The sequence below is a fragment of the Acidithiobacillus sp. TH-A117 genome, assembly GCF_057473465.1.
This window is the reverse complement of record NZ_JBYCKQ010000025.1, coordinates 1-42,468: the sequence shown is the minus strand read 5'-3', so window position 1 is coordinate 42,468 and position 42,468 is coordinate 1. Positions and strand designations below refer to the sequence as shown.

Genomic DNA, 42,468 nt, shown 5'->3' with positions numbered 1-42,468 from the left:
AGCATCCAAAGAAAGGGTGACTTCCTGCTGTTGCAGGAAACGCTCCTGATAACGGTCGAATAAAGCCATTTGCCACTCCTTGCGGCGCTGCCGCGATGGTTTACAGCCAGAACTTTTGACAAGCAGGCAAGATCGGGGTTCACCTGTTGCAGACACTCAAGTTAAGTAAGCATTTCCTGTGCCAGTCAGGGGACAGGACTATTTTCCTGTGCGGATACGGCCTGCCTTGTCGTGATGCACTCGCAAGGATCTGCCGCCCGTCCATAGTGCGTATTATGCACAATTATGGTGCATGGCGCGTGCTTGCGCCAGTCTGTTCTGCGCCGGACGAAGCGTCTGCAAAAGGCCGTGATCGAAAAATTTAGTTCTTTTTAATCATTATGTTAAAATAAAACGGCTTTTTCTGAAAAACCAGGACGTAAAAAAAGGGCGGGAGGACCGCCCTGGAAGCCACTTGAGGAGGAGTGATCAGATGACCATGATCAGTATCTATTAAGCAGGAAGCGTGCCAATCCTGTGCTGGCCGTTTTTCCTACGCTGAATGTTTGGTCAGCCGGGTCATGGCATAGCCCTTGCTGAATGATGAGGGTGTCATGGAGCAAGGGCTGTGATTGCCCATGACTCGATGAGATGATGCGCGACCCGTTGGAGGTGAAGCATGAATCGCTTTGAGCATTTTCGGGAGTTGCGCCAGGATCTTTCGGCCTTGCTGGGTGGTGTCGTCGATGCCTTGGCCAGTCCGGCCCTGTTGCAGCAGTGTGCCGAGGAACAACGCCAAAAACTGCAGTGTCTGATCAATCGTCACCCTTTTCTCGATTTATGTTATCTCCTCGATGCCCAGGGGCGGCAACTGGGAGACAATGTCGGCGCCTCCCGGCGGCGAGGACTGGCCCGGAGTGGCGGTGATGGTGTCGATCGCAGCCACCGGCCCTATTACCGCCTTGCCGTGAACGCCTGGTCTCCGGTGCTGACCGAACCTTATTTATCTTCAGCCAATGGTCATATCTGCGTCACGGCAACAGCGCCCATTCGTGATGAAAACGGGGTGTTATTGGGTATGCTGGTGGCGGATAGCGAACTGGACCGCGCCCTGGCCCTGCTCGAAGAAGATGACATACGAAGAGGTTTTGAACCCTATTTCAAAGCCATTTATACCTTGTTTTCCATGGGCTTGCTGGCGGTCAGTGTGGCTTTGGGCGTGCATGCCATTGCCGCGCTGGCGCAGGTCTGGTCAACGGTTGCGGCTCCCGACAGCTTTGCTGCGCCCTTTCAGGCGACTATTTTGTTTACCCTGGCACTGGCTGTATTTGATCTGGCCAAAACCATTTTTGAAGAAGAAGTGTTGTTGCGCAAGGATATCCGCCGTCATAGTACCACGCGGCGGACTTTAACCCGCTTCATTGCCGCCATTCTTATTGCCGTATCCATCGAAGGGCTGATGCTGGTATTCAAATTTGCCCTGGATGCTCCTCAGAACCTCTGGCTGGCCGTGTTGCTGCTGCTGGCTGCTGCCTTACTGCTGGTATCTTTGGGCGCCTACGTGTATCTGGGTGGCCATGCTGAAGTCCTGTTATCCCGGCACCGGGAGCAACGTCATGAAACAGATTGATCCCTAATGCGAATCTCTGGCGCGCATCAAGTCCCCGGTTTCCTGGGGCGGGCCATGCGCAGATCCAGGGTATGGGGATAGTCGGGCTGCTCCTCATCATAAGGGGACTGCCAGGGGTATTCGCCGCTGCCTCTGGCCACAAAGCGTCCCTCGCTGGGTGAGGCGATGCTGCCCATGATATTGCGGACCATTGGTTCAGGCTCTGGCTGACTATGCCCTGTACTGGTAAAGCGGGACTGACGCCGGGCTTCGGCTTCCCAGGCATTGACCGGGAAAATCTCGGAATTGCGGCCACCGGGATGCATGACATGGTAAGTACAGCCGCCAATACTGCGATTGTTCCAGGTGTCGATCAGGTCGAAAGTCAAAGGCGTATGCACCGGAATGGTCGGGTGCAGGGCGGAAGGCGGCTGCCAGGCCCGATACCGTACACCGGCCACCTGGGTATCCACGGCCCGGGTGCCCTGCAGGGGGACGCGCCGGCCATTACAGGCAAGTATATGGCGTCCCGGAGTCATCCCCGTCACTTTGACCTGTAGACGTTCGATGGAGGAATCCACATAGCGGGCGGTGCCGCTGCCGGTGACTTCTTCGCCCAGTACGTGCCAGGGTTCGATGGCGGCACGCAATTCTATCTGGACATCGCCAATGCGCACATGACCATGTTCCGGAAAGCGAAATTCTGCAAAGGGAGCGAGCCAGTCCAGTTGAAAAAGAATGCCGTGATTCTGCAGATCCGCACAGACTTCGCGGAGGTCTTCCCAGACATAATGGGGCAGCATGAAGCGATCATGGAGGTTGGTTCCCCAGCGAATCAGGGCATGGCGATAGGGGTCTTCCCAGAAGCGCAAGATCAGGCTGCGGACCAGCAACTGTTGGACCAGACTCATGCGGGCATGGGGCGGCATTTCAAAGGCGCGCAGTTCTACCAGCCCCTGCCGTCCAGCGGATCCCGTCGGGGAGTAGAGCTTGTCGATGCAGATTTCAGCGCGATGGGTGTTGCCGGTGATATCCACTAGCAGGTTACGAAACAGACGATCCACCAGCCAGGGTTGTACGACCGTGCCTGGTGGCACCTGACTGAAGGCAATTTCCAGCTCATACAGGGATTCGTGACGGGCCTCATCCACGCGCGGTGACTGGCTGGTGGGGCCGATGAACATGCCACTGAAAAAATAGGATAGCGCCGGGTGATGCTGCCAGTAGGTAATGAGACTTTGCAGCAGATCGGGGCGCCGCAGAAAAGGGCTGTCGGCGGGTGTGGCGCCACCCAGGGTCATGTGATTGCCGCCGCCGGTACCGGTATGGCGACCATCGAGCATGAATTTTTCGGCGGTCAGGCGGCAGGCGTGCGCTTCCTTGTACAGCAGGGTGGTTTTCTCCACCATCTCGGACCAGCTGGAAGAGGGGTGGATATTCACCTCGATCACACCGGGATCGGGGGTGACCAGGAGTTTTTCCAGGCGGGGATCGCTGGGCGGCGCATAACCTTCAATGACCACCGGCATGTTCAGGATAAGGGCCGTGTTTTCTACGGCGTTGAGCAGATCCAGATATTGTTCGGTGACCTGGAGGGGCGGAAAAAAACAATACAGGCAACCCTTGCGGACTTCCATGGTCAGCGCCGTGTGGGGGATTTCCTCCCAACTGGGGGTTTTGGGGGGTGCGCTGGCGCTAGCCTTATTACCAGCGCGGCGCTCGACCGGAAAATCGGGCAAAGGCGGCAAGGGAGCAAAAGGATCGGTTTCCGGCTGCCATTTCTTGTGGGGGTCCACCATCCACGGCAGGCTATCCAGAGGCAGACGCATACCCAAGGCCGAATCACCGGGAATCAGCACCAGGCGACCACTGCGAAACACCCAGGTCGCCGAATACCAGCACCGGGCATTCCACTCCCAGGCCAGGGGCAGCACCCAGCCTACCGGGTGATCGAGGCCCGCCTGGAGTTTTTCGATGAGTGCCTGCCGCTCCACGGGATCGTTAAGGCGATGGGTGCTGAGATCAATGTTGACCGGCACCCGTCCCTCCTGATGCAATACATGCCAGGCGTCTTCGTAAGCGGGAATGAGTCGGGCGCTGTCGACCTGCAACTGCCGGGTCAACTCGCAGGCAAACTGGTGCAGGTCTTCGTCGGTCCAGCCATAATCATGAAGGGGGTCTGCCAGTAAATCGGGCTGATGCCAGATCGGCAATCCGTCCTTGCGCCAGTACACCCCCAGCGCCCACCTCGGCAGGGGCTCACCCGGATACCATTTCCCCTCGCCGGTATGGCGCAGTGCGCCCCTGGCGAAATACTGGCTGAGCTTTTCAGTGAGGATTTCAGCGCGTTCCCTTTTGTGGCGGCCCAGGGCCTCCAGATTCCACTGCGGATCGTCCACACCTTCGGTGGCGACAAAAGTAGGCTCTCCGCCCATGGTCAGGCGCACATCGGCGGCGTTGAGGCGGTCATCGACAATCCGCCCGAGGACCATGACTTCTTCCCACTGGCTTTCAGTATAGGGTTTGGTGACTCGGGGTATTTCCGGCAGGCGGGTGACCTGATTGGAAAAATGAAATTCCACTTCGCATTTTCCGGTGGCGCCACTGATGGGGGCGGCACTTTGATAATGGGGGGTGCAGGCCAGGGGAATATGTCCTTCGCTGGCGAAAAGGCCGGAGGTAGGATCCATGCCAATCCATCCGGCACCGGGGATATACACTTCCACCCAGGCATGAAGATCGGTGAAATCCTGGACGGGACCCGAGGGTCCTTCCAGAGGAGCCTGATCAGCCACCAGCTGGACCAGATAGCCGGAAACAAAGCGGGCCGCCAAACCCAGATGGCGTAATAACTGTACCAGCAGCCAGGCACTGTCCCGGCAGGAACCGCTGGCCTTTTTCAGGGTTTCTTCCGGGGTCTGGACGCCGACTTCCATGCGCAGGGTGTATTGAATGGCCCGCTGCAATTGCTGGTTGATGCTGACCAGAAAATCAATGGTGCGTGACTTGCGCTTCATGACGTCCAGCAACAACTTTTGCAGTAAACGCCCGGCGCGTTCTTTTTCCAGGTAGGGGGTCAGCTCTTTATGCAGGGCGGCATCATAGCGGAAGGGCCAGCGTTCGGCCTGGGGTTCAATAAAAAAGTCGAAGGGATCAATCACGCTGAGATCGGCAATGACTTCGACGTTGAAGTGCAAGGACCGGGCACGTTCCGGAAACACCAGGCGGGCCTGATAATTGCCGAAGGGGTCCTGTTGCCAGTTGAGAAAATGCTTTTCGGGGCTGACTTCCAGGGAATAAGCGAGAATCGGGGTACGACAATGGGGTGCCGGGCGCAGGCGCAGCACGTGGGGATGAATTTCTACCAGCCGATCGAAGTCGTACTCGGTCTGATGACGCAGAACGACATGAATGCCCATAAACAATTCCTCGGCAGTGAAAAAGGGGGTGACGATTAGGCTTGAGCCACCTGCAACTGGATGCCGCTGAGCAGATTTTCCGAAGCGCTGTCTTCTCGGGCGAAATAAATACCCTGGATGGTCCGGTGAACGACGGCCAGATCGCGCTGGGCCTGATCCAGATATTCGTGGAGCAGGTCCGGACGCAGGTCGGTCAACTTGAGATTATCCAGACGCCGCCGCGCCCGGCGCACCGCCTCGGCAGGTGTACCGGCATTGGGCAGATAGGCCAGAGCCACTTCCATCTCGCCCAGGCAATACTTCATGCTGCGTGGAAATTTGCTGTCCTTGAGCAGGTAATCCACCACCTGATTGCTGCGGACCTGGACGGATATGTGGCGGCGATACATTTCAAAAGCACTCAAGGCTTTGAGTACCCCAATCCAGAGACTGCTCCCGGCGGTTTTTTGCAAACCCTGATCCTGGGGTAAAATCACCGCGCTGGTGACATCGACAATGCGCGTGGTCATGTCCGCTCTTTCCATGTTGCGGCCCAGTTTGATGAACTGGTAGACATTATCCTGACTCATGCTGCTGATCAGTAATCCCACCAGCGCATGGCGGCGGGAAATCACCTCATTGAGGAAGGCATAGCGGGCATGGCGGCTGTCAGCGCCGGATACGGCTTGATCCCGGACATAGAGGAAGAGGGTATTGAGGCGCTCCCAGAATTCTCCGGGGAGAAGGTCACGAAAAGTCCGGCAGTTCTCCCGGGCCTGGTGGATGGCCGCCATGACCGAATTCGGATTACGCTCATCGGCAATCAGAAAGCGCATGATGCGGTTTTCTTCCGGAGTGCCATAAAGCTCGGCATAGAGCTGGGCATCGCCAGTGACCTGCAAGAGAATATCCCAACCAAAATAGGCGCCTGGCGGTAGATCCAGCAACATCAGGGTGGTTGCATTGATCAGGCGGGCCATATCTTCGGTGCGCTCCAGATAGCGCGCCATCCAGTACAGGTTCTCGGCTACTCGGGAAAGCATGGGGCCTCCTCATCGACAATCCAGGTGTCTTTGCTGCCCCCACCCTGGGAGCTGTTGACCACCAGTGATCCGGGCTGCATCGCCACCCGGGTCAGTCCACCTGTGGTCACGTACATTTTGTCCGCTTGCAGAATAAACGGGCGCAGGTCCAGATGACGGGCCTCCAGATGATCATCCACCAGCGTCGGTGCGGTGGAAATATTCAGGGTAGGCTGGGCAATATAGTTACGGGGGTTGGCCCGGATCAGTTCGGCAAAACGCTCGCGCTCGGCCTGACTGGCCCGGGGGCCGATCAACATGCCATAGCCCCCGGACTCATTGGCGGGTTTGACCACCAGTTCGGCCAGATGGCTGAGCACATAGTCCCGATCGGTATCACGCATGCACAGGTAGGTCGGCACATTGGGGATGATGGGTTCAGCGTCCAGATAGTAGCGGATAATATCCGGGACAAAGGCATAAACCACCTTGTCGTCCGCGACCCCGGCGCCGGGGGCGTTGGCGATAGCCACATTGCCCCGTCGCCAGGCCCGCAACAGGCCGGGAATCCCCAGCACCGAATCAGGAAAAAATACTTCCGGGTCCAGATAATCATCATCAATCCGGCGGTAAATGACGTCTACCCGTTGCAAACCGGAAATGGTGCGCAGGTATACAATGTCTTCCTTGCTGACATAGAAATCAGCGCCTTCGGCCAGATAGGCCCCCATCTGCTGCGCCAGGTAACTATGTTCGAAATAGGCAGAATTATAGATGCCGGGGGTCAGTACGGCGATTACCGGTTTTTCGTCCGGTCGCGGTGAGAGGGCGGCGAGGGTTTCGTAAAGGCGGTTCGGGTAGTCGTCCACCGGCCGGATGATGGATGACTTGAAGAGCTCCGGAAACAGACGTTTCATGATCTGCCGATTTTCGAGCATGTAGGATACGCCCGAGGGCACGCGCAGATTGTCTTCCAGGACATAGACGGTACCGTCGGCATCGCGCACCAGATCGCTTCCGCAAATATGTGCCCAAACGCCGAAGGGGGGATGAACACCCCGGCAGGCTTCGCGAAAATTGCGTGAGCCTGTCAGTACTTCCGCCGGAAAAATCCCGTCAGCGACAATGCGTTGCTCATTATAAAGATCATCGATGAAGAGGTTGAGTGCCTGCAGGCGCTGTTTGAGGCCTTCCTCGATTTTGCTCCATTCCGTGCTGGACAGAATTCTGGGAATGATGTCAAAAGGCCAGGCGCGATCGATGTTGCCCGCCTCGCTGTACACCGTGAATGTGATACCCATGGCGAGAATAGAGGCATCGGCGGCCTGGCGGCGTGCCTGTAGTTCGCTGCTGTCCAGGGTATTCAGATAAGTGAACAGAGGGGCTGCCGCCCGGCGCGGCCCGGCGTTGGCATCCACCAGTTCGTCATAGGTGATTTGCTGCTGATAATGGGTCTTGAGCCAGTCCATCTGCTTTTCTCCTCGTCACAAGATTCTCGCCCGGAACTCTGGAGCCTGGGTGGGCAGTGGCGTATTCCACAAGGAATCCGCCGGGTCTGCCATGATCTTCACTCGTCATTAAAGCAAAGCCTGTGCCATGCAGGCGGTTACGAAATATTCCAGACAGTAAGGATATTTTCCGGTCCTGGCAGGTGGAAAATGCCTTCAAAAAATGGTCGCGCGGCAATATGGAATAGTGAATTGCATTGTGTTGGTGCATAAGGCACCAGAATAGTGCGTTAACCGCGCCTCACTCAAGCCGGTGGTGCAAGCGGCGGATTTTCCCAGGAAAAAGGAGGTAGATCATCCAATGCCCGCAATAATCCCTGGCTCCAGCGTTCGCCCAGGGTGCGATAAAAACGGTCTTCCTCGGTCAGGGAAAGATAGCGACCCATCTGCAGGCTGTTGGTTTCATAAATCAGCAGTTCAACGGGGGGGCCAACCGTGACATTGCTGCGCATGGTGGAATTCATGGAAACCAGCGCACAGCGCGCCGCCGCTTCCAGGGAAAGCTCCGGACTGATCACCCGATCGAGAATGGGTTTGCCATATTTGATTTCGCCAATCTGCAAGAAAGGATGATCCGCCGATTCGTGAATGTAATTACCCTGGGGATAGATCATATAGGTCGCCGGGATTTCCGCAGCGATCTGGCCACCGAGAATGAAAGTCGCCTCAAAGTTGGTGTTGGCGGTATCGCGGCTGACCTGGTTGCGCTGGATTTCCGCATTGATCAGACCGACATAATCAGCGGCTTCTGCCATGCTGGGAAGATTCAGCAAGTGAATGGCGGCATTCTGGTCCATATCCTGCTGCAGGCGCTTCACCACCCCCTGGGTGGTAGCGAGATTGCCCGCCGAGAGCAGACAGAAAAAGCGATCACCCGGCCAGCAAAAAGTATGCATTTTCGAGTAGATGCTCACATTATCGGTGCCTGCGTTGGTACGGGAGTCAGAACAGAAAATCAATCCTCCGGTTACATGGGCAGTGAGGCAATAGGTCATGGAGTATTCCTGTCAGCAAGCAGCGTCGCCGTTTTATAGTCGCTGAATTTCCGCCGTTTTGGAAGTCTGTACGGAAAAGTCTTTCATGCGCTGCATTGTGAAGCCCGGATGATATGCACTAATATGGTGCGGGCGGCGCATCATAATGTTTCAGGACCCGGAGAGCTATATAAAGCATCACTCTCTGGTAAGAGGCTAACTCAGGAGTGTGCTTCCGAAGGAATCGGGTTGCCGGAAAATCTGCCTGGTGTGTTTTTTGCTAAGATGAATTTCGATGAGAGCCCCGGAAGGCGGACACCCACTTGGAGCTTGCATGGCGCAGCACAAAAACACCAAAACATCGTTGTCAGAAAATGCGGTGCTGGATGCTCTGGAGTCGGCAGTCCTGACTCTGGATGCCCGGCAACAATTGCGTTTCATGAATCCGGCCGCAGAAAACCTCCTGCGTGTCAGCCAGCATCAGGCGCGCGGACAAACCGTGCCAGCCCTCTGCAGCATCATCGGAGAGGACCGCTTTGCGGCACTTTTTGCCGATGCACTGGAGTTGAATGGCACGATCTTGAGGCGGGCATTGCCCTTGCAACTGCATGATGGCAGCCATGCCGTGGTGGATTTGGTCGTGACCCCTTTGGCGGCGGGGCAACTGATTGTGGAAATGCGCCCCATGGAATTACCGGCACGTCATGCCGAAGAAGAAATGCAGGACCGGATTTATGGCGCGGCCCAGGAAATGCTGCGGGGGCTTGCCCATGAAATCAAGAATCCCCTCGGCGGCTTGCGGGGTGCCACCCAGCTTCTCGAACGGGAATTGCAGCGCCCGGAACTGAAGGATTATACGAGAGTAATACTCCATGAGGTGGATCGCCTGCATCATCTGGTGGATCGTCTGCAGGGTCCGCGTACCCGTCCGATTTTTGCCGAAGTCAACATTCACCAGGTGCTGGAGCATGTCCGCCGGCTTCTCCAGGCTGAATTGCCTACGGGAATCTCGCTGCGTTTTGATTATGACCTTTCCATTCCGGAAATTTACGCCGATCAGGAGCAATTAGTGCAGGTTTTCCTCAATTTGATGCGTAACGCCCAGCAAGCCCTGGACCGTCATGGCACGATTCTCATCCGTACCCGGGTGGATCGTTACGTCACCTTGCTCCATCAAAAATTCCGCCTCGCCTTGCGGGTGGACATTATCGATAGTGGCCCGGCATTCCTGCGGACCTGCTGCCCCGCATCTTCCTCCCGCTGGTCACCAGTCGGGCCGAAGGTATGGGTATGGGGCTGGCTATCGCTCAGGGCCTGGTTCGCGGTCATGGGGGGGTGGTGCACTGTCACTCCCGGCCCGGCGAGACGGTATTCTCGGTGTCCTTGCCCCTCACCCAGCAACGGGAGGCCGCGCAATGAAACAGGTCTGGATTATTGACGACGATCCCTCCATTCGCTGGGTTCTCGAAAAAGCCCTGGCCCAGGCGGAAATTCCTTTCCGGAGTTTCGCCGATGCCGATAGCGCCCTGCGCGCGCTGGGCCGGGATCAACCCGATGCCATCGTCACCGATTTGCGTATGCCGGGCCTGGATGGTCTGGCTTTTCTGAAAGAAGTCCAGGCGCGTTGGCCGCGCTTGCCGGTCATTGTCATGACCGCACATTCGGATCTGGACAATGCGGTGTCTGCTTTTCAAAGCGGGGCCTTCGAGTATCTGCCCAAGCCCTTTGATATGGATGAGGCCATCAATCTGGTACGGCGGGCTTTGGGCAGTCAGCAGGAAGCAGCTGCGAAAACGCTGCCGGAAGAAAACGACCCGACGGAAATGATTGGTGAAGCGCCCGCTATGCAGGAAGTGTTTCGGGCCATCGGGCGCTTGTCGCGCTCGCAAATCAACGTGCTGATTACCGGAGAATCGGGAGCCGGCAAAGAACTGGTGGCCAGCGCTCTGCATCGCCATAGTCCCCGCGCCAGAGGACCCTTCATCGCCATCAACACCGCTGCCATTCCCGCAGAACTGCTGGAATCTGAACTTTTTGGCCATGAAAAGGGGGCCTTTACGGGCGCGGTACAAACCCGCCAGGGACGCTTTGAGCAGGCTTCTGGAGGAACCCTGTTTCTGGATGAAATTGGCGATATGCCCGCTGCCCTGCAAACCCGTTTGCTCCGGGTCCTCTCCGATGGGACTTTTTATCGGGTCGGGGGGCATGCCCCGTTGCGCGCCGATGTGCGGGTGCTGGCAGCTACTCACCAGAACCTGGAAGCCAAGGTCCAGGATGGGAGTTTTCGTGAAGATCTCTATCATCGTTTGAATGTCATTCATATTCATCTCCCGCCCCTGCGGGAGCGGCGGGAAGATATCCCGAGACTGGCGCGCCACTTTCTGCGTCACAGCGCCGAACAGCTCGATGTGGAGCGCAAGGTTTTGAGCCCCACTGCCGAAGCCGCCTTTATGGAGTGGCACTGGCCCGGCAATGTCCGGCAGCTCGAAAACGTCTGCCGCTGGATTACCGTCATGGCGCCGACCAGTGAGGTGCAGGTGACTGATCTGCCGCCGGAAATGAGTGTGGCAGCAGCGCCTGTAGAGTCCGCTGAAGCACCGGTTTATCAGGACTGGCGCCTGCAATTGGGAGCTTTGGTGCGCCAGCGCCTGGCCAGCGGGGAAGAAGCGCTGCTGGATAAAATCCAGCCCCAGTTTGAACGCTGTCTGCTGGAAGCCGCCCTGCAGCATACCCGTGGTCACAAACAGGATGCTGCCCAGAAACTCGGCTGGGGTCGTAACACCCTGACCCGCAAACTAAAAGAACTGGGCATCGAAGAGCGATAAAAAGTTTCTTGCAAATCCTGGCCCTTAGACTAATTGCCTCTGAACACGCAGAGAGAATTGCGCTGGGGAGCGGAGTCGTGGGTTTGAGGTGCATATGCAAGGCTTGATGATATTCCTGGAAGTGGTGGTGGTATTACTGCTGCTTGCGGAGGTCTATATTCGTCTGCGTGCCCGCCGGCGGCGTCTGCAGAATCGTGATGCCCAGGTGTCGGCAGAAACGCGTAAAGCCGTCGTTCCCGTACCCCCTGTCGAGTCGGCTCCCACTTCCCGGGCTGAAGTGCTTCCCGCTCATCCCCAAGGTGAACAGAGCAGTACCCTGCAGGAAGCCCTCAGCATTGACGACCTACTTAACGAAGCCAATATTTACCTTGAATATGGTCATTACGCCCAGGCGGCAACCGTGTTGCGCTGGTATGTGGATCTGAACCCCCATGAAACCCGGGTCATTAATCAGCTTCTGGATACCTATCTGGCCATGGCCGATATGGATAGTTATGCGGGTTTACTGGAAAGTCTGGGGGAAAAATCCGGCAGTGTGCCCATGAATGAAAGCTGGTGGCGCGAACGGGTGGAGCACGGCTTACAGCAGGATCCCGGCAATCTGGAGTTGCTGGTGCTGGCCGAGAAGGTGGGTATGGCGGTGCCGCTGCCCCAGGATCAAAGCGCTGAACCCGCGCTGACGGCCGAAATGGCTCTGGCCCTGGTGGCCCGCAACCGTGATCCCCATTACGGTATGGCCATTTTGTGGCGGGCTATTGCCCACGAGCCCCTGCGGTTGCCGCTCTATGCAGAACTCCTGCGGATCACCCATCAACAGCACCTTGTGGAAGATTATATCAACGCCTTGATTTTGTTGTATCTGACCGTGGGCTACAATGGTAAAACCTTGCGGCAACGGATGTTGCGGGCAGGTGAAGACCTCGGGACGCATCCGCTCTGGACGGTGCTGGCAGACTGGGATGGTAATCCCGAAACCCTGCGCCAGTTGGCGCGCTCCCGACAACTGGAAATTCCGGGTTCCTTGCCGCTGGCTTGAAGCCGGTGCAGGAACTTTGCTTGACAAGCCCTTGTCGCCCTCACCACAATCCCCAGCGGCCGCAAGCTTGGCACCATTGGGTGTAAAGTACTGCCGATGCCAATAAACGGGGAGCAGCATAGGATGAATCTGGAGACGGTAAACCAGTTGGTGCGGTCGGATATGTTGGCGGTAAATCAGGTGATTCAGGAGCAACTGCGTTCCGGGGTGCCAACGATTCCTGCCATGGGTACCTACTTGATCAACGCCGGCGGCAAGCGACTGCGTCCCATGGTCCTGCTGCTGGCCGCGCGCATGGGTGGAGAGCATACGGCACGGCCCATTCCCCTAGCCGCTGTTGTTGAGTTTATCCACACCGCCACCCTCCTGCATGATGACGTGGTAGATGGTTCGGAGCTGCGGCGCAACAATGCCACCGCCAATCAGTTGTGGGGAAACGCCGCCGCCGTTCTGGTGGGAGATTTTCTCTATGCGCGCTCTTTTGAAATGATGGTGACTGATGGGGACATGCGGATTCTGGCGACCATGGCCGAAGCCACCAGCGTAATTGCCCAGGGAGAAGTGGCGCAGCTGGAAAATGCCCATGATCCAGACTTGAGCGTTGATGCCTATTTTTCGGTCATCGAAGCCAAAACTGCCAAGCTTTTTGAAGCGGCCATGCGGATTGGGGCGCTGATCAATCATCTGGATCAGCAGGCAGAAACAGCGTTGGCAAAATATGGTTCGCTCCTGGGCATCGCTTTTCAGTTGATGGACGACGCTCTGGATTATTCTACCACTGCCGAAAAAATGGGAAAAAACCGGGGAGATGATCTGGCGGATGGTAAGGCTACCCTGCCTTTTATTCATGCCATGCAGCAGGCGACTCCTGCTGAACAAGCCCTCTTACGCGACGCCCTGGGGGCCGAAAACAAGGCGGATTTTGCCGCAGTCTGGGAAATCATTGCCAGAACAGAAGCTATTGATTACACTTTGCGCGTCGCCGAGGAAAAGTCTCAGCAAGCCATCGCTTGTTTAACCGGCTTTCCCGAGGGTCCGGAAAAATCTGCGCTGGAGTTTCTAGCTGGATTCGCCGTACAGCGCGACTATTGAAGCAATATTATCGGGGCGTGGCTCAGCCTGGTAGAGCGCCGCCTTCGGGAGGCGGATGTCGGAGGTTCGAATCCTCTCGCCCCGACCACATTGATGAAAAGGCCCGCTTTGTCGGGCCTTTTTGGTGTTTTTCACAGTATGTTCGCAAAGCTGTGACTTGAATCAGGCAGGGATGTTGCCGATGTTAAAATGGGTGTTGCTGGCAGGTTTCGTGGGCGTGCTGTTTTATTGGTGGCGACAAAAACAGCGGCATCCCCGGCAGCGTCCGGAAGTGGAATCTCTGGTACGCTGTTCTCGCTGCGGTCGCTACATATCCGTCCATTCGGCCCTGCGTACTACTGAAGGCGATTATCGTTGTAGCGAACATGCAGGTCCAAAACAGGCAGGAGATCCGGATTGACCAGTATCAGACATTCCCCGGGGTCGCCAAGCGCCCACCCCGCAATGGCATTCCGGGCGGGTTTGTATGCCGTTCTCGCCCTCGTGGTTTACGGCCTCTCCTGGTATTACAACGGTCAACTGATTCCCCTCCTTGCTGCCGAAAGTGTCGTGCTCATGGTTTGGGGGTTGATGGTCTGGTGGCCCTGCCTGCGGGCCGGTTTGATCTGGCCGCGCGGGTTTCTGCCGCTATTCATGCTGTCCTGGTTCATCTGGTTCGGACTGACGCTTTTCTGGAGTGGATCGCCTTACAGTAGCTGGTTTTATTTCTGGGTACTGGGCTCGTTGCCGCTGACTTTTTTGATTGCAATCATGATTCCTGAGCTGACCGCCGAAGTATTCTGGACCTGGTTCTGGAGAGGCATATTAATCAGCGCGTGGATTCTCGGCGGCATGGCCCTCTGGCAGTATTATCAAGGGCTGGTCACCAATATTGGCTTAGCCAATTTGCGTCCTTTCGGTCCCTTGCTGGATACCAACAGCTTTGCGGCTTGGTTGAATTTGCTGTTTTTCCCGGTGCTCGTTCTGTATTTTGTGAAAGATAGTCGTCGGCAGGTGCCTTTTCTGCAGGGCGGCATTGATCCCCAGGCTTTTTTCTATCTGCTGACCTTGACGCTTCTGCTTCTGGCATTTTTTTCTACCAGCAGTCGTGGCGGGTTGTTGGCCTGGATATGTACCATGCCATTTGCCGTTTGGGGTTTGTGGCGACTGCCTGCTGCGCGCCCCCGGTTTTTAATGGTTGCGGTTCTGGTCAGCATCGCTTTTTTGCTGATGGATTATGCGCATGGCTATGATCTGATTGGTCATCTTTCCCCCGGTTATATCACCAGTAATATTACTACCGTATCTCGCAAGCTGATGTGGATTGCCACCTGGCACATGTATCTCAGTCATCCCTGGTTGGGCACCGGCATCGGCAGCTACTTTCTGAATTATCCGGCCTATCGCCTGCCCGGTGAACTGGCTTCGGCAGGTACTTACGCGCACAACGATTATCTGGAATATCTGGCCGAGGGAGGGGTGATCAATCTCGGTTTTCTGCTGGGTTTTGCGGGAGTGTTGATGTACGCCCTCTATCGTCTGCTGTATCGGGCGGGACGGGCACTGCAAATAATGGATGAAAAACGGCTGATGGCATTGGGTCTGGTGCTGGGCGTGTTTGCCATTACCGGCCATGCCCTGGGAAATTTCATTTTCTACAATTTGCCCCTGAGTGTTCTGGCGGGACTGTTCATGGCACGGGCCTGGCGTATTTATGGAAGCTCTGGAAACACCCGGCCCTTGTTACCAAAAATTGGCATCAATCACGGGTTCATTGTCCAGGGCCTCTTGTTGCTGGGGGTTTGCGTTGCTTCCTGGAATCTGTTGGCAGATGGCGCTACCTATGCCTTCCTCAGTGATAATGCCTGGCTGAATGGTGTTATCCGCAATCCCCAACAACGTGCTGAGCTTCTGTTGAAAGTTGCCGATACCTTGACGGCGCTGCGTCCTCTGGCGACTCAACCCCATGTGTATCTCGCCAATACCTATTTGACGCTGGCCGAACATGACACCCGGATGGGCACGGCCAATCGCCGATCTCTGGTGCAGGCAGCGCTGCACCAATATCAACAAAGTCTCGTGGGTATTCCTCAACAATCGGGTGTGCTCAACTCCATCGGCACGCTCTACCTCACCCAGGGAAAAATTCTGGGTCTGGACACCGCGCAAAGGCAGCGGCAGACACTGCTGGCCTGGCGCCAGGGGCTGGCCATTGACCCGGAAAGTATCAGCCTGCGTAACCAGATTGCACAACTCGCTTACGCAGACCAGGGCGACGTGCAGGGTGGACTGGCATTTTTGCGTGCGGGCCTGAAGCGCCCACTTTTCCCTTATCCCCGTTCAGAATTGCTGCTGGATATCGCCCTGATGCAATGGCGAGCCGACGAAAAACCCGCTGCAGAAAAAACCCTGCTGCGTATTTTGCACAATAATCCCGGCTATGCGCCTGCGGTTTCCTGGTTGCAGGCCATACATCGCCGGGCTGACCTGCACGCAACAGAACATTGAAAGTCGCAGAAAGCCCAGATATGGCATTGAGATTACGGACATGACCACAGAATCCTCGCCGCAAAAGCGGCATCTGCCCCGCTGGCGGGCTCTGCTGATTTTGTCGGTCATTTTCCTGGGCTTTGTGCTGGTCCTGTTCCGGGACACGGACTTGCAATGGTGGCAGGATCATACCCTGCGCGATCAGGGACGGATGCGCTACCTGCAGGATCGCCCTCTGCCAGCCGATCGGGGCGTGATCTATGCCAGTAATGGTACAGCCCTGGCGGTGAATGTACCCGCCGTGACCATCTGGACGGACCCGCGCATTTTTGATCAGCATAAACAGGACTGGGCCAAGGTGGCTACGGCCCTGCAGATAAGCCCCCAAACTCTGGCGGAACGCGTCCAGTCGGGAGGCTCCGGCTTTGCCTACATTCTCCGTCAGAGTGAGCCGCAAATAGGCAAGGCCTTGCAGGCTCTGCATGTGCCGGGCATTTATGCGCAGGCCAGCAGCCGGACTTATTATCCTCTGGGTGCGGTGACTACGCCTTTGCTGGGTCTGGTACATCTGGATCATCATGGTGCGGCCGGTCTGGAAATGGGCTATGACCAATGGCTTTCAGGCCATGCCGGTACCGAAAAAGTGCTGGTGGACGGGCAGGGCGAAGTGTTGCGGGTGCTGGGTGCCCGCCATGCGCCAGTACCGGGTCATGACCTGCATTTGACCATCAATCCCCAGATACAATACTGGGCTTATATGACCCTGCTGGCTGCCCAGAAGCATTTTGGCGCCAGCGAAGGTTCTGCTGTGGTCATGAATGTGGACAATGGTCAGATTCTGGCCATGGCTAGTGTCCCTTCCTGTAATCCCAATTCCCGCAATGGCTGCGCCAGTCCCGATGATTATGTCAATAACGCCGTGCATCAGGCCTTTGAACCGGGTTCGGTCATGAAACCCTTCATGGTGGCTGCCGCCCTGAAAACCGGCAGTATTCAGCCCGATCAAAGCTTCAATGTGTCGCACTGTCTACCGGTGGGCGGATTTTGTATTCGCGATGATGTAGTGCATCATGAATTGAATGTGGCGCATATTCTCAAATACTCCAGTGACATTGGTGCGGCCAAAATTGCTCTGCGCACCCCTGCCCGGGCGATTTACGCCATGTATCGGGCGGCCGGTTTCGGGAAAGCGCCGGATTTGGGCTTTGCCGGAGCTACCGGCGGTGTGCTGCCCCAACCCCAGACCTGGGACAAGGCTCGTCATGCCACCATTGCCCTGGGTTACGGGGTTTCGGTGACGACTCTGCAGCTCGCTGAGGGATATGCGGCCATTGCCAACGGCGGTTACCATGTGCAACCGACCCTGATTGCCGGTCAGCCGGTACACAAACAGCGGATCATGCCAGCCCATATAGCCGCCCACTTGCGCCACTGGCTGGAAGGGGTTTGCGCCGCCAATGGTACCGGCATTTTAGCCGCCATTCCCGGTTACGCGGTGGCGGGTAAGACCGGAACAGCCAATATGGCCAACGGCAAAGACGGTTTTCAGAAAAACAAGACCAATGCCACTTTTGTCGGCTTCGCTCCGGGTTTTGCCCCGAAGCTGGTGATGGCGGTGACCATGCGCGGTAGTACCCGATACTGGAATTTCGGGGGCGTAGAATCCGCACCGGTATTCCGGGTCACCATGCGCCATGCCCTGCAGGAGCTGAATATTTCGCCACGATGGTGTGGCGGCAAGGCGTGTGCATCCAAGGATAAAGGCATTACTGCGACCCAGGCAGAAATCTGGGCAGAAGGAGGCGGAAATTGAGCCGAACCGATAAATGGGTGGCCAGCATTCTGACGCTGGGGGTGATGGGATTGCTACTGGGCGTGCTGGCTTTTGCTGCGGTCTCGCGCATTCCCGTGGCGCATATATATGTGAATGCGGCGGGTGCCCGATCTATTATTGTCGGTGGACACCGGGCAGTGGCTGCGCCGGATTGGCCGGGGGCCTATCGAGTATCACCCCGTTATACCGACCCCGCCTTCTGGTCCACGGCCACCCTGTATTTTCGGCAAGGCCCGGCGGTGACCATTCCACGTCAGGACATCAAACTCTGGGTGTACCGTGGCTGAGGCCGGCCAGGTTCCGCGGATCCTGAAAGCCCTGCTGCAAGGGGCGGTCGCGGTGCTGCTGGTGCTGCTGGCGGTCTTGTTGCTGCTGGCGCTGGATGCTCTGTTGCTGATTCCGGGGCTGATGCTGGCGTATACGCTGATGGGCATTCCCTGGCACTGGCCGGGAATCCTGCCCGACCCCCTGAATCCTCCGGGACCCTGGATCAGTATGGCCGTTGGTGTCATTGCCACCCTGGTTCCCGCCGTGCTGGACGGCATCGCCCTGCATTTTTTCCTGTACCGTAAAAAATCCGGGGATACAACGGCGGCTTCTTCTTGAAAAGGATGGGGAGGGGCTGGCTTCAAGCAGTGAGGAACCTGCTCACGCACCCATGACCGAGTTGGAAAAAACTGCGATGGCTCCGTCTGGATATGATGACGCACTACAATGACTATAAATCACGCATAAGCATGACGAAAGCGCTTGCAGACCAGTCCTGGCAACGACCTGAAACCCGACTTTACTATATGCATGCATTATGCATAATAAGACCATGACCATCGAGTTTGTTCCTGGCAAGTCACGAGCAAACCAGAAGAAGCATGGCGTGAGCTTTGCTGATGCCGAGCAGGTACTTCGAGACGAAATGGCCGTGACAATGGCAGATCCAGATTCAGAAGGTGAGCAGCGTTTTATCACTCTCGGCCTGGATTCACTAGGGCGTGTCTTGGTGGTAGTCCCCCGCGCGGCGAGAATACCCGACTGATTTCAGCCCGCAAGGCAAGCCCAGCAGAAGCGGAGCAATACTATGCGTAAGGAATATGACTTCAGAAATGCAAAGCGTGGCCCGGTAGTCCCATCCAAAGGGAAAACCCGTATCACCATCATGCTCGACAACGAGATCATAGAGGCGTTTCGAGCTCGAGCCGAAGCACAAGGCACTGGCTACCAAACTGCAATCAATGCGGCGTTAAGGTCTGCTCTGGACAAAGACGATGTGCCGCTTACAGTGCGTACTCTCCGGCAAGTGCTACGGCAAGAGCTTCATGCCGCAGACCACCAGCCACAATGACACATTCTGTCCAACAAGCTGGCGGGCGAAAGCCCACGGTATCATATGCACAGATAGTGCCAGAGAAGTCGTTAGAGTCTTCGATATCCTCCGGCTGATGGAACCTTGACATCTACCTTCCGGCAACCCAGCGGTGCTGATAATCCAGCCCCGCGAGGCAAACCACACCAAGGGCAGAGCATCCGTGTTGTATCAGCCCTGGCTCTCAGCACTGGCTGCCGCCTTGGCTTCCAGCAATTCCCAGCGAGTGTAGGCCTGCTGCAGGGCGCTGGTCATTTGTTCTGCCTGGGTTTGTACCGCCTTCAGTTTTTCCGGATTCTGATAGGTTTCCGGCAAAGTCAGGGTGGCCGCCAGACTCTCCTGTTCCTGCTCCAGCTTTTCAATCTGCGCCGGTAATTGCGCCAATTCCTGGGTTTCCTTGTAACTCAGGGCCGGTTTTTTGCTGTTATCCCGCTTGCTGGCATTTTTGCCCGATGAATTTTCCACTGTTTTGCTGGCGGCGCGCTGGATTTCGGTTTGCCAGCGGATCCAGTCCTCATAGCCACCGGCATTCTGGGTGAGCTGACCCTCTTCGCCGAAAGCAATGACCTGGGTGACCACATTATCCAGAAAATCCCGGTCATGAGAGACCAGAAACAAGGTGCCCGTATAATTTTGAAGGCGCTCTTCCAGAACCTCCAGGGTTTCCAGATCGAGATCATTGGTGGGTTCATCCAGGACCAGAATATTGGCAGGACGGGCAAAAAGGCGAGCCAGTAACAGACGCGCCCGCTCCCCGCCGGACAATGCCTTGATCAAGCCCCGGGCACGACTGGGGGGGAACAGAAAATCCTGCAGATAACCCAGCACATGACGGCGTTCGCCATTGATTTCGATAAAATCATTCCCATCGGCAATGGCATCCACCACCCGACTTTCCGGATCGAGGGTGGCGCGCATCTGATCAAAATAAGCGACCTCCTGCTTGGTGCCCCGGCGAATTTTGCCCTCCTGGGGTTCCAGTTCACCCAGAATCAGGCGCAGCAGCGTGGTTTTTCCGGCACCGTTGGGGCCGATGATCCCGACCCGGTCGCCACGTTCGATGCGAGTGGAAAAATTGCGGATGATGGGGCGCTGCGCATAATGGAATGACACCTGCTCCAGCTCGGCAATCAGCGCGCCCGAACGCTCGGCGGTGCTGATCTGCAAACTCGCCTGACCTTGCTGCTGACGGCGACTGGCGCGCTCTTCGCGCAGACTTTCCAAGCGCCGTAAACGGCCCTGATTGCGCTTGGCGCGAGCCTTCACCCCTTGGCGCAGCCAGGCCTCTTCCTCCGCCAGCTGACCTTCAAGACGATTGTCGGCGGCCGCCTCGGCGGCCAATACTTCCGCCTTGCGGGCCTGATATTCGCCGAAACTTCCCGGAAAACTGCGTAAAATGCCGCGATCCAGCTCAACAATCCGCGTCGCCAGACGGTCCAGAAAACGCCGGTCGTGGGTGATGAATACCAGCGTGCCCCGGTAGCGCAGCAGCGACTGCTCCAGCGCAAGAATGGCCGGTAAATCGAGATGGTTGGTGGGTTCATCAAAAAAGAGAATATCGGGTTCGGAGACCATGGCGGCGGCAATGGCCACCCGCTTGCGTTGCCCACCCGACAGGGCGGAAATCACCCCTTCAGCAGGTAGACCCAGACTATCCCGCAGCGCCTCCGCCTTATAGTCGATCTGCCAGACATCATGATGATCTGCCAGGGCGTGGGCCTGGGTATCGCCCGCTTCGGCCTGTTGCAGTTGTCGCCAGGCCGGGTGCCCGGACTTGATGGCGGTGAGCAGGTCGTGCCCGGCATCCAGTTCGGGTTCCTGCGCCAGATAAGTACGACTCAGCCCCGGAGCTATCCAGAGATTGCCGCCGTCCAGCGGGTAAAGTCCCGCCAGTGCCTGCAGCAGGGTGGACTTGCCCTCGCCATTACGGCCAATCAAACCAATGCGCTCACCCGCTTCCAGATTGAGATCGGCATGGTCCAGCAAGGCACGGCCTCCCCACTCTACCTGTCCCGCTTCCAGCCGCAGAATCGCCATTGCCCCGATCTCCCTATATACATTTTCAGAAAGCAGATAGGGTACGGGGCGGGGTCAGGCGGTGCAAGCGGTAGGGCTGGCGACCGGGGTGGAATGATGGGGCGCGGTGGCGTTACGGGCAGCCAGCCGGGAACCTGCTCAGTCAGATGCGCCTAGCTCAGCAGACGCAGGGTCAGTGGATAGCGGTAAGATTCGCCACTACTGGCCTTTACCGCAGCAATAATGCAAAAAATCAGATTAAAGAGGAATATCAAGGGGAAAATAAAGAGTCCGATGAGCAAGGCGCTGAGAATGCTGGCGGCAATATAGGCCAGCAGGATGGTGATCTGGAAATTCAGGGCCTCTTTGCTCTCGGAGATGAGCCAGGCGTTTCCAGTGTCTTTCTTGATCAGATACACAATCAATGCTGGAATGAAACCGAATAAAATACCTCCGGCATGAGTCAATGCGATGATATTGCGATCTTCCTTGCTGCTGATGGCTACCAGACTTTCTGCTTCCATGGTGACGCTCCCTGTGCGGGTGAATGAATCCAATAAACCCTTGATAGCGGCTCATACCCTGCTGATATTTTTGACCCATCATACTGATTCTCAAATCCAAAAGGAACAGGCAGGCAAGACACGGATGCGGCCCGGCAGAGCAGGCAGATTCCATTTGCCAGCGCAGCTTGTGACCCTTAGCATAAGCGCATGTCCACGATATTTAATGCAGAGCAGCGGCGTTTTCTGAAACTCCTGGGTTTGTCCATTCCCGGTGAAAGCCCCCTCCTGCCTCAAGGTGCCGTCAAAGAAAAAGTAGGTGCCATCGCCCATGCCGCAGCTTCGGCCAATATTGCAGCATCAACGGCCCCCAGCGATGCTGCCCCCGCCGCTTTTGACGCCCTGCGCGCCGCTGTCAGGCAGGCACCTAGTCAGGAAAAAACAAGGGCTCCCCTATCTGCACCGGCAGGGAAGCAAGCCTTGCCGCTCCCACCCGCAGAAGCCGAAGTCCCGCCCATCCCTGAGCCGCCTGTCCCCGCACCCCTGGCCGACCCGCACAGGCTGGCCCAGATAGCGGCCTCAGACTGGCGTGATCTGCAAATCATGGTCCATAACTGCCGGGCGTGTGCACTGGGAGAAACCCGCCAGCACGCTGTATTCGGTGCGGGAAATCCCCAGGGTTCGTGGCTGTTTGTCGGCGAGGCGCCGGGAGCCGAAGAAGATCGCCGTGGTGAAGCTTTTGTGGGCCGGGGCGGACAGTTGCTGGATAACATGCTCAAAGCCATGGGCCTGACCCGCCAGCAGGATGTCTATATTGCCAACGTCCTCAAATGTCGTCCCCCCAACAATCGTGACCCTCTGGGGCCGGAAGTACAGTCCTGTCTGCCCTATTTGCAGCGCCAGATAGCATTGCTCCAACCCCGCATCATTATCGCCCTGGGACGCTTTGCCGCCCAGAGCCTGTTGCAGGTCACCACCCCCATCGGTCAACTGCGCGGCCAAACCCACCACTATCAGCAGATTCCCCTGATCGTCACCTATCACCCGGCTTATCTGCTCCGTAGTCCCCTGGAAAAGCGCAAGGCCTGGGAGGATTTGCAGTTGGCATTGCGGGTGGTTGGCGGACTTGAGGTATCCCATTTGGGGGTCTAAAGAACGGGGATTCCCAATCGTTCATGTTATTATCAACTAACCACATGAACTTAAAAATAAAAAAAATATTTCCCATCTTCTTCATATTGTAATATTTGTTTGTTATCGTCCTTTTCGAGACGGGGAATACCCCGCAGAGAGGGAGCGTGCGGCATGGAGAATGCCTTTTTACGGTTAATTGCGCCGATTTCTTTGTCCCATACCAGGGCAGAAGAACCTGCAATAAGGACGATGACTATTCAGGTACCCAGGGGTAAGTACGCCTACTTACCTTTTAGGGTAAACGGTTTTTCCTGGCTGAAGAATGCACGGATTTATGTGTGTTCGTACCAGGCTTCTACAGCGCTTTTGTTGCCTTGGTGGCGTTATCCGCAAGCCCGTTGGGGAGTGCTCTCGGCTGAATTGCGGGCATGGGCGCGTTTCCAACAGCATTCCGAAGAGCATTTCCATATTCATGCGGATGGAAATCGATTGTTCTATTCCCGGCTTCTCCGGACGAAGCGGCGACTTATCGCCGAAATCGAGTTTCGTGTGCCTGCGGGCGATGACTTGCCCTGGCCTGAAATCCGTTCTCTGGTTTCTCAGGTAATGACCAAAGTGCCTTTTATTCCTCCTCTGGATGCTGATGACAGGCGGCTGGCCCGAATGCTTCTACTGGGCAAGCGGGGTGGCGAACTTGCCATGGCGCTTGGCTGGACTGTCAGTAAAGTACGCTCCCGGATGGCCCGGTTGGGAAGACTCTTTGGTGCAAAAGGTAATGCTGAGTTGATGAACTGCCTATGGTTGGCGCACCAAAGAAAAAGTTTCAACAAAAATATGGAGTGATGCATGAAAAAATACTTGCTGATTATTTCTGTTGCTTTTCTTGCCTCGGGATCGTGGAGCGTAGTGCAGGCCAGCGAGCCTGGGACGGATTTACCGTTTTTGCAGCGTTACCCGGGTTCCAGCATGGAAAAATATGTCACTCGCCAATATGACGAAGTGAATATGCCGCTGGGAATCTTTCGGGAAAATGATCAAACAAACTCATCCAGGGGAGTTTCTCCAATTCGATCGCAATCAGTAGAAGGGCAGGTGATATATATCGATTACGACACCCCCAAAGATCGATCTGCCTTGGAAATTATGAGTAATTACCGGCAGACCCTGGAAAACGAGGGTTTTCATGTATTGTGGCAGTGCGCCGGAGATCGATGCAGTGTCGACGGTCATGGAAACGTTGGAACAGAGCATAACCCCATATGGCCCACATCAGGCCAAGATTTCGGGACATTTTTTAGCAATCATGATGGCCGGATGCTCACCGCCCGGCTCGACTCGACCAATGGTGCACAGACCTGGGTCTATCTCTGGGTGGGTGGTCCTGGCAATGTCTACAATGGCTATGGCGCAACAAAAATCTACGCCGTCCAGACCAAACCCATGCAGACAGGATTGGTGCAAGGCACGGAGCTACTGACTGCGGCGGCTATGGGACAGGCCCTGGATCAGCAGGGCCACTTCGCCATGCACCTGCCTTTTGATTTCAACAAGGCCACCTTGCGCCCCGACGCTACGGCCCAAGTTCGGCAACTGGCTCAAGTTCTACGGAACCATCCCAACTGGCGCATCGGCCTGGATGGCCATACCGATGCCGTGGGTAGTCCAGATTTCAATCAAGAGCTGTCGGCGCAGCGGGCGGCGTCCGTCAAGGCAGCCCTCATTAGCCTGGGCGTGCCGGCGGCCCAGGTGGCTACCCGGGGTCTGGGGGCCACCCAGCCTGTGGCCAGCAACGCGACTGAGACGGGGCGGGCTCAGAATCGACGAGTGGAAGTGGTCAATCTAACACCCGGTTTTGCCCCTGTGGCCTCCGATTCGGCAGCGCTAAGTCCACAGGCAAAAGTCGCTCTTCAGGCGCCAGCTATGACCGCACCTGGACAAGTAGACTCAGCAAAAACCACAAGTAATTCCAATATATTGCCAAGGCCAGCCAATGATGTGGCCAATACCGCAGTCGATGCCGCCCAGTCAGAGCTCCATTATCAGATTCATCGTGCGGTCAGTAATCTGGTGGGTGGACTTTTCTAAAAGTCTTGCAAAAGCAAGGTTGGTTTTTTCACACATGGAGGTGGGCTATGGAAATAATGGAAACCAAGAAGTTACGTCGTCAACAGGGTCAGGGTATGACCGAGTATCTGATTGTGGTGGCCTTGATCGCTATTTCAGCTATCGCTGTGTTTTCGTTCTTTGGACAGACCATGCGGCATCAAGTGGCTGGGATTGCGGCAGAGTTGGCTGGCAAGGATTCCGGTCAAAATGTGAGTAATGCTCAAGGTACAGCCAGCAGTGCTACGAGCCTGGGTACGAAGCCAAAGACAATGGGGGATTACAGTTCTTCTAAAGAGCTGGCCAGCGCCGGCAGCGGTAGTAAATAGTTGCTGAGTTTAGGGCGGTCACTTCGGAGGCCGTCTTTTTCAGAGGAGAAATAAATATGTTTCTTATCTGAATAAGGCGACGTTGATTTGCAAATAGAAATCTCAGAAATTTGCCAAATTATTTAACGATGCAGGTTGGGGGGCGCATGAATTACGCTAAGTTTTTTCGGATGGCTCAAAAGCTGCAGCCCCCGGTACGATCTAAATCAAGACGAGAATCCGGCCAAGCTGCCCTTTTCGCCTTGCTCCTTATCCCCACTGCTATTGTTGCGACGTTGTTGGTTTTTAATACCGGCCAGATCACCGCCAACAAACTACGAGTCCAGAACGCCGCTGACGCCGCAGCCTTCAGTGCCATGGAGCTACAGGCCCGGCAGATGAATCTCGACGCTTACCTCAACAGGGCCATGCTCGCCAATGAAGTGGCCATCGGCCAGGCTGTCTCCATCCTGTCGTGGTCGAGGTATGCCTACAGGACTGGGGATAACATCCAGGAAGTTCTGGGGAAGATAAAAGATGTCTCGAAATTTATCCCTTATGTGGGGTCCGGCATAGCGTCAGCCATCCAAGCGTGGCAGAAGGCCATAAAAACGAGTTCGAAGGCGGTGGGTGATCCCAACTACGGCGCAGGGGTGCTCTATGCCAAAGCGTTTCTCCCTGTCGCCAATACCATGGACGCTGCCTATGCCGGAGCACAGCAAGCTTTCAACTTGACGCTTGGCGTTTCCACTCCCCATGGTGCAGTACAGGAAACCGTGAACCAGATGGTCGATCTCAATGCCCCTGGTGCCGAGGTCATCGCTTACCCCGCAACCGCGTTGGATTACTGGGCAGAGCGGAGGAACTTTGTCACCACTTGGGGCGGTCATGCGGATCCCATCGGTAGCGACCCCGGCGGACGGGCTCGTATGGCCAGTATGATCAATCAGGGGATGCAGCCCTTTACCGCCAATCGTGACCATGGGTTCGGCTCCCCGAGCTTGTTGGATATTAGTTTGTACGTGGCGGGTATCGAAAGTCACAAGCATGGCGGTACACAGCTTGTCCAGGGTGAGGATGGAAACTACATTTGGTCTGCCGCCGATACTGTTCACACCCGGGTATGGTATAGGGAGAAGATTCTTTTTGGCGGGAAAAAGACCACTTACAACAAGAGCTGGGGCTGGGGTGGCGCCTGGTCCCTGCCTAGGCCCGCTGGGACCTCAGAATTCTTTTATTATCAAAGTGATTTGTTGCGCTGGCAGGGTTGGAAAGATGCGTTTGTAGAACCACAGGCAATCGACAAATCGGTTCAGTGGCCAAGTAAGCCAGTATACATAGGGGCGTGGTCTGACCAGGATGGCATAGACAAGGTCGTACGGGATGACCGCGATAGGGTGTCTACCGATACGACTATTGATCCTCTTGGGGTTGGACGAGGGGCAATTAGGCAGGCTCAGAGGGGTATCGCCGAGTATCGCGATCTAGCCTGGAAGAAACGGGTGGATAAACAAGGCGACATGGCCGACACGGCTCCCAAGTACATCGTCTTGGTCAGCCTGCCAACGAAAAAGGTAAAGGATTCCGTCACCGCCCTGGGGATCAGCGCCGATCCCACCGACGGCGGTAAGAAACCCAGTCTGGGCTGGATGGGTATGCGTCTCGATACCAATGGAGCAGGTAGAGGAGGTAACGAAGGCGTCCGTGCCGCAGCTGCCGCCCAGGTTTATTTCCGCCGCCCCGATGCACTTTGGCCCCGGGGGGACGGCCTTGATGAGCGGGCCAACCTTTTTAGTCCCTTCTGGAGCACTCGACTGGTCGATCTATCTGCTGCGGAAAAGACTTCGATCCTGGCAATCAGTAGCCAAAGCTGATGCGCAGCCCAATGAAAACACAGCTCCCTCTCTTGTTCCTTTGCCTGTGCATCTCCGGTGCGGCCTGGGCCAATGATGACCCGACGCCGGCGTCCAAGGCCTCCACCCATGTGGAATCCAAGGGTTTTGGAGACCCCTATCCGGCAGCCGATGCCCTGGCCCGGAAAAATTCGAGTGTATTTTTGGACGCGTGGCAGGGCAGAACCATGGACTTTAGCCGTACCCGTGCCTGGGATGCTTCGGGTGCCAAGTTGGACCTCGCCACAGGCACCGGCCCCTCCTTCGCCTGGATGGAGAAACATTTCAACGAGTCATTACGGAACTGTTCTGCCTTGGATTCAGGTGTTACTCCCCATGGGATCCGTTGGAGCGATGATCTCCACGATTTTGTGCTCTCCCCTCAGGCAATGCAGGCCAAGCTCGCCCTGCAAGGACTGTTGTTCGCGCCCATAGGCACAAGGAGCTGGAAAGTCCTTCAGATCTCCTTTTACGAGTATTTCCATGGGAATAAAAGCCAGATGCAGGGGTTTATGCGCGTCATAAATTTTGTTAGTACCGCGAGCCCCAAACAGATCCGCCAAGCTGTCTTGCAGTTGTCGGGGGAGCGTGGATATCAGGCATCCGATACAGAGTTGCGCAATTCGCACGGATATGTGGGTGGCGACTCGCTTACCCTGCTGGAGCAGAGGATAACACCCAATGTCGCCAATGAAGCCATGGTCACGGCGGATAACCTTGACGAGGACGATGAAAAAGGGGATACCCAAAACCCTTTGACACATTGGTCCCTCCATTGTCTGGTCACCGATGATTTTGGCAAGGACTGGCTGGACAAGGCCAACCTCAAAACTGGAGAAAGATGGCAGCCTGCCGATCTCACCTTTGGATATATTGTACAAACCTCCAATATTCCTCTCGGAAAAAAGACCGAGCCGTTTACCAATGCCCATGTGGATGAGCGCCTGGCCCGCGAACGGCACATGACAACACAACAGATAGCAGCCTTGCGCAAGGCCGAAGAGACTCAGGTGCAAAAGGAGATCTGGCGGGACGCCCCCCAGGCCCAAAAGGCCCTTGCGACGCAAGCTGATGCATTGGACGAGGCGGCGGACGTTGCGGAGCAGTTACGACGCTCGGGCTTCGCGGAGCAGTGGGCCAGCATGATGAAGGACATTACCCACCGTCTTGGTCTGCATATAGATGGCTGGATCGATGCCCAAGCTGCCTTGATTGACGCTGGTTACCAGAAGATGGCGGATTTGGCGCGCCGGGGTGGCAAAGAAGTCCGCGAATTCCTTTCTTCATTGTGGAGCTAGGGGGAAGGCGATGAATCATCAGCAGAACAGGAGAAGTCGCGTGGGTCGTAGAACCGGCCCCTGCGGGGCATGCCCGATGCCTCCTGCCGGTGGAAAGATGCGTCAGGAAGCTGGCCAGTCACTGGTGGAGTTGGTAGTGGTAGCCGGTTTTGTACTGGTTCCTCTCCTGCTTATGGGTGTCTATGTGGGTAAGTGGGGCTATCTTCAGGATCGCAGCATCGAGGCGGCCCGTTACGCTGCCTGGGAAAGGGTCGTTTCCCGGACTGCACCACCCCAGGGCCGGAGCTGGACAGCTCTGAAATCCGACGCAGATCTGCAGAATGAGGTGTCCATCCGCTTTTTTGGCGGCCGCAATGAGCGCCTGACGGCGGTGACGGGCGGCGCCAGCCCCGCGCAAATGGCTAGCGGTTCCAGCCGGGAACCCCTGCTGCGCAAACATGATGGTCAGCCCTTGCTGGTGAAGCGGGAGAAAAACATTCAGGTGGCAACCCAGGAGGAGGGCTTCAAAGGCGGCTGGACAGGCGGGGTCATGAACGCCCTGAACAAGATTACCGGGAATCCCATGAAAATGACTGGCCCTACCGTAGCTACTGTAAGCGTGACGGCCGCCGGCGTCCCGCAGCGGCTTTTTGCCGAAGTGGGCCTGCAGGACCCCTTGAAATTTACCGCCCAAGCGGCAGTCCTTACGGACCCCTGGTCCGCCAATGGCCCGCGCGAGGAGGAATCTCTCCAGCGCAATGGTTTCATGAAGCAGCAAGAAGCCCTCGCCAAAACCAAGGCGGGTTTTTGGGGAGCCGGATGGGCTCTCTACATCGCGGGTTTGCCCTTGGACGTATTCAACGGCGGACTCTTCAGTGAGTTCATGAAGTTCCACAATGACCCGGATAAATTCGGGATCAAAATCGATCCGGAACAGCAGTTTGGCGATCGGCTCCAGCCCAAGTCCCGGATTCCGTCCTACCAGGGTCCATGAGGCATGGGACAAATTCGTTGGCCCTGGCTGCTTCTTACGCTGCTCTGTACTCCGGTCTGGGCTGCGGATCTTCCCCTTTGGCCCTTACCCGATGGCTTTTTCAGCCATCAGGTGGCCCAGGAAATGCGACTCAATGGGATGCCCATACGGATAGCGTTCCTCGGCGGGGTAAGTCGGGAAGAAGATTTCCAGCGAGAGATGGATCGTAGTTGCCGGCAAGAAGGAGGGAGTTTTCGGCAGACTTCACTTGGCAGCAAGCATCTTTGGTCTTGCCTGGACGCGCCCTATTCCCAAACGGTCAAGTGGCGTATAGAGGGGGGGCGTATCGTGGGTGAAAGTTCGGTCCTGAACCTGGACGTTAAGCCCGAAACACTCGCTCCCATCTTGGCCCTGCCCGGCCAGACTCAGCTCGTTTCCGATCTGGAAACGCAGGATGGCTCCCTGCACGGACGGGTAGAGCTGTTGCGTAGCAGTTTGAGCGTGGCGCAGCTCCGTAGTTTTTTTCTGAGAGAGGCGACGATGGACAAATGGCAGGTAAGCGGGGCGCTGAGTAAAAGAATCAATCGACTTTCCGTGCAGAAGGCTCAGGAGTCTCTGGATCTGGCTTTTTCGTCTCTCAACATGGGTGGCAGTCAAGCGGTATTGGTTTGGCAAAAGCACGAATAAGAAGGAGGCAGCCAGTATGTTTTGCAGGCCATTTTTGCACAGTGATTCCCCGAATCGGGAAGAAGGGCAGGCCATGATGGAATATTTGATCGTGGCGTTGGCTGTTGTCTTTATATTATTAGCACCGATCCCCTCTATCGTACCTGGAAAAACATCCGATCATGCCTCGGTTTTGACCCAGTTGTCCGAGGCATTGCGCGGTTTTTACAAAGACTTTTCTGCTGCCGAATCCCAGCCCGTTCTGCCCTGACACCTGCCCTAGGAGTGATTGTGGATACCCAGGTCCCCACTGATTTTGAACCCGCTAGCATTCAGAAAAAAACAGCACGGACTCTGACCGGATGGTTGATCCTGGCTCTTGCAGTATTGGCAGGGCTCGGTGCCGCTTATCTGGCCGTCGTGACCCTCAAATCCAGGGAGAGTGCTGCCTTGCAGCGACTGCTCAATCAGCATCAGGAAAGTACTGTGCAAGTGGTTGTACCCAATCACGACATTCCCGTGGGGAGCATTCTGGATCTTTCCATGGTGGCGGCGCGGTCTATCCCTGCGGATACGGCTCCAGAGGACATTATTACACCCGAAGCATTCGACCGTTTTGCCGGACATCGTGTCAATATGGCGTTGATTCAGGGACGCCCCATTTTGCAGTCTTATCTGAGCGGGCGTCGGACATTGGCAGATTTAATTGATCCCCATAAGTTGGCCATGACATTTACCGTCGACAATGTCAGCACCATGGACGGTATGTTGCAGCCGGGGGACCATGTGGACGTGCTGTGGTTCTCCACCGGTGGAAAGAACCTTGGGATTCCGGACGCCTTGCCGGTTTCAGAGGATAAGTCCCCCGGGGAGACTGTTCGTTACATCGAACATGACCTGAAAATTATTGCTACCGGCACCCGGACCGTGGCAGAAGATTCGGCAGCGAATATCAACAACGATCCTGCCCAGACGGGTCAAGCCAACCAATTTAGCACCGTGACCATCGAGCTGAGTCCCGTGCAGATCGAGAGACTGGCGTTGGCCAAAAAAATGGGCGAGCTGATGCTGGTTCTTCGTGGGCACGGATCGCAGGTTGCCGTGCCTGTCAAGGCTTATCGCGTGAAAGAGAACCCGGGACCCAGAAAGCCTCCGGAAAAAGATCTCTACACGGCTGATACCATTGAATACATCATCGGTCATGTCGACAGGGGTTGGAGCAGCAGGACCGAGCTGCAAAACCTGCGGCGTCTCGTGGACAACACCGGCATGGCCAATTCCAGCGCGGCATATCCCACTGGCTTGAGTCCGCAGACTACCGGGGCTTCCCCGGGTGGATAAAGCCTTTTCACCCGTCAAAGAGTTCCCCGATTCTTCATTCTACTGAAAAGGATGGCTACATGCGTTTACCAAGCATCATTCGGTCCACCTTGCGCCCTGGTACCCTGGCAGGCTTGCTGCTCTCCACCAGTCCGTTGGCGCTGGCTGATGATCCGGCTGACCCAAGCATTGACCTCTACGCCGGGGAGGTGAAGGTGCTTTCCAGTAAGTCTGTCAAGCGGGTTGCCGTGGGAAATGGCAAAGTGCTCAGCACCACCATGATTGATGGCAAAGAATTACTGTTGCTGGGTGAGGCAGCCGGAGAAACCAGCCTGCGGATCTGGTTCAAGGATGGCAGTGAAGATGCTTATCGGGTTCTGGTAGCACCTAAGGATATTGGTCAGGCTGCATCGCAAATGCGCGATTTGCTGGGCGCGGATCAAAAAGATGTCCGAGTCAGAATTGTGGGTGATCATGTAGTGGTTGACGGCAAGAATCTGCCCGAAGAACTCGTTGGTCGGATTGTGCAATTGAAAAGCCTGTATCCAAAAACCCTCATTTTGGCGAGCAAGGTGCCCTTCAAGATGGAAAAAATGGTTTGGCTGGATGTGAATATTCTGGAGGTTAAAAAAAATAGTCTGGAGAATTTTGGCGTGGATTGGAGCAAGCAGATTGCCGGTCCATTTGTGGGTTATGGCAAAGATTTTGTGGGTCCCGGCAATGTGCCCTATACGCCGCTCGGACAGGATATTACCCAGCCGCCGGTGGCGGGCACCGGAATTCGGATTACCCCTCCCGATATTCTCAATGGTGCCATCGATGTAGCCAATCTGGCCCGTCCGCTGGCGGGAGGGTGGAACGTAGGCATCATCAGCGGGATGTTGTCCAAAATCAATTTCGCACTGAGCAATGGCGATGCTTATGAAATCGCCAATCCGCTGCTCAGCGCCCGTAGCGGCGGTGAAACCCGGTTTCTGGCGGGCGGACAAATCCCCATTCTACAGGCATTGTCCACAGGTAATGCCGCATTTCAGAATGTGACCTACAAGGATTATGGTATCCAGCTGAATTTTAAACCCCAGGTCGATGATCACAACGATATCACCATGCACGTCAAGGCCGAGGTTTCCGATATCGATCCCAGTACCAGCGTGGTTCTCAATGGCCTGAGTGTGCCGGGTTTTGTGGTTCGCCGTAGTGAAGCCGATATTAATGTGGGTGATGGTCAGACCATGGTGATATCTGGACTGGTCAATCCCAAGACCGCTAATGCTGTCTCCAAACTTCCCTGGTTGGGAGACATTCCTATTCTCGGGAATCTTTTCAAGTCAACAAACTTTAAATCCGGCAATACCGATTTGGTGATTCTCGTGACACCACGCGTAGTCACCCCGGCTTCCCTGGAGAATATCCGTCAGGTTTCGCGGGCAGTGCTTTTGAAGAATGAATATAAAAAATCACTACCCAAAGACTCCGCCACCCGAAGCGCGGTGGATGAGACGCTTGGGTCCAAACAGCCATACCCCGAAACCCAGGCGATTCCGACTATCAAGCCGCAGCTTCCTTTGGTCAACACGCAACCCGCAGCACCCACGGTATCGGAGTAAAACATGTTCCAGGTGATCGCCGAACATCCCAAACAAGGTCCTCTGGAAGTGCGCGCGCATGCGGAGATCTGCCTTATTGGTCGTTCATCCCAGGCCCATTTACGTCTGGAAGGCTGGAATGTGGCCAAGGAACATGCCCGTATCGTGCAGCGCGAAGATGGCCCCTATGTTGAGGCTGTGGGAGCTTTGACCGCCGTCAGCGTCAATGGAGAAAAGGTGAAATGGTATGGTCCTCTTTCCCCGCGCGATTTGATGGAGGTGGCTGGCATCCACATACGGATCGTTCAGCATTCTGCTGATGCAGATTTGATGCCGCCTCCCGCCGTATTAAGGCAAGAAATGGCCGGTGCACTGGTCGATCCCGGAGTGGCGTTTCCAACACCGGTGACAGCAATACCGGATCAGCCAGAACCGCAGCAAGCGTCTATGGTAGACCCGCAATGGATGCAGTGGCGGCAGGTTGTCCAGGAGCGCTTGCGGGGGCAGATGGATTTGCGCCGAATGGACTTGAGTGCCATGAAGCGAGAAGAGCTGCAAAAGATGGTTGCTGGCCTGGCGACGGAGGTTTTGCAAGGCATGCGTCTACCTACCGAGCTGGATCGCGAGCGCCTGATCCGCGAAGTGGTGGACGAAGCAGTGGGCCTTGGTCCTCTGGAGGACCTGTTGGCTGATGAATCGGTCACGGAAATCATGGTCAACCGCTACGATGAGGTCTTCATCGAGCGAAAAGGGAAACTTGAACCAGCATCGACAGTGTTCAGCAGTGAACAGGCAGTGCGCCACATCATCGACCGGATCGTGGCGCCCATTGGTCGGCGTATCGACGAAAGTTCGCCCCTGGTGGATGCCCGGTTGCACGATGGCTCCCGCGTCAACGCGGTCATCCCGCCAGTGGCCTTGAAGGGGGCCAATATCACCATCCGGAAGTTCAGTAAAAAGCGCCTGCAGATGGAGGATCTCATTGGTTTCGGCTCGTTAGAGGCAAGGATGGCCGGTTTTTTGCGGATTGCCGTCGAGCAGCGGAAAAATGTCGTGATTTCCGGCGGTACGGGATCAGGAAAAACTACGCTGCTCAATGTTCTCTCCAATTTCATTCCCGAGCGCGAGCGAGTGGTGACCATCGAAGACGCTGCGGAACTGCGCCTCTATCAACCCAATCTGGTGTCCATGGAAGCGCGCCCGGCCAATGTGGAAGGCAAGGGGGCCATTCCCATCCGGGATCTGGTGCGCAATGCTCTGCGCATGCGCCCCGACCGTATCGTGGTGGGCGAATGCCGGGGCGGCGAGGCTCTGGATATGTTGCAGGCCATGAACACCGGTCATGACGGCTCCCTGACCACCGCCCATGCCAACAGCCCCCGCGACATGCTCTCCCGCATGGAGGTGATGGTGATGATGGCCGGGATGGATCTCCCTCTGACCGCTATTCGGGAACAGATTGCCTCCGCCATCGATATTATTGTCCAGATCACCCGCTTTTCCTGTGGCTCCAGGAAGATTACGGCCATTGTCGAAGTCACGGGAACCGAAAGCGGCGTCATACAATTGCAGGAGCTATTTAGTTATCGGCAGCAAGGTTTCGGAGCCGATAGCAGAGTTGCGGGTGTTTTTCGAGCAAATGGGAGCATCCCGGAGTTTTACGAGGAAATGCGGGCACGGGGCCTGCCGGTGGACATCGGTATTTTCCGGGAGAGTGAGCATGAGCACGTCTGAGTTGATCATTGCTACCCTGGTGTTTGTCTCGGTACTGGTGCTTGCCTACCTCCTGCTCAATGCATCGCAGGCAGTCGCTATTCGCCAGGAAAAATCCTTCCGTCAGGAAACCAGAAGAAATTTGGCGGATATGTTCATTTTTGCCGATCCGGCATTGCTGTGGCGGTTGAATCTGGCTGCCTTGTTCTTGTTGCCCCTACTGACTTATTTACTGCTGGGCTCTTTGCCCATCACCGTTTTTGTGACTTTACTGGTGGCTGTTGCGCCGCGCTTTATCCTGCAATTCCTCAAAAAAAGGCGTTTTACCCTACTGCACAATCAGCTCCCCGATACGCTGTTGATGATGGCTTCAGCCCTGCGCGGTGGCGCCAACCTGGGGCAAACCCTGGAAGGGCTTGCCAAAGACCTGAGTCCGCCCATGAGCCAGGAACTCTCACTGGTGGTGCGAGAGCAGCGCCTGGGAGTTCCCTTTGAAGATGCTGTAGCCCATCTGGCCGAGCGGGTCCGCTCCCAGGACTTCGATCTGGTGGTTTCGGCCCTGCGTATCAATCGCGAGGTGGGGGGAAACCTCGCCGATACCCTGCAAAGACTGGGCGAAACGGTTCGTCGGCGTCTGATGATGGAACAGAAAATTCACGCTCTCACTTCTCAGGGCAAGCTGCAGGGATTGGTCATGACTGCTTTGCCGATACTGATCATTGTGGCTTTGTTGCGGATTGAGCCGGATGCTGCAGGAGCCCTGTTTCATACGGTCAAGGGCTGGGCGGTGCTGAGTATCATTTTCGTGTTGGAACTCCTGGGGTACTGGGGGATCCGCAAGATCATCGCCATCGAGGTGTGAACATGAGTAAGTTCTGGCTTCGTCTGACGGCTTTTCTGTGTTTGGGACTATTTGTCTTTTTACTGCTTTTCTTTTATGCCGGGCGGGGGTTGAAAATTCTTGCCAATGATACCGGACAGCTCCCTTATGTGCTGGTCGCCCTATTGGTAGCCATGCTGGTTTTCGGGTTGATCTACGGGGTTGTCAGCCTACTCCGATCCGTGGAGAGACAGCCCCGGGACTATTTTGATCCTCTGCCCAGGGTGCTGGCAAAAATCTGGCCGCTGGTGCGTTTTGTGGATTCCACTATGGTCACCTTCATTCCCGACCGTCTGGTTTATCGCAGTGCCCCCAGAATCCAGCGGGCGGGGCTCAATTATCTGATTACGCCCCGGGATTTTTTCGCCCTGAAAATCCTCTCGGCACTTTTTGCATTACTGTTTGCCCTGTTGATGTATCTCGCCATGGGGATTTTCCGCTGGGAGTTCACCCTGCTGGGGCTGCTCCTCACCAGCTTCTACCCCGATCTCTGGCTGGTGGAACAATCCAAAAAGCGGCAAAAGCGCATCCTCAAAGACCTTCCCGTCTATCTGGATTTTACCACTTTGATGGTGGAGGGAGGGCTGAATCTTACGGGTGCCTTGCAAATTGCTGTGGACAAGGGGCCGGAGGGACCTCTGCGCAACGAGTTTCGCATCATTCTCCGGGATCTGCGTGCCGGAATGCCCCGGGTGGAGGCCTTTCGCCGCTTTGGTGAGCGCATGGCCATGCAGGAGCTACGTAGTTTGGTAACCGCCATCATCCAGTCCGAAGAGCGGGGTGGCAGTCTCGCTCCAGTTCTCAAGGCTCAGGCCGAACAGCGTCGGGAAGAACGCTTTTTGCGCGCCGAAAAAGCGGCCCTCGAAGCTCCGGTCAAGCTCCTTGCGCCGCTGGTCATGTTCATTTTCCCGATTGTCTTCATTGTTCTGGCCTTTGTCATCTACATGAAATACGTCCAGGAGGTGGCCACATGAGCAAGGCCGGGAGTGTATGGCGGGACGCGCATTGTCTCTGGCCCGATGCCCGCCTGGCCAGCACTCCCTGGTCTCGCGCCAAGGGGTTGTTGGGAAAAAGCTGCTTGAGCGAAGAGGAGGCCCTATGGTTACGCCACTGTAGCGCGGTGCATACCTGGGGCATGGGGTTTCCCATTGATTTGGTCTGGCTCGATGGCGATGGCCGGATCCTGGCCCTGCGCGAGGGGCTGCGACCCTGGCGATGGGCCTGGCCGAATGTAGCCAAGGCGCGGGATACCCTCGAGCTGGCTGCAGGAGGCATTCTGCAAGCCAGCCTTGAACCCGGACAGCGATTGGAGTGGCGTTTTATCCCGCAGCAGAAGGAGACAGCGATGAAAGAATCCAATGCGAAATCGAGGGTGACCAGCCAGAAGGGTGCGGGGGCGGTAGAGTTTCTTGTGGCCATCCCGGTATTGCTGGGGCTGATTCTGGGGACACTGCAGATCAGTCTCCTGTACCAGGCACGCTTACAGCTGGAGGTGGCAGCCCAGGATGCCGCCCGGGCGGGTGCCTTGCATGGAGGAGATCTGAAAGCCATCCGGGCAGGTCTGGCCGAAGGCCTGACACCCCTCTATGCCCATGGACAAAGTCTGGGAGATTTGGTCAAGGCGCGAGCCAGGGCAGAGGCGGCGGCCAGACTTGCCGACATCAAAATCCTCAGCCCCACGGTGGAGGCCCTGCATGATCACAAGGAGTTCGGTCGCCTGCCCCTGGATGACAAAACCGGTCAGCAAAGTACCCCCGGCGGCAACTGGGGCTGGGGCATTCCCGAAAGTCACCTCGGATACCGGAAAACCAACTTAGCAGAGAGCGGCCTCAGTGTCCAGGACGCCAACCTGCTCAAGATCAAAGTGACCTACCACCATCCTTTGATCGTTGCCTTCGTCGATCACCTCTTCGCCCGTTTCGATTCCCGGAATACCGGAAAGGGCAGCGTGGTCGGAAACGCCCAGGGTGGTCAGGGAGTCTTTCAGGAGAGTCAAGGGATGCAGGATCTGGCATTGCACACCTTTCCTCTGAACGCCGAAGCCACCTACCGTATGCAGACCCCCTTCACCCACATTGCGGGACTGCAAACAGTCAGCCAATTGCAAGCGCCGCAACCTGGCGGCAAAGAGACCTACACCCCGCCCAGCGCCGGCAATGGCGGTGGTGGTGAACAAGGAGGCTTGCAACCGATAGATCCACAGGACCCTGGCATCCCGCCCTATGGCGGCGGGTCAAGCAACTCACCCGATAATGGAGGGGATCTGCCACCATCACTGCAGTTTGCCTGCGATTGATAGAGAAAAGGAGGGAGCGCGATGTATTTTATGGAGTGGGTAGAAGACACCAAAGGATTACGAAAAGTTATCCTCGCCGCCGTTGTACTGATGCCGGTGTCGGCTTGGGCGGTGAATTGTAGCAAAGCCAAGACCAGCACTGAAAAGGCGGTTTGCCACAATTCCAAACTGAAAAAACTGGATAAGCAGATGGATCGCGATTATGGGGATACCATCAATCATTATTCGGCTTCCGGGGAGCACAACTGTTATGTCGAATCGCAGGAAGGGGAACAAAAGGCCTGGGTAAAGAAACGAGACGCTTGTGGCGCCGACGTTCATTGCATCGAGTTTGAATATCAAGATCGTTTGAATCTCTTGCAAGCGTTAGCAAGTAATTGCCCGGGCTACGACCATGATCCGGCATTCAAGGGCAGGAAATGTTACGAACCTGCCCCATGCACCCCCGGAGATCGCGTGACTTACTCTTTTATCAAGCAGCAGGAGGGTGACATGTTTGAGGCTTACATACCTGGTGCCTATAAGGCCAATACTGGAACCGGTCTCAATGAAGGACCAATGATGTGTGAACAAAAAGATAAGAATGGAAAGGTCATTAAAGATAAGCAAGGGAAAGTGATACTGGAACAGTGTCCAGCCGTGCAAAACAGTGGGATTACGATTGGGCAGGGGGTGGATCTGGGTCAACAAAGCGAGTCGGGTCTGCGAAGGTACATGGAGATCGAGGAGAAGAAATACGGGAAGCCAGCCAAGGTTGGTATCGATGATATTCTTTCAGAGATTCCCGGTAATTTTTATGGCGTATATATGGGAAAAGAAACCGGTGTACGTAGGGAAAAGGCCGTGCAAACGCTTAATGACTTTTACAATATTCGCCACGAATATCCCAGTCTAACGGCGGACGAATCACATTTCCTATCTTCGGCAGTCCAGCATGGTTACGCCGAAGACTCCGCAGCAATGTTTAAGAAAAACTCCAAACTGGATTTTTGGTCTTTACCAGCAGCAGTGCAAACAACTTTTACCGACATGAAATATAATTCAGTAATTCCAGGCATTCCTGCTTATTACTATAAAGGGCAGTGGGAACAGGCGGCGGTTGCGTGGGAAAAAATGGGCCATGACCCAAAATATCCAAAATGGAAAAGAGATCGATTTCTGAAACGATCTGACATGTTGAATGCCGCAATCAAAGAAGGGGCCCTTCCGAAAAGCGGTGATCCATGCGCGCCAAAAAAACAGGGGGTGGCTTTTAATGAACCGTTATCGTGGCGGACGCGGCGACTTTTCTTCTGGGCATAAACTTATAGCCTGATAATTGAAATGATGGAGATACATGATGATACAAATACGGAAAGCTCTCTTTGTTATGGCGGTATGCGCCGCAGTGTTCAGTGGTAACGCGATGGCGGCAGACTCCTCTGCCAACTGCCCTGCCCTGGCGGCTAATGTTCAGAAAATTGTTGACCACACATGTCAGGCCAAGACCTTGACCCCTGTGCAGAAGGGTATTTGTACCTACAAGCCGAGGAAATGGACGGATAACCTTATGCTTTTGGATTCGACCTTAACGGTTGCCTACCAGCGTGCTTTACGCACGGCCGGCTCAGGGACTTCGCAATGTCAGGAGCTGCTGGAAAAGCATCGGTCCTACGAGAAGCAACTGCAACAATGCGGAAGCGATGGAGACTGTATACTGAAAGTGATGGATGGTTGGACTGGGACGATGCATGCTGTCTTAGGACGCCTCGACCACCCCCTTGACGAAGCCTCCCTGAAGCAATTTGCTGGAGGCCTGCGCATAGAAGATGAGCAAGAGGCAGTACCCCTGCTGCAACGTCTGGAGCAGGGCATGGACCTCTATCCTCTGCCACAGATGGCCTTACCCAACGGTAACGTCCTCGTCTGGGGCTTTCAGCCCCACAATGCCCAGGTCCAGTCCCTGGTAATCGTCAACCGGCAGCGCCAGGTGCAACTCATGGGTCTGGTGGACGGGATCTACTACTCGCTGCCTTCAGGAAAAACCCAATGGGCACCGGAAGAAGGTGCCCGGATTGCCCTGTTTGTAAAAGATCCTAGGCAACTGGCCCAGAATCTGGCAGCCATCCGCGCCTGGTCCCAGGCCAGCATTCTCGGTTTCAATCAGACCTGTCCGGGCAAGGATCAAGCCCGCTGTGACCTGGCCGCCAAGCTGTCGCTGCCCATCGAAGCCTATGACCTGAACTGTAAGGCGGCCCAGAAGGGGCATGTGCTCAACCAGCACTGCGCGATTCCTCTGCCACGGGTGGCGGAGCAACTTTCGCCAGGAATGTTCTGGCAGTGAAGCGAGTGCTATGGCTGTTCTATCCGGGTAAGGATCTTTTTTCGGCCTGAACAGGGCTCCGGTGTCAGCCTGGTTGTCGCGTCTCTGAACATGCTCTCAGGCTGCACCCAACTCTTCCGACAATTCTGGGTGCCGAATGATCAGTCGTAGCAGGCAGAGCACTCCGCCAGGTGGTGCAAAGCGCCCCTGTTCCCAGTCGCGGAGCGTGGCCACCGGGGTGCCAATTCGTTCAGCAAATGCCAATTGTGTCAGCCAGGATTTTTTACGCGCCTGGCGTACCAGTATTTGTGCAGGTGTTGTCACACGCCCCATTCCTGCAACCACCTCTGAAAGCGCCTGCCGCAAATCCGGTAACGCCTCTCCAGCATCCGCCTCAATAGCCTTAGCTACCGCCTCCTGATTGATCTCCTGTATCTCCATGTTAGTTCCCCTTTCCAATATCACCAGGCAGCATGTTGGTCCGTTGCGATTTCGCATACATCGTCACCAGCACTAAAGGTCAGTGTCTCGATCTCGGTACGCATGCATAATATTGTACGGGATTCCCGCAAAACATCAATGAAGCATGCCAGCAACTCCTTGTTTTTATGGTATGACCATCAATTGTTTCGATAGGATTTTTTGGTAGTCTCTTGGTTCCTCGTTGTTTTAAGTGGGTAGCCTGAGATCCGGTTTACCCAGGATCAGGTAGGCCATGCTGATAAAGTACTTGTGGGTACGATAGCCTCGTGCTTTGGCCTTGGCGGATTGGATGAGGCGATGGCTCTTCGTCAGTTGTGGCGAAAGGCTGTTGGTAGGCAAGACCTGTTGAGCTTCCCAAAAGTGCTCCGCCATTGCACACCCGCCCCAGACAGTCCAAAATCCACCCCTGATATGAGGGGGACCCATGTTTGACAATCTGACCCAGAAACTTACCCAGACTTTCAAAAACCTGCGTGGCCAGGGGCGTCTGAGTGAGGACAATATTCGCGATGCCCTGCGCGAGGTGCGTCTGGCTTTGCTGGAAGCCGATGTGGCGCTGCCGGTGGTGAAAGACTTCATCAACAAAGTGCGCGAGGCGGCCTTGGGTGAAGAGGTGATCAAAAGCCTGTCGCCGGGGCAGGTATTCATCAAGATTGTCAACGACGAGCTGGTGAAGCTCATGGGTGCTCATAACGACAAGCTGGATTTGATCGCCCGCCCGCCAGCGGTGATTCTGCTGGCCGGTTTGCAGGGTTCCGGGAAAACCACCACCAGCGCCAAGCTGGCCCTGTGGCTGAAGGACAAGGAAAAGAAGCGGGTCATGATGGTCAGTACCGACGTCTATCGCCCGGCGGCCATGGAGCAGTTGGCTCATCTGGGTAAGGACATTGAAGTGGAGGTGTTTCCTTCCCGTCCCGACCAGCAGCCGGTGCAAATTGCCAAAGACGCGGCGGAAGCCGCCCAGCGCGGCGTGTTTGACGTGCTGATTGTCGATACCGCTGGCCGCCTCCATGTGGATGAAGCCATGATGGCCGAGGCTCAGGCGCTGACCAATGCCGTCAAACCCGTGGAACTGCTCTTTGTGGTGGACGCCATGACCGGTCAGGATGCGGTCAACACCGCCAAGGCTTTCAATGACGCACTGCCCCTGACCGGTGTCATTCTGACCAAGGCCGACGGTGACGCCCGGGGCGGGGCGGCCCTGTCGGTGCGGGCCATTACCGGCAAACCCATCAAGTTCATCGGTATCGGTGAAAAAATCCGTAAAGGTCTGGAGCCTTTTTATCCTGATCGTCTGGCTTCGCGGATTTTGGGAATGGGCGACATCGTCAGTCTGGTGGAGCAGGTCCAGCAGGATGTGGATGTCGAGCAGGCCCAGAAAATGACCGATAAGCTGCGCAGCGGCAAAGGTTTTGATCTGGAAGACTTTCGCCAGCAACTGCGGCAACTGGAAAAAATGGGCGGCATGTCGAGCATCATGGACAAGCTGCCGGGCATGGGCGAGCTCCCCGCCGAGGCTCATGCCGCCATGCAGGATGGCAAACCCATGCGCCGGCTGGAAGCCATCATCAATTCCATGACGCCCGGTGAACGGCGTCACCCCGAAATCATCAAAGCCTCGCGGCGGCGGCGCATTGCGGCGGGTTCCGGCACCACGGTGACAGAGGTCAACAAGCTGCTCAAACAGTTTGAGATGATGCAGAAAATGTTCAAAAAAATGGGAAAAGGCGGGCGCGGCCTCAGCCGTTTGCTGGGGATGAATCCCAAATCGATGTTAAAGGGTGGTTTACCCTTCCGTTAGAGCTTGTTTTTGGTTACGATACGCGCCTTTCTCCCGTCCAGTGGGAGAGGACATGGTTAAGGAGAACACATGGTAGTTATTCGTATGGCCCGGGGCGGCGCCAAAAAGC

General features: G+C 55.9%; 38 protein-coding genes, 1 tRNA gene and 1 pseudogene. 32 read left to right on the top strand and 8 right to left on the bottom strand.

Features of this window, described 5'->3' with window-relative positions; all coding sequences use genetic code 11:
* Positions 1-658 precede the first annotated feature (658 nt).
* Positions 659-1,609 (top strand): PDC sensor domain-containing protein, encoded by a 951-nt coding sequence (locus tag AC2VLR_RS05820; RefSeq protein WP_486881265.1) that lies wholly within the window; start codon positions 659-661, stop codon positions 1,607-1,609.
* A gap of 26 nt (positions 1,610-1,635) precedes the next feature.
* Here the strand turns inward: AC2VLR_RS05820 and AC2VLR_RS05815 are convergent, their stop codons facing one another.
* The 4 genes from AC2VLR_RS05815 to AC2VLR_RS05800 form a co-directional block, all read right to left on the bottom strand.
* Positions 1,636-5,007, bottom strand: a complete 3,372-nt coding sequence (locus tag AC2VLR_RS05815) for a transglutaminase family protein (protein WP_486881264.1) — start codon at positions 5,005-5,007, stop codon at positions 1,636-1,638.
* 35 nt (positions 5,008-5,042) lie between these two features.
* Positions 5,043-6,029: an alpha-E domain-containing protein gene (locus tag AC2VLR_RS05810; protein WP_215842383.1), complete on the bottom strand. Its 987-nt coding sequence runs from the start codon at positions 6,027-6,029 to the stop codon at positions 5,043-5,045.
* On the bottom strand, positions 6,014-7,477 hold the full coding sequence (locus tag AC2VLR_RS05805) for a circularly permuted type 2 ATP-grasp protein (protein WP_486881263.1): 1,464 nt from the start codon (positions 7,475-7,477) through the stop codon (positions 6,014-6,016). The genes AC2VLR_RS05810 and AC2VLR_RS05805 overlap by 16 nt, the downstream gene beginning before the upstream one ends.
* Before the next feature lie 284 nt (positions 7,478-7,761).
* On the bottom strand, positions 7,762-8,511 hold the full coding sequence (locus AC2VLR_RS05800; protein WP_215842385.1) for a proteasome-type protease: 750 nt from the start codon (positions 8,509-8,511) through the stop codon (positions 7,762-7,764).
* A gap of 274 nt (positions 8,512-8,785) precedes the next feature.
* Between AC2VLR_RS05800 and AC2VLR_RS05795 the strand changes: the two are divergent.
* From AC2VLR_RS05795 to AC2VLR_RS05735, 13 genes and pseudogenes are all read left to right on the top strand, one after another.
* Positions 8,786-9,340: pseudogene (locus tag AC2VLR_RS05795) on the top strand (histidine kinase dimerization/phospho-acceptor domain-containing protein); the annotation flags it as partial.
* 374 nt (positions 9,341-9,714) lie between these two features.
* Positions 9,715-9,909 (top strand): ATP-binding protein, encoded by a 195-nt coding sequence (locus tag AC2VLR_RS05790; protein WP_486881268.1) that lies wholly within the window; start codon positions 9,715-9,717, stop codon positions 9,907-9,909.
* Positions 9,906-11,315, top strand: a complete 1,410-nt coding sequence (ntrC, locus tag AC2VLR_RS05785; RefSeq protein WP_486881262.1) for a nitrogen regulation protein NR(I) — start codon at positions 9,906-9,908, stop codon at positions 11,313-11,315. The genes AC2VLR_RS05790 and ntrC overlap by 4 nt, the downstream gene beginning before the upstream one ends.
* A 94-nt stretch (positions 11,316-11,409) precedes the next feature.
* Positions 11,410-12,351, top strand: a complete 942-nt coding sequence (locus AC2VLR_RS05780) for a type IV pilus assembly protein FimV (RefSeq protein WP_486881267.1) — start codon at positions 11,410-11,412, stop codon at positions 12,349-12,351.
* A gap of 123 nt (positions 12,352-12,474) precedes the next feature.
* Positions 12,475-13,443 (top strand): polyprenyl synthetase family protein, encoded by a 969-nt coding sequence (locus AC2VLR_RS05775; RefSeq protein WP_486881261.1) that lies wholly within the window; start codon positions 12,475-12,477, stop codon positions 13,441-13,443.
* 11 nt (positions 13,444-13,454) lie between these two features.
* Positions 13,455-13,531 (top strand) — tRNA-Pro (locus AC2VLR_RS05770).
* A 93-nt stretch (positions 13,532-13,624) separates the two neighbouring features.
* Positions 13,625-13,843 (top strand): hypothetical protein, encoded by a 219-nt coding sequence (locus AC2VLR_RS05765; RefSeq protein ID WP_486881260.1) that lies wholly within the window; start codon positions 13,625-13,627, stop codon positions 13,841-13,843.
* Positions 13,844-13,887: 44 nt separating this feature from the next.
* A complete protein-coding gene (locus tag AC2VLR_RS05760; RefSeq protein WP_486881266.1) occupies positions 13,888-15,930 on the top strand; it encodes an O-antigen ligase family protein in 2,043 nt (680 codons plus the stop codon).
* 40 nt (positions 15,931-15,970) lie between these two features.
* Positions 15,971-17,725 carry a peptidoglycan D,D-transpeptidase FtsI family protein gene (locus AC2VLR_RS05755; protein WP_486881259.1) on the top strand — a complete coding sequence of 585 codons (1,755 nt, stop codon included), beginning with the start codon at positions 15,971-15,973 and terminating at the stop codon, positions 17,723-17,725.
* On the top strand, positions 17,722-18,033 hold the full coding sequence (locus tag AC2VLR_RS05750) for a hypothetical protein (RefSeq protein WP_486881258.1): 312 nt from the start codon (positions 17,722-17,724) through the stop codon (positions 18,031-18,033). Before AC2VLR_RS05755 ends, AC2VLR_RS05750 begins: the two co-directional genes overlap by 4 nt.
* Positions 18,026-18,352, top strand: a complete 327-nt coding sequence (locus AC2VLR_RS05745; RefSeq protein WP_486881257.1) for a hypothetical protein — start codon at positions 18,026-18,028, stop codon at positions 18,350-18,352. Before AC2VLR_RS05750 ends, AC2VLR_RS05745 begins: the two co-directional genes overlap by 8 nt.
* Before the next feature lie 214 nt (positions 18,353-18,566).
* Positions 18,567-18,779, top strand: a complete 213-nt coding sequence (locus tag AC2VLR_RS05740) for a BrnT family toxin (protein ID WP_486881256.1) — start codon at positions 18,567-18,569, stop codon at positions 18,777-18,779.
* 42 nt (positions 18,780-18,821) lie between these two features.
* Positions 18,822-19,085 carry a BrnA antitoxin family protein gene (locus AC2VLR_RS05735; RefSeq protein ID WP_215842396.1) on the top strand — a complete coding sequence of 88 codons (264 nt, stop codon included), beginning with the start codon at positions 18,822-18,824 and terminating at the stop codon, positions 19,083-19,085.
* A 192-nt stretch (positions 19,086-19,277) separates the two neighbouring features.
* Here AC2VLR_RS05735 and AC2VLR_RS05730 read toward each other — a convergent pair whose 3' ends face one another.
* Positions 19,278-21,143, bottom strand: a complete 1,866-nt coding sequence (locus AC2VLR_RS05730) for an ATP-binding cassette domain-containing protein (RefSeq protein ID WP_486881255.1) — start codon at positions 21,141-21,143, stop codon at positions 19,278-19,280.
* A 152-nt stretch (positions 21,144-21,295) separates the two neighbouring features.
* On the bottom strand, positions 21,296-21,646 hold the full coding sequence (locus tag AC2VLR_RS05725) for a DUF4870 domain-containing protein (protein WP_486881254.1): 351 nt from the start codon (positions 21,644-21,646) through the stop codon (positions 21,296-21,298).
* A 189-nt stretch (positions 21,647-21,835) separates the two neighbouring features.
* Here AC2VLR_RS05725 and AC2VLR_RS05720 point away from each other — a divergent pair, with 189 nt between their 5' ends.
* The 17 genes from AC2VLR_RS05720 to AC2VLR_RS05640 all read left to right on the top strand — a co-directional run bounded on the left by AC2VLR_RS05720 (position 21,836) and on the right by AC2VLR_RS05640 (position 40,096).
* Positions 21,836-22,777, top strand: coding sequence for a uracil-DNA glycosylase (locus AC2VLR_RS05720; RefSeq protein ID WP_486881253.1), 942 nt, complete (start codon positions 21,836-21,838; stop codon positions 22,775-22,777).
* A gap of 153 nt (positions 22,778-22,930) precedes the next feature.
* On the top strand, positions 22,931-23,602 hold the full coding sequence (locus tag AC2VLR_RS05715) for a hypothetical protein (RefSeq protein ID WP_486881251.1): 672 nt from the start codon (positions 22,931-22,933) through the stop codon (positions 23,600-23,602).
* A gap of 3 nt (positions 23,603-23,605) precedes the next feature.
* Positions 23,606-24,844 carry an OmpA family protein gene (locus AC2VLR_RS05710; RefSeq protein ID WP_486881250.1) on the top strand — a complete coding sequence of 413 codons (1,239 nt, stop codon included), beginning with the start codon at positions 23,606-23,608 and terminating at the stop codon, positions 24,842-24,844.
* A 47-nt stretch (positions 24,845-24,891) separates the two neighbouring features.
* On the top strand, positions 24,892-25,191 hold the full coding sequence (locus AC2VLR_RS05705) for a pilus assembly protein (protein WP_486881249.1): 300 nt from the start codon (positions 24,892-24,894) through the stop codon (positions 25,189-25,191).
* A 146-nt stretch (positions 25,192-25,337) separates the two neighbouring features.
* On the top strand, positions 25,338-27,044 hold the full coding sequence (locus tag AC2VLR_RS05700) for a pilus assembly protein TadG-related protein (protein ID WP_486881248.1): 1,707 nt from the start codon (positions 25,338-25,340) through the stop codon (positions 27,042-27,044).
* Positions 27,045-27,055: 11 nt separating this feature from the next.
* Positions 27,056-28,360, top strand: a complete 1,305-nt coding sequence (locus AC2VLR_RS05695) for a hypothetical protein (protein WP_486881247.1) — start codon at positions 27,056-27,058, stop codon at positions 28,358-28,360.
* Between the two features lie 97 nt (positions 28,361-28,457).
* Positions 28,458-29,333: a hypothetical protein gene (locus AC2VLR_RS05690; protein WP_486881246.1), complete on the top strand. Its 876-nt coding sequence runs from the start codon at positions 28,458-28,460 to the stop codon at positions 29,331-29,333.
* Positions 29,334-29,336: 3 nt separating this feature from the next.
* Positions 29,337-29,999 carry a hypothetical protein gene (locus tag AC2VLR_RS05685; protein ID WP_486881245.1) on the top strand — a complete coding sequence of 221 codons (663 nt, stop codon included), beginning with the start codon at positions 29,337-29,339 and terminating at the stop codon, positions 29,997-29,999.
* A gap of 73 nt (positions 30,000-30,072) precedes the next feature.
* A complete protein-coding gene (locus AC2VLR_RS05680) occupies positions 30,073-30,249 on the top strand; it encodes a hypothetical protein (protein ID WP_486881244.1) in 177 nt (58 codons plus the stop codon).
* A gap of 20 nt (positions 30,250-30,269) precedes the next feature.
* Positions 30,270-31,319 (top strand): Flp pilus assembly protein CpaB, encoded by a 1,050-nt coding sequence (cpaB, locus tag AC2VLR_RS05675; RefSeq protein WP_486881243.1) that lies wholly within the window; start codon positions 30,270-30,272, stop codon positions 31,317-31,319.
* Between the two features lie 59 nt (positions 31,320-31,378).
* Positions 31,379-32,905 (top strand): type II and III secretion system protein family protein, encoded by a 1,527-nt coding sequence (locus AC2VLR_RS05670; RefSeq protein WP_486881242.1) that lies wholly within the window; start codon positions 31,379-31,381, stop codon positions 32,903-32,905.
* 3 nt (positions 32,906-32,908) lie between these two features.
* A complete protein-coding gene (locus AC2VLR_RS05665; RefSeq protein ID WP_486881241.1) occupies positions 32,909-34,618 on the top strand; it encodes a TadA family conjugal transfer-associated ATPase in 1,710 nt (569 codons plus the stop codon).
* On the top strand, positions 34,605-35,459 hold the full coding sequence (locus AC2VLR_RS05660; protein WP_486881240.1) for a type II secretion system F family protein: 855 nt from the start codon (positions 34,605-34,607) through the stop codon (positions 35,457-35,459). Before AC2VLR_RS05665 ends, AC2VLR_RS05660 begins: the two co-directional genes overlap by 14 nt.
* A 2-nt stretch (positions 35,460-35,461) precedes the next feature.
* Positions 35,462-36,451, top strand: coding sequence for a type II secretion system F family protein (locus AC2VLR_RS05655; RefSeq protein WP_486881239.1), 990 nt, complete (start codon positions 35,462-35,464; stop codon positions 36,449-36,451).
* Positions 36,448-37,773: a DUF192 domain-containing protein gene (locus AC2VLR_RS05650; RefSeq protein WP_486881238.1), complete on the top strand. Its 1,326-nt coding sequence runs from the start codon at positions 36,448-36,450 to the stop codon at positions 37,771-37,773. The genes AC2VLR_RS05655 and AC2VLR_RS05650 overlap by 4 nt, the downstream gene beginning before the upstream one ends.
* 30 nt (positions 37,774-37,803) lie before the next feature.
* Positions 37,804-39,075, top strand: coding sequence for a hypothetical protein (locus AC2VLR_RS05645; RefSeq protein WP_486881237.1), 1,272 nt, complete (start codon positions 37,804-37,806; stop codon positions 39,073-39,075).
* Between the two features lie 424 nt (positions 39,076-39,499).
* Entirely contained in the window at positions 39,500-40,096 is a 597-nt protein-coding gene (locus AC2VLR_RS05640) for a hypothetical protein (protein WP_486881236.1), read from the top strand.
* A 96-nt stretch (positions 40,097-40,192) separates the two neighbouring features.
* On the opposite strand, the gene AC2VLR_RS05635 is transcribed toward AC2VLR_RS05640, so the two are convergent.
* Both AC2VLR_RS05635 and AC2VLR_RS05630 read right to left on the bottom strand, forming a co-directional pair.
* Positions 40,193-40,516 (bottom strand): helix-turn-helix domain-containing protein, encoded by a 324-nt coding sequence (locus tag AC2VLR_RS05635; protein WP_486881235.1) that lies wholly within the window; start codon positions 40,514-40,516, stop codon positions 40,193-40,195.
* A 228-nt stretch (positions 40,517-40,744) separates the two neighbouring features.
* Positions 40,745-40,930, bottom strand: coding sequence for a hypothetical protein (locus AC2VLR_RS05630; protein WP_486881269.1), 186 nt, complete (start codon positions 40,928-40,930; stop codon positions 40,745-40,747).
* A gap of 52 nt (positions 40,931-40,982) precedes the next feature.
* Between AC2VLR_RS05630 and ffh the strand changes: the two genes are divergently transcribed.
* A complete protein-coding gene (gene ffh / locus AC2VLR_RS05625) occupies positions 40,983-42,359 on the top strand; it encodes a signal recognition particle protein (protein ID WP_486881234.1) in 1,377 nt (458 codons plus the stop codon).
* Positions 42,360-42,468 lie beyond the last annotated feature (109 nt).

Coding starts and splice junctions, on each gene's coding strand:
- AC2VLR_RS05725 (WP_486881254.1), bottom strand. CDS start 21,646: ATGGAAGCAGAAAGTCTGGTAGCCATCAGCAGCAAGGAAGATCGCAAT.
- AC2VLR_RS05695 (WP_486881247.1), top strand. CDS start 27,056: ATGAAAACACAGCTCCCTCTCTTGTTCCTTTGCCTGTGCATCTCCGGT.
- AC2VLR_RS05720 (WP_486881253.1), top strand. CDS start 21,836: ATGTCCACGATATTTAATGCAGAGCAGCGGCGTTTTCTGAAACTCCTG.
- AC2VLR_RS05655 (WP_486881239.1), top strand. CDS start 35,462: ATGAGTAAGTTCTGGCTTCGTCTGACGGCTTTTCTGTGTTTGGGACTA.
- AC2VLR_RS05670 (WP_486881242.1), top strand. CDS start 31,379: ATGCGTTTACCAAGCATCATTCGGTCCACCTTGCGCCCTGGTACCCTG.
- AC2VLR_RS05635 (WP_486881235.1), bottom strand. CDS start 40,516: ATGGAGATACAGGAGATCAATCAGGAGGCGGTAGCTAAGGCTATTGAG.
- AC2VLR_RS05730 (WP_486881255.1), bottom strand. CDS start 21,143: ATGGCGATTCTGCGGCTGGAAGCGGGACAGGTAGAGTGGGGAGGCCGT.
- AC2VLR_RS05645 (WP_486881237.1), top strand. CDS start 37,804: ATGGAGTGGGTAGAAGACACCAAAGGATTACGAAAAGTTATCCTCGCC.
- AC2VLR_RS05710 (WP_486881250.1), top strand. CDS start 23,606: ATGAAAAAATACTTGCTGATTATTTCTGTTGCTTTTCTTGCCTCGGGA.
- ntrC (WP_486881262.1), top strand. CDS start 9,906: ATGAAACAGGTCTGGATTATTGACGACGATCCCTCCATTCGCTGGGTT.
- AC2VLR_RS05650 (WP_486881238.1), top strand. CDS start 36,448: ATGAGCAAGGCCGGGAGTGTATGGCGGGACGCGCATTGTCTCTGGCCC.
- AC2VLR_RS05680 (WP_486881244.1), top strand. CDS start 30,073: ATGATGGAATATTTGATCGTGGCGTTGGCTGTTGTCTTTATATTATTA.
- AC2VLR_RS05820 (WP_486881265.1), top strand. CDS start 659: ATGAATCGCTTTGAGCATTTTCGGGAGTTGCGCCAGGATCTTTCGGCC.
- AC2VLR_RS05630 (WP_486881269.1), bottom strand. CDS start 40,930: ATGGCGGAGCACTTTTGGGAAGCTCAACAGGTCTTGCCTACCAACAGC.
- AC2VLR_RS05705 (WP_486881249.1), top strand. CDS start 24,892: ATGGAAATAATGGAAACCAAGAAGTTACGTCGTCAACAGGGTCAGGGT.
- AC2VLR_RS05690 (WP_486881246.1), top strand. CDS start 28,458: ATGCGTCAGGAAGCTGGCCAGTCACTGGTGGAGTTGGTAGTGGTAGCC.
- AC2VLR_RS05685 (WP_486881245.1), top strand. CDS start 29,337: ATGGGACAAATTCGTTGGCCCTGGCTGCTTCTTACGCTGCTCTGTACT.
- AC2VLR_RS05755 (WP_486881259.1), top strand. CDS start 15,971: ATGACCACAGAATCCTCGCCGCAAAAGCGGCATCTGCCCCGCTGGCGG.
- AC2VLR_RS05660 (WP_486881240.1), top strand. CDS start 34,605: ATGAGCACGTCTGAGTTGATCATTGCTACCCTGGTGTTTGTCTCGGTA.
- AC2VLR_RS05800 (WP_215842385.1), bottom strand. CDS start 8,511: ATGACCTATTGCCTCACTGCCCATGTAACCGGAGGATTGATTTTCTGT.
- AC2VLR_RS05715 (WP_486881251.1), top strand. CDS start 22,931: ATGGAGAATGCCTTTTTACGGTTAATTGCGCCGATTTCTTTGTCCCAT.
- AC2VLR_RS05740 (WP_486881256.1), top strand. CDS start 18,567: ATGACCATCGAGTTTGTTCCTGGCAAGTCACGAGCAAACCAGAAGAAG.
- AC2VLR_RS05760 (WP_486881266.1), top strand. CDS start 13,888: ATGGCATTCCGGGCGGGTTTGTATGCCGTTCTCGCCCTCGTGGTTTAC.
- AC2VLR_RS05640 (WP_486881236.1), top strand. CDS start 39,500: ATGCATGCTGTCTTAGGACGCCTCGACCACCCCCTTGACGAAGCCTCC.
- AC2VLR_RS05805 (WP_486881263.1), bottom strand. CDS start 7,477: ATGGACTGGCTCAAGACCCATTATCAGCAGCAAATCACCTATGACGAA.
- AC2VLR_RS05815 (WP_486881264.1), bottom strand. CDS start 5,007: ATGGGCATTCATGTCGTTCTGCGTCATCAGACCGAGTACGACTTCGAT.
- AC2VLR_RS05775 (WP_486881261.1), top strand. CDS start 12,475: ATGAATCTGGAGACGGTAAACCAGTTGGTGCGGTCGGATATGTTGGCG.
- AC2VLR_RS05665 (WP_486881241.1), top strand. CDS start 32,909: ATGTTCCAGGTGATCGCCGAACATCCCAAACAAGGTCCTCTGGAAGTG.
- AC2VLR_RS05810 (WP_215842383.1), bottom strand. CDS start 6,029: ATGCTTTCCCGAGTAGCCGAGAACCTGTACTGGATGGCGCGCTATCTG.
- AC2VLR_RS05765 (WP_486881260.1), top strand. CDS start 13,625: ATGTTAAAATGGGTGTTGCTGGCAGGTTTCGTGGGCGTGCTGTTTTAT.
- AC2VLR_RS05700 (WP_486881248.1), top strand. CDS start 25,338: ATGAATTACGCTAAGTTTTTTCGGATGGCTCAAAAGCTGCAGCCCCCG.
- ffh (WP_486881234.1), top strand. CDS start 40,983: ATGTTTGACAATCTGACCCAGAAACTTACCCAGACTTTCAAAAACCTG.
- AC2VLR_RS05735 (WP_215842396.1), top strand. CDS start 18,822: ATGCGTAAGGAATATGACTTCAGAAATGCAAAGCGTGGCCCGGTAGTC.
- AC2VLR_RS05780 (WP_486881267.1), top strand. CDS start 11,410: ATGCAAGGCTTGATGATATTCCTGGAAGTGGTGGTGGTATTACTGCTG.